Source organism: Alteromonas sp. KUL106, from assembly GCF_009811415.1.
Lineage (GTDB): Bacteria > Pseudomonadota > Gammaproteobacteria > Enterobacterales > Alteromonadaceae > Alteromonas.
The window spans coordinates 1-57,671 of the sequence record NZ_BLIG01000048.1 but is presented as its reverse complement, the minus strand read 5'-3'; the positions used below and the strand labels follow the sequence as shown (position 1 = coordinate 57,671).

Sequence of the window (57,671 nt, the reverse complement as noted above, 5' to 3'; positions counted from 1 at the left end):
AATCATGCAAGAAGTGATTATGCCAACAGTAAATGGCATGGCCGCTGAAGGTAACGACTACGTTGGTTTCCTCTACGCTGGCTTAATGATTATGGCCGATGGCACACCGAAGGTGATTGAGTACAACTGCCGCTTTGGCGACCCGGAAACCCAGCCAATTATGCTTCGCCTCAAATCTGACTTAGTGCCGCTTTGCCAAGCTGCGTGTAAAGGCGAACTTGCAGGTAAAACGATTGAATTTGATGAACGTGCTTCAGTCGGTGTTGTACTTGCTGCTGGCGGCTACCCTGGTAGCTATAATAAAGGCGACGTCATTACCGGCTTCGAAGAGGCGGCTAAACTAGACGGTAAAGTATTCCATGCTGGTACTGCACTTCAAGATGGCGAAGTTGTTACAGCAGGTGGACGCGTACTTTGCGCGACAGCGTTAGGTAACAACGTCACCGAAGCTCAGCAGAAAGCCTACGAATTACTAAAAACCATTCAGTTCAAAGATGTGTACTACCGCACTGATATTGCACACCGCGCCATCTCAAGAGAGTCTCAAGCGTAATAGAGTATGAATATATTGAGCCAAGTGATTTACGTCACTTGGCTTGATAATACCAATCCCCATAGGTAATTCACCATCAACGTTCTACGACAGTTTCATCGCTGCTGCCGCTGCGAAGCAGATAGGTTGTTTCTTTCTTTTTTTTATCACCCCACATGTACTTGTATTCCCAGCCCGTTAACTCCTCAACCACGCTGACAACCTGAGGTAACGCGTCCTGCTTTGCACCACCATTACGCAAGCGACTGACTTCATCAATAAGTATTCTGTGGTTTTGCTTGGTTAACTGAAAGAGCGTTGCGCCAAATAGCGCGATAATCGCTAGACAGGTTGGCCCTATTAAAAACAGCCAATATACGCCTGAAATAGTCTCACTTGTCTGCACTTTGGCGCCAGATTCAAAGCCGACCCATTGTAAGCCAATACTCGCTATCAACATTGCAGAGGCCTGACATATTTTCCGTCCAAGGGTCATGACACCAGAGAAAATTCCCGCTCTACGTCGCCCTGTGAGGATTTCATCCACATCTGGAATAGAGTTAAAGATAACCCAAGGAATAAGGTATATGCCGCCTCGCGCGAGGCCGATAAGAACGGCACCAAAGAAAACCGCTTTGCTCACATCAAGCGCCACATTGGGGAGAATAGCGAAAAAGGCAAGGCTAACAAACATAAGACCCAATGCTATTTTATAGGCGTTAGCATTCCCTATTTTTAGCGCGAACCATGTGAAAGTAAGCACACCAAAAAACTGCATAAAGGTCATAACACTTAGGATTTGCCCACCTTCGCCCGCAGATAGATTGAGGTTAAATGTAATATAGTGAAGAAAGAGCGCGCCAAAAATGTCTAATGCTACTGACCCGCCGATATACATCATTAAATGAATTCGGAATGTTTTTATTTGCAGTGTACTTGCCATTTCCTTATATAAATCAACGAGGGTTTCTTTTATAGAAGAGACCTCTTTCTGAGGAGGAAGCCTGGAAGGTTCGATTTCCCACGTGTATTTATAAATAAAGTACCACGGCAAAGTAAAAATAAATCCAAACAAAAACCCAATGTAAATGAAGGCTTGGGCTTCATCTTCAACATTGGACATGATAAGCCCAGGGATTAGGGTAACCACAAATGCGGTTATCTGACCAAATGTCAGGCGGCAACTTCCCATCTTAGTACGAATTTCATAGTCGTCTGTCATTTCGTTTGGAAGTGTGCAATAAGGGGTCATCACCACGGTAAACATGGTGTTGAATAAAAGATAGGTGGCCAGGTAATACGCAAACCCGAACCCAGAGATGAACATGAGACCAAACACGATCAGGAACGGTGCGCCAAAAAGAAAAAACACTTTTCTGCGTCCAAATCGGGTTCGGATATTATCAGTGATATACGCAACGATAGGGTCAGTAATGGCGTCCCATAACTTACCGATAGCAAAGATTAACCCTGCTTCAACAGGCGATAAGCCTGCAACTTGGGTGAAAAAGTAGAGCATCCACAACCCAATTATGGTGCCAGAGCCGCTTCCAAAAATATCTCCTGAGCCCCACGCAATGATGTTTTTCCAACCTGGCTGCTTTCTTTTTTCTACGTCATTCACTGATGAACTCCCAACCTTTGCAGCTAATATTTTAACACTGATTTAACACAGACTATTACGATCTTGACACCGGTGTCAATATAGAATTAAATGTAAATACAGTTAACAGTAGGTGAATAAATCACAGCTATTGTAAATGCCTTTGATTATTTCACACTCTTTTTAAATAACTTTTGTTTAAACGTGGGGATACCATGAAGTTAAAACTTGGCGTTATTGGTTGCGGCAAAAAATCATCTCAATATATCGACACATGGTCTCAGCGCACTGATATCGACATTGTTTGTGTTTGCGATCCAAGTGAGGGAGCATTACAGCATGTTAAATCAATTCTTAGCGATCACGGTCAAAAGCAGGTGCACGCTTATCAAGACTGGCAAACCCTTTTAAGTGAACAAGGTAGTACGCTAGATGCCGTTTATATTTGTACTCCACATGCTGTTCACGCAGACCAAGCGCTAGCTGCCCTAGAGTTGAACTTAGACGTATTACTTGAAAAACCCATGGTAACAACCGTTGATGAAGCGAAGGCACTCCAATTGGCCCAACAGACCAGCGGTAAACAGCTTGTAGTTGCCTATCAAGGTGGCTTATCTCCTCTTGTTCATCAACTGAAAGAAGATATTGCCACAAAGCGTTATGGCGACTTGATGAGTATCAATGCTGCAATTTGGGAAGATTGGGCAGACACTTACACTGGCCATTGGAAGCAAGTACCTGAAATCTCAGGGGGTGGTTTTATGTTTGATACCGGTGCACACATGATGAACACCACATCAATGCTTTGCTCTCAGCCTTTTGCCAGTGTTAGTGCAAAAATGAATAACCATAACTTCCCTGTGGACATCGTTACAACGGTAATAGGAGAATTGGCAGACGGGATGCTTTTCTCTATGCACGCTTGCGGCAAAAGCATTCGATGTACGTCTCGAATAGAGTGCTTTTTCACTGACTATGTCGTTAGAGTCTGCGCGTGGGGACGCTGGATTGAGATTGAAGACAGAGACGGCAACATTGAGCGCAAAGAGCAGGAATCCGCAAACAATTTGATGAATGTTTTCTTACAAACAAAGGACGGCAATATACAAAATCCTTCAGATATCGAACAGGGATTGCACATGGCAAAATTGTGGGACGCTATCAAACTCTCTGCCAGCAAAAACGGCGCGCCGGTAACGTGTTGAGCTCCTTTTCTATCGCGCAACATTAGCGTATTGCATTCATTAAAAAAGGGCGTTTCGCCCTTTTTTAACTCTCGCTGAGTGAGTGATTAATCATGCAGACTGGTATCATTTTTTCTGTGCGGCTTTTTCCGCGAGCATCAGTTTTCGCGGCTTTTTGAAATACGTCTGTTTGGGTGCGCCTTTTTCTAACGGCACCGGTCTACCCCAGTTTTTCATGCTCCATCCAGAGGTATGGGCTTGGTTTGACCATTGTATGGCATTAGCAAGCACCTGAATGATGTGAGGGTTTCTATATATTGGAAAGGTTTCATGGCCCGGAGAAAAGAAAAATATTTTCCCCCTTCCCCGCGTAAACGTGCACCCACTTCTAAGAATTTCCCCACCTTGATACCAAGACGTAAATACCAGTTCATCAGGGTCTGGAATATCAAAAGGTTCGCCATACATTTCCGACTGAGGCAACTCAATTTGGGGCGGCAAGTTATAAGCAATCGGGTGGGATGGTTTTAGACACCATACGCGTTCACGTTCTCCCCCTTCGGCCTCTCGCCAACTCAGATTGCAGCTTGTTCCCATTAAGCGCTTAAACAATTTAGCGTGATGTCCGGAGTGTAAAACAATGAGCCCCATCCCTTCTAATACGCGCTGTTGGAGCTTATCGATAAGCTTATCGTCAAGCTCATCATGGTATCGGTGGCCCCACCAAATGGCGACATCCGTATTGTCGATTCTCTCTTGTGGCCATCCTTGCTCAGGGTCGTCTAATGTTGCTGATGTTAAGTTAAAACCGAACGGTTTAAGCCCCTCAACAATGCAACCGCCAATGGTTTCGGGATAGCACTCTTGTACGTCGGCGTCTTCTTTTTCGTGCCGACATTCATTCCATACGGTAACATTTATCATAGTACTGCCTGCTGCTTTAATTGTGGGGAATAGTCCTGAACTTCTAGAAGCAAGCTATCTAACGCGGTAGGAACACCATTGGCTAAAATGTAACTCAACCAGTATTTAACTCGCTCTTCAAACACGTCATTCGTCGAGAGTGTCTGGGGAAAGATTTGCGAGAGACCCAAGTACCCTTTTACTAATTTATCAATCTCGTAAAAGTCACGCTTTTGAACGTCATACAGTACATCAGCAATCGGGTCCTGTACCTCTATCACATCGCCCTTGGCGTCAAAAGCCATAGTATAGCGAAGCCATGAAGCCACAGCGAAACACAGACACTCCGCGCTCTCGCCATTTTGCAGTCTATCTTCAATAGTATGAAAAAGGCGTTGGGGTAGCTTCTGGGAGCCATCCATCGCGATTTGATAGGTTTTGTGAAACAGCGCAGGGTTCGTGAAGCGCGCTAACAAATCTGCTGTATAGCTTGTAAGTTCTAACCCGGGAGGTGGCGTCAATGTGGGCGCAATTTCATCACACATCAAAATATTTAAATATCGTTCAAAGGCTTTATCTTCCATTACTTCGCTAACGAATTCATAGCCTGATAAGAACCCTGCATACGCCAACGATGAATGCGCACCGTTTAATAGACGAAGCTTCGCTTTTTCAAACACGTCTACATTACTTACAATAGTAGCCCCAGCGTCTTCCCAATAAGGGCGCTTACCCGCAAATTTGTCCTCAATTACCCATTGCGTAAATGCTTCGGTTTTCACCATTGCACTGTCTCTGTAGCCCGCTTCATCCGCTAACTCATCAATATCGCTAGGCGTAGTTGCTGGCACAATTCTGTCAACCATGGTGTTGGGGAACGCTACATTTTCGTTGATCCAAGCCACCAATTCGTCGCTTATACGTGTTGCAAACTGCGTCACTATCCTTGCTGTCGTATTGCCGTTTTCCGGCAAATTGTCACAGCATAAAATGGTTGGGGCGTCGATGTGCGCCTCAAACCTTGTTTTAAGTGCACTAACCAAGTAGCCGATTGCCGTTTTCGGCTTATCTAAATTAGACAAATCATGAACAATATCGGGATGCTGCACATTTAAATTACCCGTTGATGGGTCATGGCAGTAACCTTTTTCAGTCACCGTTAAAGAGATGATGTGACACGTTGGCGAAGCCATTAACGAAAGCACCGCTTGCGGGTCGTCAGGTGCAACCAGCACTTTTGCAACCGATTGTACTATTTGCTGCTCTTGCCCTTGTGCAGAACTCACTTTAACCGTATAAAAGCCATCTTGCGGATTGAGTTGCTCAGCAACGGTCCCGCTTCTGAGCGACACGCCGGCGATAAACCAGTTATGATCGCCACTCTTGCGCATATATGTATCGGTATACACCGCTTGATGCGCTCGATGAAATGCACCAATTCCCAAATGGACAATACCAATATTTGGCGTCTGTGGACGATACAATTCGTCGCTTTTACTCACTATTTCGCGACCCAACCTCGTTACTGTCATAACCACTACCTATAAGTTGTAAGCACGTTTAGCCAAGTTATATGCCAAGTCTTTGGCAAGCCCATGGGCTTCATCCATATCGATATAGTGACGCGCTACCAATTCCGCGAGATATACACAGTCCATCCTACGAGCAAGATCATGACGAGCAGGAATAGATAAAAACGCACGGGTATCGTCATTGAACCCTACCGTATTGTAAAACCCAGCGGTTTCCGTGGTTTGTCTTCTGAAGCGAATCATCCCTTCAGGGCTATCGTGAAACCACCATGAGGGCCCTAGCTTCAGGCAAGGATAATGCCCTGCGAGCGGCGCTAATTCTCTGCTGTATACAGTTTCATCTAAGGTGAACAAGATAATGTTTAAATTTGGATTGTTGCCAAACTTATCTAATAAAGGTTTGAGGGCTTGAATATATTCAGTGGGAGAAGGAACATCCGCGCCTTTATCTCTACCATATACTTCAAACACAGACTTGTTGTGATTCCTGTAAGCACCGGGATGGATTTGCATAACCAAACCGTCTTCAATAGACATTTCAGCCATCACGGTAAGCATGTGCGCCCTAAAAAGCTCAGCCTCGTCGGCAGTAAAGTGACTGCTTTGTACTTTGGCAAATAGCGTTTTGGCCTCGCCGTGAGAAAGGTCAGCTGTTGCTGCGGTGGGATGGCCGTGGTCGGTAGAGGTAACGCCCATCGTTTTGAAGAACGCCCGTCGTTGGCGCAACGCCGCTAGATAATTGTCGTAATCTGTACAGTCTAAACCGGTTAACGCACCGAGTTTTGCTAATTTTGCCGTAAATTTTTCATGTTCGGGGTCAATGACAGCATCAGGCCTAAACGCACTGATAACTTTACCTTTCCAACCTGAGTCCAGAATTTGTTGATGGTATGTCAGTTCATCGGTTGCACATTCCGTCGTCGCAATCACTTCGATATTATACTGCTCAAATAATGCTCGAGGAAGGAACTCAGGGCGCTTTAGCGCACTGTCTATGATGTCGTAATAATGGTCAGCCGTTGATTCCTCTAATTTCACCTCAATACCAAACGTGTGCACAAACACATAGTTTAGCCAGAAGCTAGACGGCGTTCCCTTGAATAGATAAAAGTGTTTTGCAAATACTCGCCATACTTCTCGCGGATCAACGTCAGCGCAGCTTCCATCTTTTCGCCATATACCTAGCTCGTCCAAGCTAATGCCCTGGCTGTAGAGCATTCTGTAAACATAATGATCAGGCTTTATGAGTAAATCAGTTGGGTTGGCAAATGGCTCATTCAATGCAAACCAAGCGGGGTCTGTGTGACCGTGAGGACTAACGATAGGTAAGTCTTTCACCTCGTTATAAAGTGTCCTTGCGATGTCTCGTTCCACTGGATTAGAGGAAAAGAGTCTATCTGGATGAAGGTGCAACTGCGACGCCATCAATATGTACTCCATTGCTTGTCGTTAAATGATCAAAAAGCGCATCATTGTTGAATAACTGACATGGATGATAAGTGACTAGCTTACCTGCCTGATGCCCTTTTCGTAAGAGAAGTTATAAACTCAATTGACACCGGTGTCAAATATGTTTATAACACAAGAAAGGCGATAATATTTAAAGTAAAATGATCATTATTAACAAATTTGCACCAACTCAGTAGCCTATTTCGGCTTCTATCACAAATACTGTTGGTTGCACTATAGTGATCATTTATATTGTCTCGTCAAAGTACAAAAAGGGTTATGTAATTTATGGCTTCAGTCACTATTATGGACGTAGCACGCAAAGCTGGTGTGTCAAAAAAGACGGTTTCACGTGTTATTAATAATGAAGCTAACGTGAGACCACAGACAAAAGAAAAAGTCCAAGCTGCAATTGACGAGCTTGGATTTAAACGCAATCCTCTCGGAATGGCACTTGCGAAAAATCGGTCATTGTTTATCGCGCTTCTCGCAGATAACCCAAGTCCTGGTTATCTCATGAATTTACAGAAGGGTATCCTTCAAGCGTGTACCGAAGAACACATGGGGCTATTCCTTTATGATTGCCAATACCGCTCGCCATCACTAGTAGAAGAAATACAAACCTTTATTGAAAACACGCTGGCTGATGGCCTTATTCTCGTACCTCCACTTAGCGATAAAGTCGAGCTTCTTGATATGCTTGACCGCAAAGGCGTCAGTTACGTTCGCATAGGAACCAAAGATACCAAGCGCGGTGATTTCGTTGGCTCTAATACAACTAAAGCCGCGTTTGATATGACTGAATATCTTATTAAGCTTAAGCACCGACATATTGGTTTTATCTTAGGGCATCCCGATCAAGCATCGAGTAAACGAACTGAACAAGGATTCAGAGAAGCGCATGCAAAAGCAGGTATTCCTGTCGATGAATCGTTAATTGCTCAAGGGTATTACACCCATCAATCGGGTGTTGATGCGGCGATGACATTGCTAAATAAAACGCCTAGACCAACGGTCATTTTTGCGAGCAATGATGAAATGGCCGTTGGCGCATTGTGTGAAGCACAAAGTCGGGGAATAAAAGTACCTGAAGAGCTTTCCATAGCGGGTATTGATGACATATCGATAACCACAAAGGTTTGGCCAAATATCACAACCATGCGTCAACCGTTGAATTCCATTGGTTATACGGCAGCCTCTACCCTTATTCGACGATTACAGAAAAAACCTTTAGAACAAAGCGAAGAAGCTTTTGTGAACCAACTTTTTGACTGTGAGCTTGTCATTCGCCAGTCAACCAAAACTTACGTTGGCTAAAAGAATATGATTATAAGAAAAGATAGGCGCGTTGCGCACTGGTAAGCACTCAGCATTCCGGCCTATCTTTTCGCTTTCGCTCATTCTACGTAACACCTCTAAGCTACGAATTACTTACTTTCTTTGACCCCACGAGCGCATACCATGCGATATACACGTAGCACAGCGCTGGTACCAAAAAGCTCAGCTGTAACGAAAGGGCATCAGCAGCAACACCTTGAATAAGCGGCAGTATTGCCCCTCCCACTATACCTTGGCATAAGTAGCCAGACGCTTTACCGGTATGTTCTCCTAGCCCAGAAATGGCCAGCGCAAAAATAGTGGGAAACATAATAGAATTAAAAAGGCCTACAGAGAGAATGGTCCACATTGCCATATCGCCACTACTAGACACCGACACCGATATCATTGCTACTGCAAGTAACGCGTTTAAAGCAAGAATGATTGAGGGTGCAACAAATCGCATAATAAATGCCCCAAAAAAGCGGCCTACCATTGCAGCTCCCCAGTAATAAGACACCATGGCGCCTGCACTTACGTTGTTCATTCCCTCAATGCCAAGCTGTAGGAAAAAGTTGACCAAATAGCTACCCACTGCAACTTCTGCTCCAACGTACAAAAATATAGCAAGTACACCATATTTTAGGTGGGGAAAGGCATGCATAGAAAAGCGCTTTGTCGTTTCGCTATCAGCACTGCGTTCATGCAGTATTGGCAAACGCAATTTGGAAAAAATGAAAGCGACAACAACCAACACCCCCGCAATAATTAAATAGGGCTGCTGCACTGCTTCTGCTGAATTATCATTTGAGGCTGACGCAAGAATAAGGATCGCACCAAATGCGGGGGCTGCGGTGTGGCCCAGTGAATTAATTGCTTGCGCAAAATTCAGACGGCTAGCGGCGGTTTTTTCAGGCCCTAATGCAGCGACATAAGGATTAGCTGATACTTGTAAAACAGTGATGCCTGCGGCGAGTACAAACAGGGCGAAAAGGAAAATACCATACCTTGATAACGATGCTGCGGGAAAAAAAAGACAGCATCCAACGGCAATAATACCCAAGCCATAAATAATGCCTCTTTGATACCCCGTTTTGTCAATAAGTCGACCAGCTAAGGGCGAAACGATAAAATAAGCCCCAAAAAAGCAGAACTGTACAAGCGCCGCTTGTAAAAAGCTTAATGCAAAAGCGTCTTTTAAATAAGGCAGCAAAATATCGTTTAAGGCCGTAATGAACCCCCAAATAAAAAACAGGGCAGTCATGGCAAAAAAGGCAAACTTCATTGTATTAGGCTGATGCTCAGTGTTGAGCGCCACCACTTCAGGTGTAGGGTTCATAAATTATCCTTTTTTACAGTTTCACTAATACATCAAAACAGGCACCAAGCGTGTGGTAGTCACACTTTGCACCCGCACTACTCTTCTCATCAGATACTTTGGCATTATCGCGACCCAGCAACCTAAACCACGCACCGTATTGGTGGTCGACAAAGTGTTCCCAGCTGTAAGCCCATAACTTTTTATAAGCGTCTAAATACTTCGCTTCCTTCGTTTCTTGATAAAGCAGAGCAGCCGCGGCGAAACTTTCAGCCTGAACCCAAAAATACTTGTCGTCGTCACACCAGTTTCCTTCGTCATCGAAACCGTAGATCAGTCCGCCGTATTCGTTGTCCCAAGCCACCTTATAAGCAGAGTCAAAGAGAAACTGTGCACGCGTTAACCACGCAGTATTAGGTTCGATTCGATATAGCGACACTAACAATTTTGCCCACTCGGTTTGATGGCCAGGCTGGAACCCCCAAGGTCGATATAAATTTTTGGGGTCATCACGGTTGTAATCCCAATCGGTTTGAAATGTTGGCGTGTAATGCTCCCATACGAGACCGCCCGTTTGATCAGCCTGTCGTGAGGTTATATTTTCGGCTATGCACTTTGCTCTAGAAAAATAAACGCTGTCACCGGTTGCTTCAAACGCAGAAATCATCGCCTCACATGCATGCATATTGGCGTTTTGACCTCGATAAGGTGACAGTACTCCATCCGCGCTAATTTCATCAGCATACAGCTCAAAATCAGGTTGCCAGAACCGAGTTTCCATCAAATCGAACACGCGCTTTATGTCTTCTTTCGCGTCTTTGATTTTTGCCTTGTGAATTGCGGCATAGGCCAATAAAACGAACGCATAACCGTAGTTTTGCTGGGTCATATCAAGGGGGTCATTTCCTTGAAGGGTCCATGCATAGCCTTGCTTGTCTTCTCGCCAATGCACGTTTTCAAGGAAGGTAAGGCCGTGAATAGTCAATTCTGCATATTGCTTTTCGCCAAGTAAGCTGTAGCCACGGGCATAATTAACGATAATTCGCGCACTACTCACTAGCTGTTTGAACTGAGGATTAAACACCTCACCATTGTCTAAATAATTCTGAAAATACCCGCCTTCTTGATCAACAACCCGTGGGTCATAAAACCGATAAATGTCTTTGCAATGTTGCTCTAAAAACGCTTTGCTGTAGGGATTTTCAAGTGAAGGAATGGGCATAGTGCAATGTCCTATTTAATTTGTCGTTGTAGGGATTGGCATTGTTCTGTTGTTTTTGCATTAAGTGTGTGCCGACGAACTAGGCATCGTTCGCCGCCGACGGTATTGATAATTTACCCCACTGGCTTTCTGGCAGAATGGCACCTTTAAATTGAACCACTTTACTCGCACAAGCATGTGCCTTTTTAATGGCTTGCTCTATGCTCATGTTCTGAGAAATATCCGAGATAAATCCGCCGCTGAAGGCGTCTCCCGCTCCCGTAGCGTCTACCATGGTGTCACTGAAATCCAAAGGAAGTGTATTCAATTCCCCCTTCACCCAATAGCATGCTTTACGCTTGGCAGACATTAATGTGATGCAAGGCAGCGCAGCGCAGAATTGCTCTAACATCGCGGTGTTTGAAAACTTGAAAATTGTTTTTAAGTCTTCGTCGCTGGGAAGGAAGTAATCTGCTTTTGCGATGGCTTGCTGATAGGCATTCACTACATCATCTCGACGTCGCCAAAGGTTCGCTCTGTAGTTCGTATCAAAGAACACTAATTTGCCTTTAGCGCGCTGTCGTTCAAGAAAAGCTAACCAACAGTGCAACACTTCTTCGCTCATCAAAGACAGGGTTATCCCTGACCAATAAAAGGCTGTGCAGTTTTCCGCTTTCTCCACCAGTGACGTGAAGAGTGAAATACTGGTAAAGCATTGCTTTGCCGCTGAATTACTGCGCCAGTAGGTGAAAGTTCGCTCACCATGATTGTCGTTCTCGATGGCATACATTCCTGGTGATTCGCCGGGAATACTTATCATTGAACACAGAGGCAGGCCATGATGACGGCATGCGACACGAATACTTTCACTAAATCCGTCATCGCCAAGTGCAGAGAAATAACGCACGTTTGTGCCTAACCTTGATAACATTACGGCCGTATTAAATGTATCTCCCGCTACGCCGCGCTTGAACATACCCTCTCCATAGGGCTGTAGCTCTATCATTACCTCTCCAAATACGCCAATCATGCTCTGTTCCTCACCAGTTATACATTGAGCCATCTTCTAATCGGTTTACGGGCAAGTAAGCGCGTTTATAAGGGTATTTCGCTGCTTTTTCCTCATCGATATCCACACCATGCCCAGGCGTTTCACCGGCTATCAAATAGCCATTTTCAAAACGATAATCGTGAGGAAATACTTCGTCGGTCTCAGGTGTATGACGCATATATTCCTGGATGCCAAAGTTTGGTACCCAAGTGTCGAAGTGAAGTGCAGCGCCCATTGTGATAGGGCTTAGATCAGTTGCACCGTGGAAGCCCGTTCTGACATGATAGAGCTCCGCTAAATGCGCAATTCTGCGTAAATGCGTGATCCCTCCGCCATGCACAATGGTCGTGCGGATATAATCGATAAGCTGTTCACTAATCAGCTGTTGGCAGTCGTGGATAGAAGCAAAGACCTCTCCTACTGCAATAGGTGTGGTTGTGTGCTGACGGAACAGTCTGAAACCTTCTTGCAGTTCTGCTGGAACCGCATCTTCTAACCAAAATAGTTTGTAAGGCTCTAGAGATTTACCAAGTTGCGCAGCTTCAATTGGTGTGCATCTGTGGTGGGCATCATGCAGTAAATGGTAGTCGTAGCCATAAGTTTCACGCAGCGTTTTGAAAAGCTCAGGTACGCTATTTAAATATTTTGACGTGGACCATACGTTTTCTGTAGGCAGGTCAGCATCTGCGGGTTCATAGTACATTTTGTCTTTTGAAACGCCGTATGTACTGTTTAATCCGGGCACCCCCGTTTGAGCGCGAATGGCTTTATATCCCATATCGATGTACTTACCGACTTCGGCAACCGTATCGTCTATCGTTTTACCGTTTGCGTGACCATAAACCATAACGCCATCACGACTTCTGCCACCTAATAACTGATACAGCGGCATATTGGCAGCTTTTGCTTTTATATCCCATAACGCCACATCAACAGCGGCAATCGCCGTCATTCCTACCGGACCACGACGCCAATATGCACCTCTGTAAAAGAACTGCCATATGTCTTCAATGCGTCTCGCGTCTTTTCCAATAAGGCATGGAACAAGGTGATCTTCTAAATAACTTGCCACCGCAAGCTCTCGACCATTTAGTGTGGCGTCGCCAATACCGTAGGTCCCGTCTTCGGTAACAATTTTCAGCGTAACAAAATTTCTACCGGGACTGGTGACGATGACTTTAGCGTCGGTAATCTTCATATTCATTCCTATATAAACGGTGCTCTGTCGAGTAAAAACACAGATGTAGCCTTGAATTTACCACCACAAAGCCTTAAATTGGCCAAGCCTTTTTCATTAAGTTAACATTTGGTCCGTCCAATATGCAACATGTAAGTCCAAAAAATCTACACTCTGGTTCTTCGAGCACCGGTCAACGCCTGTATCTTCAAGTTGCAGACTCACTTGCACAGCTCATCATCAATGACAATTTGAGCCCTGGAGATCGCCTTTCCCCTGAGAGAGAACTTGCACAAGAATACGAAGTCAGTCGCCAAACCGTACGGGAAGCATTGATTGCCCTTGAGGTATCCGGTTTAGTAGAAATTCGCCCAGGTTCAGGCGTTTACGTATTAAAGCGAGAGAATTTAAAGACGAGTTTGGTCATGGAAGATGCGCCAGGCCCCCTTGAAATCATGGAGGCTCGAACTTTATTTGAAGGTGAAGCAGCAGCGCTGGCAGCGCAAAGGATCAGTAATGAGGAACTACTCAAACTGAAGGCTTATCTTAAGCAAATGGAAGACATGGTCGCACTTGGAAAGATAAAGGAGGCAGAGGAGTTTGACGGAAAGTTTCACCGCACTATTGCACAGGCAACGCGCAACAGCGCCATTATTACCACCGTTGAATGGTTATGGTCTTTGCGTGAATCGTCGGAAATAAGCCGTGTATTTAACGACAAGATCCGCCAGAAAGGCTCCAACCCTAATATCGAAGCGCACAAGCAAATTCTTGAAAGCCTCTCTCGCTATGACAGCGATGCGGCAAAGAAAGCCATGCAGTCACATCTCGCCGACGTTTCCGAAGCGTATATTTTATTCATCTCCGACTAAAATTGGACGAACCAATTTGAAATTGGTACAGCATCTTGTTATAAAGGCGTTAATAACGATTTAGTTTGGGGTAGTTAAGGATGAAAAAGAATCTTTGGTTGACGTGTTTTCTAGCAATGTCGTGTGTTTTGACGCCGCTTTCGTTAAGTTATGCGGCCAGTAAGCAACCCGTTGACCTTGTTTATCCTTATCTCGATTCAGCTAACAGCCGTTGGTTCTTTTTTGACTCAGCATCACTTCCTTTTGGTATGGTCAACCTCAACCCCGATACCGAGATAGGCGGAGCATGGGGAAGTGGTTATCGATACCATTCTAACGACATTAAGGGCATAAGCCACGTGCATGCGTGGCAGCTATCCGGGCTATCCGTTATGCCTCTCTCGTCTACTCGCCCTGTGGCCGAGATTAAAAATGACTATTACTCTCCATTTTCTCATGACAGTGAAATTGTAAAGCCCGGCTACCATAAATTTTCATTAGATCGTTACAAAATTGATGTAGAGCTTACCGCTACAACCCGGGTTGGTTTTCATCGCTACCATTATGCGCCTAACGCCCCACAACAAGTATTATTTAACTTAGGCGGCAAATTAGGTCCATCAGAATTAGGTCACGCAGAAGCAAACCAAGTCGCGCCTAATGCGGTAGCTGGCTACATAACAAACTTGCCGACGTACCGCAGAACTCGCCCTACAAAAGTTTACTACTATGCCGAATTCGATAAAGACATAGCTCGATTAGACAGCTACAGAGGGGAACATGTATTCCCAGCCGTTAGCGGCATTAACGGGCTTGATGCCGGGCTACTCATTGAACTGAGTCATGACGCAAAACCGCTTTTGATGAAAGTGGGGATCTCCTATGTGTCTGTGGAGAATGCAAAAGCCAATATTGATGCAGAGTTATCTACCTGGCACTTTGATAAAACAAAAGAAGCCGCACTCACAGAGTGGAACACATGGCTTGAAAAAATCACCGTAAAAGGCGGAAGTGAGCAACAACAGCGCCGCTTTTACACCGATCTTTGGCATGCACTACAAGGCAGACGCATTATCTCTGACGCCAACGGTCAATATGTTGATCAAACTGGCATAGACCCTGTTATTAAACAGCTTCCCCTCAATGAAAAGGGTGTCCCGCTATTTAACCATCACAACTCAGATTCTTTTTGGGGAGCGCAATGGACCATTGCAACGCTGTGGCCGCTGGTATACCCAAGCGTTGCCTCAGATTTCACCAACAGTCTGCTTACCTATTATAAAGATGGCTCGATGATTCCACGAGGCCCATCAGGTGGAAATTACACCTATGTCATGACAGGCGCTTCATCAACGCCGTTTATCGTTTCTAACTATATGAAAGGCATACGAGACTTCGATGTTGAAACGGCTTACAACGGGTTAACGTACAATCATAGTGATAAAGGCATTATGGCAAAAGCGGGTTATGAGCATTACACCAAAACGGGTGGTGGTATGCGACATTATCTCGAAAAAGGCTACATTCCATTTCCTCTGCCGCCGGAGGAAAGCAGTTACGGAAATCATAGAAGGGGGCCGGGCCAAACCTTAGAAAATGCGTATCAAGATTTTACCCTTGCTCAGTTTGCCAACGCGCTAGGAAAAGAGAACGACTATCAATATTTTTTAAAACGCAGTCAAAACTACCGCAATGTTTTTGATCCTGAATCGGGTTTCATGCGCCCTAGAAATGTAGACGGTACGTGGCAAACCCCATTCGACCCCTATCAATACGAAAATGGCTTTGTTGAATCGAACCCCGCTCAAGGCACCTGGTTTGTACCTCACGATATTAAAGGGTTAGCCGAATTGATGGGCGGGGAAGCGGTATTAATTGAGCGTCTAGACCGCGACTTTCTTGTTGCCGAAAAGCAAGGCTTCACGTCAGGCACTGCTCATGCAGATGAAACCATTGAATCGTTACGTCGGGCTCCGATCAATTATGGTAATCAGCCAAGCATGCAAACCGCGTTTATATTTAGCGCAGCAGGCGCCCCCTGGAAAACACAAAAATGGTCAAGACGGGTTGTCGACGCTGTTTACTCCCATTTATCTCCTGAGCGTGGTTACAATGGTGATGAAGATCAGGGTTTAATGGGCGCGCTGGCGGTACTCATGAAAATAGGCTTGTTTCAGCTAACTGGGGGCGTAGAACAGGACCCTATTTATTATATTGGCTCTCCTATTTTCGATGAAATCACACTTTCTTTAGACAATGACTACTTCACGGGTAAACAGTTTACGATCAAAACCCTAGATAATGGACCAGATAATGTTTTTGTGGAGTCTGCTACGCTCAATGGCGAACCTTTAAACCGCGCCTATTTGCTACACAGTGAAATCACAAATGGTGGAGAACTTGTCCTGCAAATGTCGTCTACGCCTAACCCGTCTTGGCGATAAGCATGACCATAAAGTGTTTGCTTTTTGATAGTGACGGCACACTAGTAGATAGCGAATACCTGTGCAACCTTGGCTTAGCTCAGCAGTTTGCGACTTTGGGGCTCAAGCTTGATGCGCATCAGTTGATGAAGCGATATCGAGGCGGCAAGATGTCGGAGGTACTCAACGATATTGCCACATCGAATGACATCACTATTCCTGCACACTTTTTAGAAGACTACCGGGCTCGCGTCGCCAATTTATTCGAAGCGAACCTCAGACCTATCGATGGGATTGTTGACGCACTGGAACAGCTAGACTACGAAAAAGCGGTGGTATCGAATGGCCCTAAAGAAAAAATAGACCATGCATTAGGGCTTTGTCACTTGCACCACTATTTTGCCCCACATATTTACAGCGCCTACGACATCGGCGCGTACAAGCCAAGCCCAGACATTTATTTAAGAGTAGCGAAAAGGCTAGGGGTAATGCCGTCTGAATGTGTAGTGATAGAAGACAGCATGGCGGGTATAAAGGCGGGTAGTGCAGCAAAAATGAAAACCTTCTTCTACAACACATTCAACGAACCCGTTTCTTTACCCAATGTGTCTTCGTTCAGCGATATGAGAGCGCTACCGGGTCTCATTGCCTCGCTTAAGTAAGCGATAACTTACTTTTTTTGCAATTGATGGCAACGTGCCTGATTATGTTTTCTGCAACCTTCCCACCCGTTACAACATTCCAACCCGGTCAATAAAAAGAACATAAAAAAAGGCATTCACTATAGTGAATGCCTTCGTTTTTAAAATTTCGTATTGAGGGTCTGTAACGCTAGCGCTATTTCATTGTTGGCATAGTGTAATGATTGATATTTTGCTGGCCTTTAGGCCAGCGAGCCGTCACCGTTTTCATCTTAGTGTAGAACCGAACGCCATCTGGGCCGTGCATATTTAGAGGACCAAATATTGAGCGTTTCCATCCGCCAAAGCTGTGAAACGCCATGGGCACAGGAATGGGTACATTCACGCCAACCATACCCACTTGCACCTGATGCGTATACATATGGGCAGCCTCGCCATTTGCCGTAAATATCGAGGTGCCGTTTCCGTATTCGTGTTCATTAACAAGTTTAAGCGCTTCTTCGAAGGTATTTACGCGCACTATACTAAGTACAGGACCAAATATTTCTTCCTGATACACACGCATGCCTGGCGTCACATTATCAAATAGGGTGGGGCCCACAAAATAGCCTTGCTCGTTTCCAGTTACGGTAAAATTGCGCCCATCGCTGACCAAACGCGCCCCCTCCTTGATTCCTGTCTCAATATAAGACAGCACCTTATCAGCATGCTGACGGCTGATTAGAGGCCCCATATGTGGTTCCTCACCTTCGCCAAGTCCAGCACCAACGCGCATATTCGCTATTTCCGTTTCTAGCTTTTCTATCAGTGCATCCGCTGCTTCGTCGCCCACACATACGGCCACAGAAATCGCCATGCAGCGTTCCCCCGCAGAGCCATAAGCAGCGCCCATTAAAGAACCACTAACTAAATCAAGGTCAGCATCTGGCATCACTACCATATGATTTTTAGCACCACCGAGTGCCTGCACGCGTTTTCCGTTCTCACTCCCCGTCTTGTATACATATTCAGCGATAGGCGTAGAACCTACAAAGCTAACCGCTTGCACTCTAGGATCGCTGAGCAACACGTCAACTGATTCTTTATCGCCATTCACAACATTGAATACACCGTCTGGCAAGCCCGCCTCTTTTAAAAGCTCGGCCAGCTTTAACGGTACGCTAGGATCTTTTTCGGAAGGCTTCATCACAAATGTATTACCGCACGCTAACGCAACTGGGAACATCCAAAGTGGTACCATCGCGGGGAAATTGAAGGGCGCAATTCCCGCGCAGACACCCACCGGCTGCATTAATGAGAAACTGTCCACACCACGGCCAACGTTCATTGACTGCTCGCCCTTGAGCAAATGTGGAATACCACACGCGAATTCCACCACCTCTATGCCTCGGGTTAGCTCTCCCTGCGCATCCGAAAAAACTTTTCCATGCTCTGACGTGATAAGCAGTGCCAGTTCATCTTTATTTTCTTCCAGCAGCGCTTTGAACTTAAACATCACGCGAGAACGGTTCAACGGTGTAACCGCGCTCCATTCTGCAAGCGCATCATGTGCGGCAGTAATCGCTTGTGCTGTCTCTTGTGCACTTGAAAGGCATACTTGCTTAGTCTGCTCTCCCGTGGCGGGGTCGTAAACTGCCCCTACTCGTCCGCTCTGGCTTTCTACGTTATTACCGTTTATAAAATTACCAAGTGTTTGCATGATGTTCCTCTAAGACGTGAGTCTTCAAAATTAATAAGGTTGCTTAGACTGAGCACCTTTGTATTCTTTATGTGCTTGATTTACCGACTCACGCTGTGAGATCTCAGGTATAGCAACGTCCCACCAGCTGCCGTTATCAGTACTGATATGCGGGTCGGTATTAAGTGAAATCAGGGTACTTTTTGTATTACTGCGCGCTTTTTCTAGCGCAGACTCTAGCTCGCCAATACTGGACACACTAATGCCGTGCGCCCCCATTGCACTGGCGTGTGCAGCAAAGTCGATGTGCATTGCGTCGGGATTACCCGCACAGTTTTCTAAAAGGTTGTTGAAAGGTGCGTTCCCGGTACCTTGTTGAAGGCGGTTAATGCAGCCGAAACCTCGGTTGTCGAGCAGAATGACGGTGATCTTTTGTTCAAGCATGATTGACGTCGCCAGTTCAGAGTTCATCATCATGTAAGAACCATCACCTACCACCACAAACACCTCGCGCTTTGGTGTGGCCATTTTTACGCCCAAGCCACCCGCTATCTCATAGCCCATGCAAGAGAAGCCATATTCCACATGGTAAGAGCCCGGTCCCTCAGCTCGCCATAGCTTATGAAGCTCTCCAGGGAGACCGCCGGCAGCACAAACAATGACATCGCTTGTGTTACTTTGCCGTTTGATAGCACCTAGCACTTGTGCGTCGGAGGGGAGTTCAGTGCCCGTGTCTGCTGTGACATTGTCATACATGCTTTGCCATTGGGCGTTTAACGCTTTTGCACGATTGAGCCAGTCTTTAAACAGTGGAACGGGCGTAAGGCCCTCAGATAGTTGCATTATCACGGTTCGCGCGTCGCCAACTAACGGTTGAGCGTTGTGCTTTTCAGCGTCGAACACACCTACGTTCAGCTGAATTAACGTTTTTTGGTGACTTTCCAACAATGTTCGCGACTCCGTTGTGAAATCCTGCAAACGGGTCCCTATTGCCAGCACCACATCAGCCTCTTGGGCTAGCTGATTTGCAGCAGCTGACCCCGTTACACCGATACCGCCTACTGCACAAGGATGCTCCCACGGCAACGCCCCTTTTCCAGCCTGGGTTTCTGCGACCGGGATTTGATGGGCAAGCGCAAAGTCAGACAGCACTTCTGCGGCCTCAGAGTAAAGCACTCCGCCACCGGCGATGATGAGAGGCTTTTCCGCGCTTTGAAGTGCGCTAAGTGCATGTGCTAATTCATCCTGATGCGCGCTTGCTCGCCGTAAACTATGCACTTTCTTTACAAACAGACTTTCTGGATAGTCGAATGCTTCGGTCTGTACATCTTGCGGAAAAGCGAGAGTAACAGGGCCACAGTTCACCGGGTCCAAGAGTGTCTGCATTGCTACGGGCATTGAATGGATCAGTTGTTCAGGGCGATGAATGCGGTCGAAGTACCGGCTTACTGGTTTGAAGCAGTCATTCGCCGTTACGCCAGGATCAGTAAAGTGCTCTATTTGTTGAAGCACAGGATCTGGCTTTCGGTTTGCAAACGTGTCGCCGGGAACCAATAACACAGGAAGGCGATTGGCATGGGCAAGCGCCGCTGCGGTTACCATATTCGTGGCGCCAGGCCCAATTGAAGACGTACACATCATCATGCGCTTGCGGAAATTTGCTTTCGCATACGCAATTGCAGTATGGGCCATGCCCTGCTCGTTGTGAGCACGAAACGTAGGCATACTGTCTTGCGCGTGGTAAAGAGCCTCGCCTAAGCCGGCTACGTTACCATGACCAAAAATCGCAAACGCGCCGCCAAAAATCGGCACCTCTTCGTTGTTGTGAACGATATATTGCTGGCTAAAAAACTTTACCAGCGCCTGCGCGGCGGTTAATCGAACATACTGCATGTTAAGTATCCTTACGCTTATTCCAGGCTTTAACCAAAGTTAAGTAATTGCTCGCTATTTCAGCTTTTAGACTGTCGTCGTCAATCTCCCCTGCTAACCATGCTCGACTTGCTTTAGCAAAGATAGAACGTCCCACGGCAAAGCCTCGACATAGGGGGAAATGAGCACTGTCTTCAAAACCTTTGGCAAGTTGTTCAATTGGTGCGTCCAAGCCCAGTAAAATCACACCTCTACAGTGCGGAGCCCGGGTCTCAATAAGTGAAGAGATAGCTTGCCATGCGCCACGGGTTGGCGTCGGCAGCTTCCACCAATCAGGACGCACACCCAAGTCGTACACATTTTCCATACACCGCACGACTGTGTCGTCGTCGCAAGGCATGTTTTTCGGAGGAATAATCTCTAAAAGCAACTCATGGCCACTTACACAGACCGCATCATAAAGCTCTTTAATTTGTCGACTTTGCGCGTCCCACATTGTTTGTTCATCATCGGGATGCATAAAAATTAAGCATTTTACAATATGTTCTTTAGGCCACGACACCAACCTTGAGCCTATAGAGCGCCCTCCCTCTAACTCAATGGGACGAGAGGTAGGCACTTCCACCGGTCTGCCTATCCACCAGCGCTTGCCTGTGACTTCGTTAAGTGCGTCTTGACCAAACGTGTCGTCAATGAGCACACCCACCTGGTTGGGCACAGTGCCGTTATTTGCCACGTCGTTTAGCGAGGCAAGAATATGTTGTTTTAGTGTGGGAATAAGGGTGACGTCTGCCCCCACATCATTTGCCATATCTACAAATTGCTGGCGGTGGTCGAACGCTAAAATACATAGTTCATCCCACGCCGCTGGCTTACGTGTGGTAACGCGATGCAGGTAGTTAAGCTCAGGATCTAAATCTGGCCGCTCAATGTCATGCTGATTAGCAATATAGTAGTCAAGTTCTTCTGGCGTAGGAATGGCAGGTGCACACCCATGACGGGATACAACTAACGCGCCAGATGCGTTAGCGTACGAACAGGCCTTTTCATACCCCTCTTCTCTGATCCAGCCACGAAGAAAGCCAGCCATAAATGCATCACCGGCACCCAAAACATTGAGCACATCGACTCTGACACCTCCAGCAAAAAACGCATCGTCAATATGATTAGGGATCTCGCTATCGAAAATCGAGCATCCTTGCGCGCCTCGTTTAAGGACAATTTCAGCATCACTGATCGCTCGTACTGTCTTTAACGCGTCGATGGTGTCGGTTGAGCCACCTGCAATATGTACCTCTTCTTCCGTGCCAACAATCAAGTCACATAATGGAATAATTGACTGAAGGTGCTTAGTCACATCAGTATTAGACACAAATCGGTTATCGCCTTCACCGGGACGCGTAAGCCCCCAAAGCACCGGACGATAATCGATATCTAAAATAACCTTGGTGTTATTACGACGAGCATACGCAATCGCCTTTCGGGCCACACTATCCACATGCGGTGTCGAAAAATGTGTACCGGTAATCAGTAACGCTTTAGATGAGGCGATATAAGCTTCGTCGAAATCGCTTTCATCTATGGCCATATCGGCACAATCTGTTCTGTAAAAGAGCAGTGGAAACGCTTCTTTTGTTTTTATTGAGAGAATAGCGAGTGCCGTCAGTCTTTCTGGATCTGTGACTACGTGACTCGTGTCTACGCCGGCGCTTTCCAGTTCTTCTCGAATAAACTCTCCAAATTGCTCATCGCCGACCCTGGTAAGCATTGAGGCACGCAACCCCAAACGCGCGGCGCCAAAGCAAATGTTACAAGACGAACCACCTAATGATTTGGCAAAAGAGGATATATCCTGCAACCTATTGCCAATCTGTTGTCCGTATAAGTCGACGGATGCTCTGCCAAGACATATGACATCCAACGTTTTAGATATTGTTTGTGACACGGTGGCTCTCTTCTCATCTGTTCAAAATAAACGCTAAACTAAAATAGAACAAATTTTCCATTTAATCAATTGTTGGAATATTTATTTTATTTGTTCTATTATTTGGCATAGAACAGGCGTACCTAAAAGCGAACGTGAAGCAATGACAGAAACACAAACCGAACTCGAACAACATATTGAAAGCCAGTATTCATCGCTCAGTAAACGATTGCAGGAAGTTGCCCGCTACGTTTTGGACAACCCGAATGCCATTGCATTTGGTACCGTAGCCAGTATTGCAAAAGCCGCGGGCGTGCATGCCTCCACCTTGGTTCGTTTTGCTCACGCCTTTGGGTTTGAAGGGTTTAGCGATATGCAGCAGCTCTTCAAAGACAAGCTCATGGTCAGCTCACCAGACTATGAGAGCCGTATAAAGTCGGTACAAGAGGAACCGGCGACTCACGATAAGAAGTGCGGACTTAGTTGGTTGAAACAGATTGTTATTGCCAACACACACGCTCTCGAAAATTTATGTAATTCAGTAGATGAGCAGGTGCTAAATGACGCTATCTCTGCGCTTCACAAGGCGAATATCATTCATATCCAAGGGGCGAGAAGGTCATTTCCGACAGCCAGCTATTTCAGCTATCTTCTTAACAACATAGGGCGCCGAGCCCACCTGCTCGATGGTGCTGGTCATATGGATATTGCCCAGCTCAACCTTCTGGGTCCTGATGACGTGCTATTCGCTATTAGTTTTGCACCCTACGCGCAAGAAACCTTAGATGCGGTGAATTATGCTAAAAGTAAAGGAATCGCAGTTATCGCTATGACCGATAGTAGCGTTAGCCCTTTAGCTGAACACGCCGACATTTACATTAAAGTGAAAGAAGCAGAAATACACTCATTTCGCTCGCTCAATGTAAGCACCAATATTATTCAAGCGCTTATGCTTGGTCTTATTCACCAATCTCACTAACGGCCACTTACTTATGTCACATTTACACAGTCGACCTTCCGCTCCAGATGTTCAAGGACGTATTCAACATATCACGCCAGCCTCGGCGAATTGGCGCTACGTGGGCTTTGACGTCGTTTTGCTAAAAGCAGGCGACACACAAACCTTTGATACCGCCGGCAATGAAGTATGCGCAGTGGTAGTCAGCGGCCGTGTTGACATCAAAACCCGTGATGAAACATTTTTGAATATAGGGGATAGGGAATCCGTTTTCGAAGATAAAGCCCCTTTTGCCGTTTACGTTCCCCCTAAAGATACCATTACGGTAACCGCATTGAATGATGCAGAGGTCGCACTCTGTAGTGCTCCAGCTAAGGGTGAATTATCTGCAAGGCTAATAAAGCCAGAAGATTGTGAAGTTTCAGTGAGAGGGACAGGAACCAATACCCGCCATATTCGCAACATCATGATGAACAATGTTATGGCGGAAAAACTTTTGATTACCGAAGTGATAACCCCAAATGGTCACTGGTCCAGCTACCCCCCACACAAGCACGATACCGACTCACTGCCTAGCGAGAGTGCGCTGGAAGAAACGTATTATCATAAGCTAAACCCTCAGCAAGGCTTTGCCTTTCAGCGAGTGTATACCGACGATAGAAGCATTGATGAGACCATCAGCGTTGAACATAACAGTGTTGTAATGGTTCCCAAGGGCTATCATCCCGTTGGCGCTCCCCACGGTTACGACCTTTATTATCTAAACGTAATGGCAGGGCCTAAGCGTGAGTGGGTATTTCACAACGACCCTGATCATGAATGGATGCTAAAATAAGCAACCGTGGCAGAGCCCGCATACCAATAAAGCGCGCTACTTTTCGTTTGTAGCGCCGTTGCTATTTCAAATTGACATGTTTTTAGCCCAATCGCGCCTGAAATACCGCTTAGCAAATGCTCGCCTCACCAGAAGCATTACCAATTTGTCGCCGTTATTGGTATAAAAAGATTATTCGTTCCATCACAATCTTGGCTATGTCCTTTCAAAACGCGTGCTATCACATCCTCGCTCCCGCTAGCGAGGCTCACGAATACAAAAAAATCAGCGCGTTGTTTGATTTATTACTCATTGGGCTGATTATCGTAAACATAGCGGCCATGATGCTCGAAACCGTACCGGGTATCCCTGCCCTCTGGCAGCATGAGCTGCATGTTATCGAAGTGGTTTCGGTACTTATATTCACCGTTGAATACTTCCTGCGTCTCTACAGCAGCGCATCGGCCCCGCATCGACCTTCCGGTGAACAAGCAACATCCTGGCAAAAGCGCTGGGCATATATAAAAAGCCCCATTGCCTTAGTCGACCTAATGGCTATTTTGCCTTTTTATTTGAGCGTTTTCGTGGCATTTGATTTACGCATATTGCGAATATTCCGGGTAATGCGAATCTTAAAAATCGGCCGCTATTCCCGGTCAATACAAACCCTTGCGACGGTTTTACGTAACGAATCCCATAGCCTAATTGCAGCGATAAGCGTGCTCTTGGTGTTTACAGTCATTGCCGCTACCTGTATTTATTATATCGAGCGCACTGCACAGCCCGACGTTTTCAGCAGTATCCCTGCATCGCTGTGGTGGGCATTGGTTACTCTCACTACCGTTGGCTATGGCGACATTGTGCCTATCACAACGTTAGGAAAAGTATTTGGTGGCCTCATTACTATTATGGGCATTTGTTTCTATGCCCTGCCTGCGGGTATCTTGTCTTCTAGCTATACGGCACAAATGCAGCTTAAGCGCGATCGTTTTAAAGATACCGTACGAAGTGCACTTGATGACGGGAAGCTAAGTGACCATGACCTGCGCCATCTGGAACACGTGCGAGCTTTACTTGATTTAGACGAAGAGGAAGCAAAGTTGATTGTGCGCCTACTTCAGCACCATCACAAAAACCTAGACAAGTGAATATGGGCGCGATGACTCAGACGTTTGCAGAAAAAAATGGGCGGCACGCGCCATCCTCCCCCCTTGATTCTTCGCGCACATCAGCTTATAACTAGTACCCGTCATTTCTAAAAAGAATTCCTATGTCTGTTAAACACCCTATTATTGCTATAACAGGTTCCTCTGGCGCGGGTACAACGACCACGACCAACGCTATCCGCCATATATTCAGGAACTTAAATGTTAATGCGGCAGTAGTCGGCGGTGATAGTTTCCACCGTTTTACCCGTCCTGAGATGGAAGTGGAAATTCGTAAAGCGCAGGAACAAGGCAGACATATCAGCTATTTCGGCCCTAAAGCCAATGACTTTGAGCTACTCGAGACGCTGTTTAGAGAGTACGGAAGCTCAGGTACAGGACAATTTAGGCAATACCTTCACACATTTGATGAAGCCGTACCGTTTAATCAAATGCCGGGAACCTTCACCCCGTGGCAAGACTTACCCAAGAACACGGATTTACTGTTCTACGAAGGTTTACACGGCGGAGTTAAGACCGAAGAAAATGACGTTGCTAAACACGTAGATTTACTTGTAGGTATGGTGCCTATTGTGAACTTGGAGTGGATCCAAAAAATTGTTCGTGACACCACGGATAGAGGTCACTCACGTGAAGCCGTAATGAGCAGTATTGTGCGAGGGCTAGACGACTATTTTCATTACATTACTCCGCAGTTTTCACGCACTCACGTCAATTTTCAGCGCGTACCTACTGTTGATACCTCAAATCCTTTTAGCGCGCGTGAAATTCCAACCCAAGACGAAAGCTTTGTCGTAGTGCGGTTTAGGAGAGAAATGAAAACCGTCGATTTTCCTTATCTACTGCAAATGATCGACGGTTCCTTCATGTCGCGCATCAACACGCTGGTTGTACCCGGTGGGAAAATGGGCCTAGCGATGGAGCTAATCTTAACACCGCTGCTTGAAGATATTTTGAATAAGAAGCGCAGAGCTGGCCATCAGATGGATTGGCTTAATAGCGACGAATAACGTCCAGTATACACCGCTTCTATAGGCATATATTTAAAACAGTAAGTCGTAATAACTGACTCCCTGCGTCAATCTAGGTTATACCAGTCCGTATAGATAATTACTCTATTGACCTTGTTTTTAAAAGACAGCAGGCCCCTACTATGACTACAATAAAAAGCCAACAAATTTGGGTAGACCAGCAAAACCTTGCTAATACCGACGTCGTTTACCGCGACATCAATTCCCATGACTTACAGCAAGATGAAGTGCTGCTTGAAATCGACAGTTTTGGCTTTTCTGCCAACAACATCACCTATGCTGCGCTGGGATTTAAAATGGGATATTGGGGCTTTTTCCCAACGGAAAATGCGGCTCACCGTGATGAATCCACCGGATTTGGTATTGTACCCGTTTGGGGTTTTGCTACGGTAAAGGCGTCTCGTCATAGTGATATTTCCGAGGGTGAAAAGGTGTTCGGCTATCTCCCCATGGCTAGCCACTGGGTGATAAAAGCCGGAAAAGTCGCGCCACACGGATTTTCAGATGTTCATGAAAAGCGCAAAAGCATTAGCCCTGTGTATGATCAATATCTTCGCTGCGCCAATGACCCCGGCTACAATCCGCAAAGAGAAGCATGGCAGCTGAATTTTCGCCCCCTGTACATGACCTCGTTTGTGTTAGATGACTTTGTTGATGATGTATCGCAAGGTGAATCGTTACTACTGTCCAGTGCCTCTAGTAAAACGGCTCTTGGAACGGCGCAGTTGTTGAAAGATCAGAAAGCGAACCGTGGCGCAACCTACCGTGTTGTAGGGCTGACTTCTGTGGGTAATGTAGACATGGTAAAGGCCACGGGCTGTTATGATGACGTGGTGAGCTATGACGACTTAGCAACGTTAGATAGCAATGACCGCTACTGGTTATTGGATTTTGCAGCCAATGGCATCTTGATTAATAACCTTACTGAGGTGTTAGGTGACAACTTAAGCAAGGTCACGCTTATTGGTGCAACCGACTGGCAAGCCTCAGAAAAACCTAACCCGAAGGCTTTAGATGCAGAGATATTTTTTGCGCCAGCGCGAGTAAAATTGCGTCAGGGCGAGTGGGGACACGAGGTGTTTCTCGCCAAATATGCGAAAGCGTGGCAAGGCTTTGCTCACAAGATACAGACTACATTCTATGAGCAAGCGTACGTTGGCACTGATGCGATGGTGGCGCTTTTTTTAGATACATTGCAAGGTAAAACTGACACAAAGGCGCTTAATGTGTTGCGTTTTACCTAAGTGATTGGTACAAATATCATTCGATTGGCAATGTCACATGTTATGAAAAAGCTAACATCTTTGGTTATTTTCGTTGTCGCATCCATGTGCAGTCATGCGACAACGTTATTGCTTGACACTCAGGACACTATAGATGTGTTGCATTCAGTCTCGCCGCCTAAAAACATGACAGAAGAAGTGTTGCAGTTGGTTTTTCCAAAACTGAAAAACGTTATAAGTAGCACTCAAGTGTTATCTCATAAACGAATTGAAAATCTGCTCGATTCAGATAAACCCTTTTGTACAACTAACAGGTTAAAAACGACTCAGCGCTTAGAAAAGTATCTTTTCAGTGCTGCCACCGACATTTATTCCGGCCTACGGCTTTATCGGCATGGAAGTACAGAAAACCTCACACAACCGAAAAACGAGTCAAAAAATCAATCCTTACCCTTATCAACGTTAGTTAACAGTGAATCGAAAAACATTCTTGCAGTCTTGGCAAATCATTCTTATGGCGATGCGATAGATAGGGAGATTGTAAAAATAAATAAAAACCAGCTTTATATCTTTGAAACAATCAACCCTTACGAGCAGTTCATAAATTTGTTTTTATCTGGGAAAGTGCAATTCATTATCACTTATCCGGAAGTTATGCAGCCATTCATCGAGTCAGATGAATACCATATCATTGGGCTTGAAATTGCAGGTGAAAGCCAATTTAAATTTGGCTATGTCATGTGCAACAAACATGAAGAAAATCATGGTTTTATTTCGGAACTTAATACTGCTTTATTCTCCCTGTATGATTCAGGAAAATTTGCTCAAATTGCAAGTAAGCACTTATTACCTTCACAAGCAGAAAAGTTGAATGCCGTACTGCCAAGTTTGGTAGAGTAGCCAGACACTATTTGTAACAAACATACTGGGCCTTTTACGCTTTTCTCGCTTTTGTATTTCATATCTAGTGGTTATAGTGAAACAAAAGTAAAACGAAAGGTATGAGTATGGGTCAGGAAACCTCTAAAATTCTCGTTGTTGATGATGACATGCGCCTGCGAAGCCTGCTAGAACGCTATCTATTAGAACAAGGCTACCAAGTTCGCAGTGCTGCAAACGCAGAACAAATGGATAGACTGCTGGAACGAGAAAATTTTCATTTAATGGTTTTAGATCTGATGCTGCCAGGTGAAGACGGCTTGTCGATTTGTCGCCGTTTGCGCCAGAAAGAAAACGACATGCCTATCATTATGCTCACCGCAAAGGGCGATGAAGTCGATCGCATTATAGGCCTTGAAATGGGTGCCGACGACTATTTACCTAAGCCTTTTAACCCACGAGAGTTACTTGCCCGTGCAAAAGCGGTATTGCGCAGACGCAGCAGCGAAGCGCCAGGCGCCCCCTCCAAAGATGTGCAAATTGTGGAGTTTGGTGACTACAAGTTAAATCTGGCGACACGAGAAATGACCGCCGGCGATACGCCGCTTACCCTGACCAGCGGCGAATTTGCGGTATTAAAATCGCTGGTCACCCACCCCCGCGAGCCGTTATCACGAGACAAACTCATGAATTTGGCGCGAGGTCGAGACTACAGTGCCCTAGAACGAAGTATCGACGTCCAAGTCTCTCGATTGCGCAGAATGCTCGAAGAAGACCCGGCCAACCCTCGCTATATTCAAACTGTATGGGGCTTAGGTTACGTTTTTGTGCCCGACGGAGAACAGGCATAGTCCCGTCAAGGCACACGTGTAGGGTTTAAAAACGTTGCTCAGATAAGCCGCGACAATAAATAGAGCGATAAACAAAAATTCAAAAGCGTTAAGGAGGTTTATACAGTCGCCTCCTTAATAGCAAAGGCCAATTTATGACACGACGAAAAAGCAAGCTATGCGTTTAATTCCCAAAAGTGCATTTGGCCAAACTGTCATGCTTATTGGCGTACTATTGCTGATTAACCAGATAGTGTCGTACGTCTCGGTTACTTATTATTTTATTCAACCAAGTTATCAGCAAATCAATAGCTTGCTAGCTACGCAAGTAAAATCCGTGCTTGCTAATGATTTATTGGTGACCAATCAAGAGACTCGCGATCGCTATTTTCAGAAAACCCAAGTGCGGGTGTTCGATGAAAGTGTTGCGAGAAAGAATGGTCTTGAAAGCGCGGTTTACTATAGCTACATATCGTCACAAGTGAGCGAGCAGCTAAGGCAACTTGCCGATGTACGCATTAGTACAACAACTCAAGCAAGTGACGAAAGCGCGCCATATATTGTGTGGATATCGTTAAGCCGCTATCCAGACACATGGATTTCTATTCCTATTTCGGGGTTAAACGAAGCAAATATCTCGCCACTTACCATGTACTTGATGGTAATAGGCATTTTGAGCGTTGCGGGCGGCTGGCTTTTTGTAAGACGTATGACGCGTCCGTTGTCAGCCTTACAAAAAGCGGCAATAGCCGTAGGTAAAGGAGAGCACCCCGCACCACTTCGTGAACAAGGCAGCACAGAGATGATTCAGGTTACCCGCGCTTTCAATCGCATGAATCAGGGTATTAAGCAGCTTGAAAACGATAGAAATATTATGACGGCGGGTATCTCCCACGATTTGCGCACGCCGCTTACCCGTATTCGCCTTGCCTCGGAGATGCTGCCAGCCGATCAAGACTGGATAAAAGACGGTATCGTGAACGATATAGAAGATATGAACGCCATTATCGATCAGTTCATCGACTATGCACGCTACGACACCGAAGAAGTCAGCCAAGAAACCGATTTAAACACCATTATTGCCGAACTTGTACAAGCTCGACATTTAGATGATAAGCATCACATTGAACTCAAGCTTAATGCCATTCCGCCCCTGTCATTAAAGCGCATAGCGATGAAGCGTGTTATTGATAACCTCATTGAAAATGCCTTCAAATATGGCTCTGATGACATTGCCATAAGCAGTTTCTACAACCGTCATGAAAAGCGTGTGTACTGCAAAGTGCGTGATTTTGGGCGAGGTATTCCTGAAGAAGAACTCGACACCGTTTTCATGCCATTTGCACAAGGTGATAAAGCCCGCAATTCGTCTGGCTCAGGCCTAGGGCTTGCTATAATTCGAAGAATTGTAGAGACCCACGACGGGGAAGTAACCCTGCGAAATCACCCACAGCAAGGTTTAGTGGCCGAGTTTTACTTACCCTATCTTTCCGATTTGCCTCAAAAGCACTAATTGCCAATGATTTGCGGTGACTCTTTACCGCGCCATAGTGAGCAACAGGAAAGGTCTTCATTCACCGAGCCTGCCTTTTCAAGGTAGTCAGCTTCGATGGTACTTTATCTTCCTGCTGTAACCATAAGAAGCGAACCACAACACACATCCCCCTAATGGTATTACCCAAAACGCAGTTGTAAGCGGTGCAAAGTTGGCCCAAAGCCCGGTAGAAAAAGAAGCGACTTGTACGCCAGTCGAATTACCAATAATTGAAATACCAGAAAGCACCGGCCCGTTGTCGCTGTCGATGTTCATTGCCGCCGACAGTGCAAGTGGAAAAAGCCCACCTAATCCTAAACCCAGTAATAGATTACCCGCACCAATACCGTAAAAGGTTGGCATAAGCTTAAGCGCGAACACGCCAGCAAGCGAAGCGGTAGCCATTAACACTATCATGCGATGCACCGACACAAAGCGGAGTAAAAATGGAAAGGTCAGGCGGCTAATCACCATACCAGCCGTAAAGCATGCTAATAAATTACGCGATTGCTCGCCGGTAAAACCCAAACCGTTTTGCGCATAGCTTACAAACCAGTTCGCGTTTCCAAACTCTACAGCGCCATAGCCAAAGGTGAGCAGGGTCAGAAATATAAAAACCGGCTGCTTAATGATGACGCCAAAGGCCAAGGTTTTCTTTGGCGCTTTAGGTTGGCCTTTAAGTACTTTTGCCTGTGAGCGCGCTGCAATAAATGTATAGCAAGACAGGATTATCATAACGCCCGCCACGACTTGAATAGGCAAACGCCAGTTATACTCAACAAGATATAACAGTGTGACGAAAAACGAGGCAGCAAAGGTACCAAGGCTGAACATAAAGTCCATTAACCCCATCATGGTAAAGCGCTTTTCTGCATACATGCGCGCAATGAGCGTATGCCCAATAGTGAATATTGTGGAACTCACTACACCAATCAACACGGCTAATACCAAAAACCATTGCCAGGACGACAATACTGAGACCAGCAACAGAAGCCCTGTATTCATGCTAAACAGTGTGGCTAAAAGCGGCATATATTCAAAGCGACTGGCGTACTTGCCACCTATCACCGCGCCCAACATCATACCTACTGAAAAAAGCGAGAACAGCGCGCCACTGACAACCTCTGACATTTGTAGATCGGCGGCAATATCTGGCAGCAGTATTCCCCACAAGAGGAACAACTTACCAATTAGGAAAAAACCAGCAAAAATAACTATGGTGGCAGGAAGTCGGCTCATTTAGGCTCCATGGATGATATCAGTAAAAAGACATCCGATTTAAAACGTGAGGGCACAGCAAAGGCATGCCCCTTAACCATAAAGTGAACCCTCAAAGGACGCTGAGCTTTACCGTGTAATAAAGAAAAGCAGTCCTTAATTATCACATAATCACTACCTTCACAGGTTGCTGGTAGTCGCACGAAAATGCAAGTGAAAGCGTTTTCCCTTTTTCATCCCACTGCACTGGTACGACACGACCATCAATGGCAACGCTCTTTGGCTTTTCTTTGAAACCATGCACCACATAGTTAATGTTGCGCTGTTTCGGCATACCGATATAGCTGCCGTCACTGCTAAGCGAAAGGGTTAACCCGTTGTTGTCATTTACTGACGAGTGCAGCTGCAAAGTGGTGTATAAACCTTTATCGACAGATGCTGGGTCTACACCGTCGTCCTCGTAATAGGTATAGGAAGACGACGTTACCGAGCTGTCATACCAATAATGTATTTCCAGTTTGCGCGCATTGGACTGCTCTGTACGACTAAGCCCTTTAGCCATCGGTATAAAGCTTCCCGCCTTCACCCATACTGGGAAATTGTCTTCGCTTAGCGGGTAATCCACCGTTCGACCACCTTGGTATGGGGTGTCAGAGAAAAAGTCGAACCATACGCCTTCAGGAAGCGCCGTTGGCCACAACGTGTGATTGGGCATCGTCACGGGCGAAACTAAAACCCCGTCGCCCCACAAATAACTGTCTGCATTTTCAAACCAATCGCTTTCAGCGTACTTCATCGCTAACGGACGCATTAATGGCGTGCCGTAAAGCGCATTTTCAAAGGCCAACGAATAGTTGTACGGCAGCATGTCGTAGCGAAGTTGAATAAACTTGCGCGCAATCGACTTTACAGGGTCAGCGTGGAAAACCGGCTCTGGCGCAATGTTATCTTGCGCATGAGGCCTAAATACCGGTGAAAAGGCACCGAACTGAAGCCATCTTGTATAAAGCTCGGCATCAAATGTTTCGCCACCCGCAAAGCCGCCTAGGTCAGAGTGCGTATAGGCTAACCCGAAAACACTCATCTGAAGTGCGAGTTCTACCTGCGGCTTGAGCCCGCCCCAGCTTCGACTTACATCACCCGTCCAAGGCACCATGCCGTAACGTTGACTACCCAAAAAGCCTGAACGCATCAGCACGAATGGGCGCGTGTCGGGTTGCAGTTCAGTTAAATTGTTATACACGGTTTTCGCCCACTGATGACCGTAGGCATTGTGGACTTCTGCGCCGCTTACTTTCTTCGACTGCCACATGTGCTGAATATCATCGGGATGCACTTCTGGCTCGCCCAAGTCGCCCCACCAGCCTGCAACACCCTGTGCAGCAAGCTTTTCATAGTATTGCCAAAACCAGTTTTGGCCGCTTTCACTGAACACATCAACTAAGCCTGTATTACCGAAATAGAAATCAAACGTGTACGGCTGGCCATCAGCATTTTGCGCTAGTGCATTATTTGCAACCGCGCTTTCCCATTGCTTTGACGTTGTCAGAATAAACGGCTCAGTGATCAGCACAGTTTTTACGTCTTGACTGCGTAGCTCACTCATCATTTTCTCTGGCTCGGGAAACGTTTCACGATCCCAACTCAAGTTCCCCATATGACCTTGAATGTCTTTCCCAAACCAATATAAGTCGAGCACCACGGCATCAACGGGAATATCTTGCTTATTGAAAGCATCTACCACTTCCATAACTTCGTTTTGGGATTTATAGCCAAATCGCGACGCAAAGTTACCGAGGAGCCAGCGTGGAGGAAGCGGCTGTTTTCCTGTTACTGCTACGGTATTCGTTACCGTATCTTCTAGGCTTTCACCCAACACCATGATGTAGCTAGCGCGGCCGCCCTGCGCCTTAAATAGCAACTCTTCGCTGTTCGTTTTGCCAATATCTAGCTCGCCAGAAGCGGTGTTATCAAACAATACGCTATAATTTTTTGACGACATCACGGCCGACAGGCCAAAGTACATCTGATTTGAAGACGTGGTGTAACCGTAATGTGCTTTGTTGTACAGCGGCATGCTATGACCACGACGATCCATACCTAAAACACGCTGGCCACCACCATAAAGCTTTTCGTTTTTATCTAGCGCAAACGACAGGCTGACGCCATTGCTGGAAATGCTAAGTCCACCTTGCTCTTTCGCCACAACTTTGCCGTTTACAGAATAACTGATAGCGTGTGTCGACTTATCAACATGCGCTGCAATATTATTGAGTTTAAAGATCAGGGTTGTGGCTGTTTCAACTAGCTCTAGATTACTGGCAGTGGTGTTTGTAACGTCAGTCAACGCGCGCTCGAGAAGCGCCATAGATGGTAGATTTGCGTAAGGCATGCCATTATTATCAGTAAGATACGTTACTTGAAACCCACTATTGTGCAAGGCGCTTATCGTGAAATCATTGGTATCCGTATCAATATGTAGCGTTGCTTTTTCGAGTAGTGCTGTTTGAACTTCGGCGACCGTATTTATCGAGAAAAATGCCAAACCAGCACATGCAAGTGCTAAACGCTGTTTCCTGTCTATCATGCTTAAAACCTTCTTTGTGCTTCATAGCGAAGCGCGCTAGATTGAAGCCTACGTGTGTACGATGAATGATAGCCAGTACCTTGCTCAACTTAAATAAACATACGTATTCATAATGTTAAATTTGTTAATAACAATTGTGTTATTAATGATTATCTCTTTGGCTCACTTACTGATATAAAAAGATATACAAAAAGCGAGTCTAGTAATCATGGAAGAATACTCCCTTATGCCATCAACTAATTATGCGCCGATGCCAACCTTTCCGAACAAAGTTAATCTAGAGCGAAATGAATAATGCGATGGATGTTATTTAGTGTCGTTACAACTTTATTTGGGTTTTATTGCTTTGTCAGATTATTTCAGCCTAACGCTTTTGTTCATGTTGGAGATAATAACGTCGCTTTAGCGACGGTGCACATTGACGCTGGTTGGCATTTTGAACCTACTGTATTTAGTGACGAAAAGCTGTCTGATATTGCTAGACTGCATAATCTCCCACAAGACATCGTTCATATTACTGTCCCTGTTGTCTATAACGCCGAAAACAAGTTAATACCTGCACCCAATAACAAGGACAGAGAGATTCGTATTTTTGATACTTCATTACTTATCGAAACAGCTTCTCTAGATCCATTTGGCGTGCCTTACACCCTAAGACTTATTTCTATTGATAATCAGAAATACTGGATTAGAGACAGTCACATGGACAGCGAGCTTTTTCAGTACAGGTCGAACATCGACTTTACTCCAGTATCCACAAATTGGTTTAGCTCAACGCTCTAATAGTAAAGGTGTCACTGAATCAGATAGCTCTCGAAAGCCTAACCATACCAATCAACAACCGCTAAAAAAAAGCCCGCAACACGGTGCGGGCAAAACATCAATCACGTTGAGTGTGATGAACGTTGGGAAGGGGCGGACGAGGTATTAGTTACCTGGCCCGGCTTTAACGATAGCGTCGCTAACGTCGTACTTTTCAAAGTTTTCTTTAAAGTCGTTCACCAAGTTAGCTGCGTACTCGTTGTACTTTTCTTTGTCAGCCCACGTGTTTTGCGGCACAAGCAGATTGCTATCTACGCCTTCAATTGAAACAGGTACATCAAGGTTAAGCGCATCAATATGCTGGGTTTCTACATCAGCCAAACTGCCAGATACAATCGCATCGATAATGGCGCGGGTAGTAGGAATATCAAAGCGACTGCCCGTACCATAAGGACCGCCGGTCCAACCGGTATTCACCAAGTAAACCTTAGCGCCAAACGCTTTCACTCGCTTAATAAGAAGCTCTGCGTAAACGCCTGCTGGACGCGGGAAGAAAGGCGCACCAAAACAGGTTGAGAAAGTTGATTCAATATCGCTAGTAGAACCAATTTCAGTAGAACCTACTTTCGCGGTATAGCCACTTAAGAAGTGATAAGCAGCAGCTTCTTCACTTAACACAGAAACAGGAGGCAAAACGCCGCTTACGTCACAGGTCAAAAACACCACTGAGCGCGGCTCGCCGCCTCGGTTTTCAGCAACGCGCTTCTCGATGTGTGAAAGCGGGTAGGCAGCACGTGAATTTTGGGTTAACGACGTGTCGGTATAATCTGGCGTGCGTGTTTCATCTAACACAACGTTTTCTAGGATCGTACCGAACTTAATTGCATTCCAAATTACCGGCTCATTCTTTTGAGAAAGGTCGATACATTTTGCATAGCACCCTCCTTCAATGTTAAACACGCTGCCTGGTGCCCAGCCGTGCTCATCATCACCAATTAGGAAACGCTTAGGGTCTGCAGAAAGCGTGGTTTTACCTGTGCCTGAAAGACCGAAGAATAAAGTCACATCGCCTTCTTCACCTACGTTTGCAGAGCAGTGCATAGGGAGTACATCTTTCGCCGGAAGCAAAAAGTTTTGCACTGAGAACATGGCCTTTTTCATTTCACCCGCGTAGCGCATACCTGCAATCAACACGCGCTTTTTAGCGAAATTGATGATGACGGTGCCATCACTGTTGGTGCCATCACGCTCTGGTTCGCAAACAAAGCCAGGTACATTTAAGATTTGCCAAGGCTTGTCGCCTTTAACATTCCACTTCTCTGGAATAATAAAAAGGTTGCGAGCAAACACATGCTGCCATGCTGTTTGCGTGCGTACTTCAAGAGATAATGCATGTTCAGGATCTGAACCTACCTGAAGGTGAGATAGAAAGTGTTCTTGGGTAGAAAGATAGGCATCTACTCTGTCCCACAGCGCGTCAAACTTGTCCGCGTCAAAAGGCTTGTTCACCTTGCCCCAGTCTATGTCATTTTCTGTAGAAGGCTCTTTAACGATAAATCGGTCGTTTGGAGAGCGGCCTGTACGCTTGCCGGTTTCAACGACAAGCGCCCCGTTCTTATCTAATACACCTTCGCCGCGCAATACTGCGCGTTCAATGAGTTCTGCATTAGGCAGGTCGGTGAGTGGCGTTACTTTCAGTTCCGTTTGAATTGAGGCTGCTGCGGTCATGGCTGTTACCCTATATGTAATTTTTCAAAAGCACTTTCAAAAAAGTATCACCTACAAGAGTCTAATGTAAACAAGGCTTAAAGCGCATTTTTAAAACACATACCCACTATTTAGCTGCCTATAATTTCACAAATATTGTAATATAATTACATTTTTCACCCATTTGTCAGATAAATATGGGATAAAAGTGATGAGGCCGGCGATATTGATCGATGAATTTCAAAATAAAAGAACGCTAATTTTTTTTGAAAGTAACAGTAAAAATTTTCAAAAAGCGGGGAAATGATAGGTGCATCTTAATGATGAAAAGATAAACACTTACTGGTGAGTAATTTTTAACCAGTCGTTAAGTGTTTAGATTTATTGAAAGAAAGCGGGGAATAAAAAAGCACCTAACGTAGTGTGCCCACTTCTTTAGGTGCTCTGATTCTTTAAATGCGAGCCTACCTGTTACTGGCAAGCGCTAGCGTGTGGTTATTGATTTGACGATGAAACGTCAAAGTTTCCATTGTGAATCGCCTCTACGTCGATACTGTCAAAACGATACTCGGTATGACAGTACTGGCAGTTCATTTTGATGGCGCCTTCTTCGGCGATAATTGCGTGAAGTTCAGACTTCTCAACATGACGCAGTGCTTCTGCGCTGCGTTCTTTCGAACATGAACACGCAAACGTCACATCTTTAGCTGGGTATACTTCCACGTCTTCTTGGTGATAAAGACGATACAAGATATCTTCAACAGACAAAGAAAACATCTCTTCTTTGGTAAGCGTTTCAGTCAGCTTAGAAATGTGTGCAAATTCGTTCGCCTGCGACACATCGGTAGCACTGGCATCGGTAGGCAGTACCTGTAGCAGCACGCCCGACGCTTTTGCGTTACTGGGATCGCTCAAGTCTGTCATTAAGTGAACGCTGGTCGCTAGCTGCTCAGACTGGTCGAAATAGCCTTCAATGCATTCAGCGAGAGAAGGTTTATCTAACGCGACAACGCCCTGATAACGTTCGCCTTCATCTGGTGTAATAGTAATGACCAATACCGCTTGAGACAAAAGCTCTGAAAACGTTTCAGGCAGCGTCTCTAGAGACTCATCCCAGCGCGCTACGCCGCGAAGGGTTTGTTCGTGGGTGGCATTTAATACCGCATAACTCACTGGGCCTTTGCTTTGAATTTGCAGTGAAATTTCACCTTTGAACTTAAGTGTCGCCGTTAACAGTGACGTCGCCGCTGCCATCTCACTAAGTAACGTTTGAATTTGCACTGGGTATTCATAGCTGTGCACAATTTGCTTTAAGCTCTCATCAAGGCGCACCAATTCGCCACGGACGTTGGCTTGAGTGAATAAGAAGCGGTGTAATTTATCGAAATCGCTCATAACTAATCCTGTTGAGCAGCGTATTATTGCTGCTTAAATTTAATAATCTGTCGTCGCTGCTTTTTATCAGGTCTGTGATCGGGTTTAGGGCTGTGAAATGCATTCATTTTTCGCGCAGCTTGGTTTTCTTCACGTTTTGTTACACTTTCGTCAGTCTCTTCAAACAGTGTCTGTGCAAGCGTCGCGCTCACGCGCTTATCACTCAAGCCTAGCACCTTTATTTCACGAATATCCCATCCAGAGGGAACTTTTATCATGGCACCGAGCTCTACATGCTTACCAGGTTTGGCTCGTTGCCCGTTGTACTGGACCTTTCCCGACTGCACCATGTCTCTGGCAATTGCGCGGGTCTTGAAGAACCTCGCAGCCCACAGCCACTTGTCCAGCCTGACATTCTGTGTTGTATTGTTACTTTCCAATTGGCTCATGTAATAATTTCGTAATGGTGTAGCTTTAGTGTTGTGACCCTCACCTTTACTAGGCTATTATGGGTTTGCTAAAGCGCGGTTAACCAAAAATTCACTATATTATAATAAAGCAGTACCATCAGTGGCAGCATGACATTCAATAAACCCAACCCACATTCTCTGGTTGTTTATCTAAACCAGCATCAAAAACAGCTACACACCATCGTAGTGGTTCTGCTTAGCCTGTATTTAATTGCGTTTGCTGCCAAACTTGTTTGGCAAATTATACCCGAACCACAACTATCTGCGACACCCACAGTAAGTCGGGCACCAGTTGTTTCTTCGACCTCCGGCAAAAATGGGGTCAACATCACCAAAATACAACAGTTGAATTTGTTCGGTAACGCCGCAGCGAAGCCTGCCGAGCCGGTTGCTGAGGTAACCGACGCGCCAGAAACGCGATTAAATCTCACGTTAACAGGCGTGGTCGCAAGCTCTGAGCAAGAAGCCGGCACCGCTATTATAGAAAATCGCGGAAGCCAAGCTGTTTACGGGTTAGGTGAAAAAATTGAAGGCACTAATGCCACACTACAAAAAGTTTACAACGACCGCGTTATTATTAAGAACGGGGTAAGAAACGAAACCCTGATGCTTGATGGCATTGATTATGAAGAAGCGAATCGACGTCGTGAAATGCAGGCAAGAAACCGACCTGAGCCAGTGGAAGATGAGTACGAAGAAGATGCCGTCGAGTTGAGTGATGAAGCGCTAGAAGCAACCGTCGCTCTCAGAGAGCGTCCAGCAAGTTTCACGGACTTCATCTCCATATCACCAAAAACAGAAGAAGGCCAACTCATTGGCTATCAGGTAAGCCCGGGAAAAGAACCCGAGTTATTTAAATCTGCCGGCCTCCAAGCAGGCGATGTCATTACCCAAATTAACGGGCTAGACCTTACCGACTTGCAACAATCGCAAGAGGCTTTGTCTGAGCTACGCAATGCACAAAATATAGAATTAACGATTATTCGAGATGGCAGCTTAACTACGCTATACCTAGATCTACCCGAGGCGTAACAATAACTATAACGGTAACGGCTCGTGCTTATTAGATTAGGTATACACTGATGATTACGAAGCAATCCAGCCATCTAAAGGTTAGGAAATGAAGGACGTTAGAATGAAAAGGCGCACCAGCCACAAACTATTATCTCGCTTAGGCACAGCTATGTGTACAGCGCTTCTATGTTTCTCGGTAACGGCTGCTGAGTACATGCCTAATTTCAAAGATACCGACATTAATGAGTTTATTAATATTGTTGGTAAAAACCTTGAACGGACCATCATTGTAGACCCGAACGTTCGTGGCAAAATTAGCGTACGTAGCTACGACATGCTCAATGAAGATCAGTATTACCAGTTTTTCTTAAACGTGCTTCAAGTATATGACTTTGCCGTTGTAGAAATGCCAAGCGGCATATTAAAAGTGGTTCGCTCTAAAGACGCGAAAACATCGAACATTCCGGTCGTAGAGGGCGCAAATCGCGACGGCGATGAAATGATTACCCGCGTTGTTCCTGTGTACAACGTTCCGGTACGTGAACTTGCTCCAATTTTACGACAGTTGAATGACCAAGCGGGCGGCGGTAACGTGGTCAGCCACGACCCATCAAACGTGATGATGCTGACAGGTCGCGCTGCGGTGGTTAACCGCTTGGTAGAGATCATTGAACGTGTCGATCGCGCCGGTGACGAAGAAGTTGAAATTGTAAAGCTGCGTTATGCTTCTGCATCAGAAATGGTGCGCATTATCGACAGCATCAATAAGTCTCAGGGCAAAGCAAATACAGGTGGTAAGTCTGAGCCGCGCGCGGTTGCAGACGACAGAACAAACTCGGTTATCGTAAGTGGCGATATAAAAGCCCGTCAGCGCCTTATTAACCTTATACAGCGCATGGACCAAGAGCTTGAGTCTAATGGCAACACTCGCGTACTGTTTCTTAACTACGCCAAAGCAGAAGACCTAGTGAAAGTTCTACAGGGCGTATCAGCCAGTATTCAGGCGGAAGAGCAAGGCGGCGGCACCACGACTCGTCGAACGGGCTCAAACCGCGAAATTAGCATCGACGCACACGAAGATTCTAACGCTATCGTAATTACTGCAGAGCCGGATATGATGCGCTCGCTTGAAGAAGTAGTACGTCAGCTTGATATTCGCCGTGCACAGGTACAGGTTGAAGCCATTATCGTTGAAGTCTTTGAAGGTGACGGTAATACGTTAGGTGTGCAGTGGGTTTCAGAAGAGGGCGGTGGTACACAGTTCAATAACGGCGTTATAGGTGTAGGCTCATTAGCTGTAGCACTACGACAGGCTGAGGATAGAGAAACCACCCAAACGAACATCACAGCTAACGGTGAAGTGGTGGAAACAACGGACACGATCGAAGGCGACTTTACCGCGCTTGCTAGCCTTCTTGGCGGTGCCAACGGCCTAATTGCTGGCGTTATCGAAAATGGCTGGGGCGCAGTGGTTCAAGCTGTTAGTACCGACACCAATTCAAATATTCTTGCCACACCTCATCTAACTACCATGGACAACGAAGAAGCGTTTTTCATCGTTGGTCAGGAAGTACCTATTATTACAGGGACTACAACCGGTGCGAACAACTCTAACCCGTTCCAGACGGTTGATCGCCAAGAGGTGGGTATTAAGTTAAAAGTCACGCCTCAAATTAATGAAGGCGACGCGGTACAGCTTCTTATCGAACAAGAGGTGTCGAGCGTAAGCGGTGCAACGTCGGTAGATATTTCAATTAACAAGCGTGAAATCAAAACCACTGTAATTGTGGATGATGGTGGCACCATTGTTCTTGGCGGCCTCATCGATGAAGACGTGCAAGAAAGTGTGTCTAAAGTGCCGTTACTGGGTGATATTCCAATTCTGGGGCATCTGTTTAAAACCACGTCGACGAGCAAGCGTAAGCGTAATTTGATGGTGTTTTTGAAACCGACCATTGTACGTGACGGTGCCACCATGAATGCTATAAGCCATCGCAAGTATAACTACATTCGCGCGCTACAGCTTAAACGTCAGCAAGAGGGTGTATCTCTCATGCCGTCTGCCGAGACACCAACCATGCCACAATGGGATGATGCACTTTCACTGCCCCCTTCTTTTGAAGAGTATTTAACAGAGAAAGAAAAACAAAAAGAAGGTAACGACTAGTATGGCGGGGCAAGACGAACAACTTACTCAAGCAATAGAGGCGCAAGAAGAAGCCCTAGAAGCCATGGGTGAAGACGCCGGTTTGCCTGAAGCGGAAGCTGGCCCTAAGCAATTATCGTTTAGTTTTGCCAAGCGTAACCAGGTGTTGCTTGAAACCAACGAAACGCCCGCTGTACTTTATTTTACAGAGAACACACCGTTTGACGTATTTGCTGAGGTTCGTCGCTTCTACGGCGAGCCTTTTGTTCCGAAAACCATCCCCGCTGACGAATTTGAAAGTCTACTCACTAGCGCTTTTCAACGAGACAGTTCAGCGGCGAAACAGCTCATGGAAGATCTTGGCAACGAAAGTGATCTGTTTGCCCTAGCAGAAGATTTACCAGATACCGAAGATCTGCTCGACAGCGAAGACGACGCCCCAATTATCAAACTTATAAACGCCATGCTTGGCGAAGCAATCAAAGAAGGCGCGTCGGATATTCACATTGAAACCTTCGAAAACCAGCTCGTGGTTCGCTTCAGGGTAGACGGTGTGCTGCGCGAGATTTTGCGCCCTAATCGCAAGCTTTCATCCATGTTGGTATCGCGTATTAAGGTTATGGCGAAATTAGACATTGCTGAGAAACGTGTGCCCCAAGACGGCCGTATTACGCTTCGCATTGCTGGCCGCGCGGTGGACGTGCGTGTTTCTACTATGCCATCTAGTCACGGCGAACGCGTGGTGTTGCGTCTTTTGGATAAAAACAACGCCCGCCTGAATCTAGAGGATTTAGGCATGACGCTACAAAACCGCAATCATTTTTCTACGCTCATTCGCAAGCCTCATGGAATTATTTTGGTTACTGGCCCCACCGGTTCAGGTAAAAGTACAACCTTGTACGCTGGGCTCTCTGAGATAAATTCGCGAGACAGAAACATCTTAACGGTTGAAGACCCTATCGAATTTGACCTTCCTGGAATTGGACAAACTCAGGTTAACCCTCGGGTTGATATGACCTTTGCTCGGGGCCTTCGCGCAATTTTGCGTCAGGACCCAGACGTGGTGATGGTGGGCGAGATTCGTGATATCGAAACCGCGCAAATTGCGGTGCAAGCCAGTTTAACCGGTCACTTGGTACTTTCTACTCTGCATACCAATACAGCAGCGGGCGCGATTACCCGTTTGGAAGACATGGGTATTGAGCCTTTCTTACTGTCTTCGAGTTTACTGGCCGTATTGTCGCAGCGCCTGGTACGGACATTGTGCCCTGAATGTAAGAAGCCTCATACGCCTGACGCCTCTGAGCTTGAAATATTAGGCCAAGGGGCCACCAGTAGCACCACTATTTATAAACCGCACGGCTGCGCCGCGTGTAACCAAACCGGATACCGCGGACGTACGGGTATTCACGAGCTACTGCTGGTAGATGAAAAAGTACGTGAAATGATGCACGAAGGGGTCGGCGAACAAGCTATTGAGCGATACATCAGACAGTCTACCCCGAGTATTCGTGAAGACGGCTGCCGCAAGGTGCTTTCTGGCGCCACCTCACTTGAAGAAGTGCTTCGAGTCACGAGGGAAGACTAAATGGCGGCCTTCGCTTATAAGGCGGTTAATGCCCGCGGTAAAAATACAAATGGCGTACTTGAAGGCGATAATGCACGTCAGGTGCGACAGCAACTGCGCGAGAAAGGGCTGATTCCCCTTGAAGTTGAGCAAGTTGCAGAGCGCTCGCAAAATGAAGGCAAAGGGTTTTCCTTTGCCTTATTCAAACCTCGTATTTCAGCATCAGATTTAGCGCTGCTTACACGCCAGCTTGCTACCCTCGTTGAATCAGCGCTTCCTGTTGAAGAAGCGCTGCTCGCGGTGGCCGAACAATGCGAAAAGCCCCGTCAGAAAAACATGATGATGGCGGTGCGCAGCAAAGTGGTTGAAGGGCACGGCTTGGCCGATGCATTAGGTCAATTCCCCAGTGTGTTTGACGAGTTATACCGCGCCATGGTGGCAGCGGGTGAAAAATCAGGGCACCTTGACACGGTACTGAATCGCTTAGCAGACTATACTGAGCGAAGACAGCAAACCCGAAGCCAAATTACTCAAGCCATGATTTACCCATTATTGATGTTGTTTTTTGCTGTAGGCATTGTGTTGCTGCTTTTGACGGTGGTAGTACCCAAAATTGTTGGGCAATTTGACCATATGGGACAGGACCTGCCGGGCATTACACAATTTCTTATTTCGGTAAGTAACTGGCTGCAAAACTACGGCGTGTTTATGCTTATCGGCATTGGCGTGTTCACTGTTATCATACAGCGCTTACTGCAGCAGAAACACATGAAGCTGCGCTACCACAGAGCCCTTTTAACCTTGCCATTGATAGGACGGGTATCGCGGGGTTTAAACACGGCCCGCTTTGCTCGTACATTGAGTATATTGAGTGCCAGTGCCGTTCCCCTTCTAGAAGCTATGCGTATTTCTGGCGACGTACTGGAAAATCAGCATATTAAGAATCAAGTGGCAGATGCCGCAATCAACGTAAAAGAGGGCAGCAGCCTACGTGCGGCGCTGGATAACACAAAAATGTTTCCACCCATGATGATGCATATGATTGCATCGGGTGAAAAGTCGGGCGAGCTTCAGCAAATGCTAGCCCGAGCAGCAGATAATCAAGATAGGGAATTTGAAGCGCTTATTGGTGTCTCACTTAAGGTATTTGAACCCTTACTTATTGTATCGATGGCAGGCATTGTTCTGTTTATCGTTATGGCAATATTGCAGCCAATTTTAGCATTGAACAACATGGTGAATATTTAATGAAAACACTTAATCGCAGTTCTGGTTTCAGTTTGATTGAAGTCATGGTCGTACTTTTAATCATCGGTATTATGGCCTCTATGGTTGCTCCGCAGATTTTAGGTAACCAAGAAGAAGCGCAGCTTAAAAAGGCGGCGGTTGATATTCAACAAATGGAAAGTGCGCTTGAAATGTACAAACTGCGCAACAATCGTTTCCCAACGACTGAGCAAGGCTTAGATGCTCTGGTAACCGCACCTACCATCGACCCCATTCCTCGTAACTACCCTGAAGGCGGATTTATTAAGCGCCTTCCTGAAGATCCATGGGGTAACCCTTACGCATTGATTAGTCCAGGAGAACTCGGTGTCGTTGATATTTTCTCAAATGGTCCAGACGGTGAACCAGGTACTGACGACGACATCGGTAACTGGAACATTAACGAATACCTGAACTAACCTTTATGCGCTACAGCGGCAGTACATCGTTTTATAGAGCTGGCTTTACCCTTTTAGAAGTCATGCTAGTACTGCTGCTTATGGGGCTGGCCGCCGGCTATGTTATGTTCAACGCCTTTGGTGCAAGTCAGTCTGACTTATTGAAAAGCCAGGCGCAACGCCTACAAGTTATTGTCGACATGGCCAGCGACTTTGCCGTATTAAATCAGCAACAGCTTGGTGTTCGCTTCGAGGCTGACGATAACAAGTATTACTTTGTTTACTTAGATGACAATGATGAGTGGCAGCGCATTGAGGGTGAAAAGACGTACGAGCCTTATACGTTGCCGGAACCTTTTACTTTCACATTAAACTTAGACGACTTACCTTGGGATGTAGAAGACAGGCTCTTTGATAGAGAGATATTTGACGAAAAGTTAAGTGTTTCTGACGAGGGCGTTGAAATAGGTAAAGAAGAAGAAAAGAAGCTACCTCCTCCACAAATACTCATTATGTCGAGCGGTGAAATCACCCCCTTTACCGTATCGTTTAATTACGAAGGCGATGAAGGCGACGAGCCGGTTTATTTCAGCCTGCAAAATAAAGATCTACCACCTTTAGTGCTTGAAGGGCCTCTGGCGAATCCATTATGAGCGTGCCTGTTATGAGAATTTCCACTTTGAGACTGTTTATTTTTTACAGGCGTACTGCTAAACCGTCTTTAGAAAAGGCATTACTAAAAACGGGCTTCACAAAGCATAACACCGATATGAGTACCTCCTTTTACCAAAGAGGGCTAACCCTACTTGAAGTCATGGTCGCTCTACTTATTTTCGCTCTCACTGGTACCGCCGTCCTCAAAGCCGCAGGTGAACACTTATCAAGTGTGGGTCAAATCGAATCTATTACCTTCGCGAATTGGGTGGCAAGTAATCGCTTAAACCAGTTACAGCTAGATAACACATGGCCGCCTAAGAACAACCTAAAAGGTACGATGGAGATGGCCGACCGAACGTGGTATTGGCAGCAAACGGTGGCGAAAACAAACGACAACGATTTACGGGCCGTTACTGTTTCTGTAGGTGAAGATGAAAACTACCGCAGTTCGGTGACTTCAGTGACAACATTTGTCGCTAAGCCAACGGCGGGAAATTAGTATGCAGCGCGGTTTTACGCTTATTGAAATACTGATCGCAATGGCCATTTTTACACTCATTGGCCTAGCTTCTACAGGTCTGCTTACGACAGTTATCGACAGCAACGACATTTCAGAAGAGCGTTTTGCCAAGCTTCAACTGTTGCAGCGGGCCATGATCACCATTGAACGCGACCTTCAGCAAGCTGTGCCTCGCGCTGCTCGCGTTAACGGTGAAAAACAAGATGTGGTAATGGCCGGTGGCGAGGTTGATGATAGCATGGATGACGGAATAGGCTTTGTACGCGGAGGTTGGCACAACCCCCAACTCATGCTGCCTCGAAGTACGCTTCAATATGTCGCATACCGCTTGAACGAGAATAGGTTAGAGCGCTTGTACAGTAACTATGTTGATAATGTTATTGGCTACGAGCCCAAGGTGCGTGTGCTGTTAGAGGAAGTGGAAAGCCTTAAGATAGAGTTTCTTGCCACCTCCAATAATGAATCATTAGATGAAGACGAGGAACTTTCCTGGAGTGACGATTATAAAGGCACTGCACTTCCTCGAGCGGTGGCGATAGAATTTGTAAGCAAAGACTTTGGCAAAATTCGTAGAGAGTTCACGCTAACCACGGGTAGCTCAACATGATGATTAGGTCAGCCTCATGTAACCATGTGAAACCACAAGCAGCACGTAGGTTTAGCGCTCCACCAAAGAAGCAGAAAGGCGTGGCACTTATGATTGTGCTTATGATTGTGGCTTTGGTGGCCGTGCTCGCGACCGAAATGGGCACGCGCTTACAGCTTCAGGTTCAGCGCACGATGAACCTTAAAGATAACAATCAAGCCTATTGGTATGCTATGGGCGCGGAAGCTTTTGCACGAAAATCGATTCAATTGTTGGTAGAGGAAAGTGCTGAGGTTATTTCTATTGATCAGCCCTGGGCACAAGAATTTACCTATCCATTAGAAAACGGCGGACTGACCGCCAACTTGGAAGATTTGCAAGCGTGCTTTAATTTAAATGCCATCGTGTCTGGCAGTGCGTCAAATAACACCAATAATAGTACCTCGAGTGACACCACCGAAGCCATGGAAGCCTTCCACACCATGTTACTATCGCTAAGCGTTGATGGCTTAGACAACTATACGGCTGACACGCTGCGTGACAGTTTGGCCGACTGGGTAGATGAAGATGACAGTATGCGACCTTATGGGGCTGAAGACAGTGAATATGAATCACGAGAGTTTCCTTACTTAGCAGCTAACGGACCACTGGCATCGAAAAGCGAATTGCGTATTATTAACGGTGTGTCACCAGAATGGCTCGACAAGGTTTTACCCCTCGTTTGTGTAATACCCGATTACAATGAGTTAAAAATTAACGTCAACACGTTAGAAGAAGAAGATGCACCTTTGCTTGCCGGTTTGACTGGGCTTGATATTCAACAAGCCTCGAGCCTGCTGAGTAGTCGCCCGCAAAATGGGTGGGACGATACCAATGCATTTTTAAGTGAACCATCTATTCAAGCGCTTAATTTAACGAGCTCTCGACAAGCATGGTTTTCCGTTAACACTGAATATTTTATGTTGCACACAAAAACACAGTACAACAAAGCAACTTTTAAGCTTTCCACCGTGTTTCATGCTAGCGCTGATAGCGGCGTGCGCATTGTGAATCGCGAGTTTGGGGGAACCTATTAATGGAACAATTATTGGTGCGCTTAGGCGCCAACTACACCGACCCGATAAGCTGGCTCGTTTATTCAAAAACGGAAGATGAGATCATCGCTTCTGGTGAACTTTCCAGTGCAGAAGACTTGCCTACACTTTCCGAGCGGGCAGGTCAGCGAAGCGTCATTGCCCTAGCACCAAGCAGCGACATACTGCTTAAATGGGTTGAGCTGCCGCCTAAGGCGGGCCGTAAAGTCATATCCGCCATCCCGTTTATGCTTGAAGATGAGCTGGCAACCGATATCAGCCAACAGTTTTTTGCAATTGGTCCAAGGCGCGGCGACAAGCAAGCAGTGGCGGTGGTCAGCCATGAAAAAATGGAAATGTGGCAATCATGGCTAGGTGAAGCAGGTCTCTTTTGCGACACCATTATTCCTGATGTTCTTGCCGTACCTGTAACGCAAGACGGCTGGTCAGTATTAACGCTTGGCGAGCAGTTGTTGGTGCGCCAAGATACTTTCAAAGGCGTCCAGGGAGAGCAGGCCTGGTTGCTGCCAACGCTTATTCACTTCACGGCACAGCAAGAAAACCCGGTGACGGTTACCAACTACGCTGGCATCGATTTGAGCAGCTTGCCAAACATTGAAGAAGCGCAGGCGCCGCTGGAGTTACCTATGCAGGTACTGGCTAAAGAAGCGATGCAAAGTAGCTTTAACCTGTGCCAAGGTGAATACAAAATTAAACGTAAACGTAGCGGCGTATTGAACCAATGGCGTGTCGCTGCCGTTCTTGCGGTGCTAGTCTTATGTACCAGCCTCATTGATAAAGGGGTTTCTCTCTATCAACTTAAAGCGCAAAATCAGGCGCTAAGCAGCGAGATAGATGCTGCGGTAAAAGCAGGATTTCCTAATATCGGTACTTACCGTAACGTAAAATTAAAGCTTCAAAGCGAACTAGCAAAATTAGAACAAGGTGGTGGCGATGCCTCTATGCTAGTCATGCTAGATCAGCTTGTACCCGCGTTTTCAGCCACTGACGTGAAGCCGCAAACGCTGCGTTTCGACGCATCGCGCACGGAAATTCGCATTCAGGCTCAGGGCAAGAACTTCGAGGCGTTAGAGCAGTTTAAGCGTACAGCGGAAAACGCTGGGTTTGCGGTTGAGCAAGGCGCTATCAACAATCGAGACGACGGCGTTGTCGGCACAGTGTCAGTAAGGAGCACCTTATGAACGCACTTTTAGAAAAGTATAAAGCGCTCACTGAACGCGAGCAAAAACTCGTATTGTTCTCAGCGGTTATGATTGTAATTGCCCTATTTTATTTTGCGGTTTGGTCTCCCCTCAACGCTTCATTAGATAGACAAAGACAGCTACTTGATAACCAGCAGTCACTGTTGGTGTGGGTAAAAGAAAGTGCAGCTAGGGCCCAGCAGTTACGTCGTGTTAGCGGCGGTAAGCGCGCGTTCTCTGGTTCTTTGCCCCAAGCGGTAAATCGCACCACTGCGCAGCACGACATTGCCATTTCACGTATGCAGCCTCAGGGTGAAGAGCTGCAAGTATGGGTAGACCAAGCCCCTTTCAACAGCGTTTTAGATTGGCTTAAAGCCATGGAGAACATGGGTGTGGTTATCCTTCAAGCCGATATTGCCGAAGCCGATGCACCAGGCTATATCAAAATTCGCCGACTACAGTTAGGTAAAGCATGAAGTCGAAAGTTAGTTGGATTATAGGCGGTGTTATCGCCTTTCTGTTATTTGCCATAGCCTACATGCCTGCGACTCAGGTAATTGGCCGCGTATCGTTGCCAAGTAATATTTCGGTCAGCGGCGTCAGCGGCACCTTGTTTTCAGGTAAAGCACAAACGCTGGTGATCAATGGTTTACCTATCAGCAACGTTAGATGGGAACTTAGCCCGCTATACATGTTAATGGGTAAAGTGAAGTTAGACCTGAAAGCGGGAAACATTCGCGATAAAAACGACATTGCGTTTGAAGGCCCCATAACAACTGAGCTGTTTAGTCAAAGTACAGTGAACACTGAAAACTTTACGCTTTATCTGCCGGTAGACCGAGTGATTGCACAAGTTCGCTTACCGTTACCCGTCAACGCTGGCGGGCGTTTTAAGGTATCGCTTGATGAGTTAACTTTTGGGCCTGCATGTCAGTCACTAAGTGGCACCGGGGACTGGTTAAATGCAACAGTAGCGGGCACCCAAGGCCCGATTGATTTCGGCACCTACTCGGCGAAACTTCGCTGCGAAGGCGAGGATATCGGCATAACGGTAAGTGAACCGAACCTACTTAGCCTATCTATGGATGCCGTGATTCCCACCAATATGAAAAACATTCGTGTAAGTGGTAAATTCAAACCCGATGAAAGTTTGCCAGAGGAAGTCCATCAGGCATCACGCTTATTTGGTACGCCTAACAACAACGGCTACATTGCTATTCAACTCTAGTTTGTACAATATAATACCAGTCCGCCCTGATATTGATATATCAGGGCAAACCGGAACATTCTTAACAAAGGATTGTAAAATGAACAAATCTCTTCTAGCAGGCGCAGGGGTTACCCTAGTCGCACTTGGTGTCGCGCCCTATTTCATTGGTAATAGCGTACAAGACAATGTTACGTCGGCTGTCAACGAAATAAATCAGCAAGCACTCTATTCAGCACAGGTACTTTCTTACCACAAAGGCTGGTTTTCTACCACGGCAGAAGTAAAGCTCGCCGTTGATTTTCAGGCACTGATGAATGCGCAAAATGTGGATTCTGGTGAAATGCCATTTGAAGAGAATCCAGGCGTGGTGGCGACGCTCGTAGCGCACCATGGTCCCTTATATTTCGGCGACGGTATAGGTTTAGGCCGCGTTCATTATACCGTATCCATCGATGGTGATAAGCTTAGAGAATACGTACAGTGGGATAGACAAATGCCTATCTACCACAATGAAGGCGTAGTGGGCTTATTCGGTGGTTTGCATTATGCGGATGTTATTCCGGCACTGAGCGCGACCAGTGAAGAAGACAATTTCACGCTACTTTTCTCAGGTTTTAAAGGCGAAGCCGAGCCAAAAGGCAATGAGACTATCTATACCTCTCTGGGCGAATCACTCAGTATTAATGCTGATGATGTGTCTATGACAGTGTCTAATTTATCGATGGACATAAGCTACCAAGGTAGCATTGTAGAAGCATTGAAAGGCGATCTCTTTGAATCAAAGGTAAAAGCACTGATTGAAAATATGGAAATCAACGGGCTAGAGCCAGACTCAAAAGTTCAGCTGGATAATATTGCCCTTGTTACAAATACAGAAGTAAACGACGAAGATAATACCGCCAATATTTACGTCGAATATGCGATTGATAAAATCGTCGGCCCTGAAATTGAAGCCACCAATATGGTTCTGGGTGTAGCGCTTAATAATTTAGATATCGATTTCATCAAGGCATATCAAGAATTCAGCAATGCTTCACTCCTTGTGCCTTCTGAAGAAGTGCCAGAGAAGCTTATGGAGTTTGTGAACGCAAACTTGCTCACCCAACTTAAAGCAGAACCTGAACTAAACATTACGACACTAAAAGCAACATTACCCGAAGGCTCGTTTAATGCTCACGCTAGCACAAAACTCGTTGGCATAGACGCCCTGCCTGGCACCTTAGAAGATGCGGGTTATTGGGTAACCCATCTGCTGGCTGATGCTCAAATTACCGCGGACAAGGCCTTTGCAGAGAGCATGGCGTCTGGCTACATGATGGGCCAAATTTTGGCAACGCCCCAGGCGCAAAGTATGACAGCAGAAGAGCTTCAAGCTGTTGTGGATCAGCAAACGCCCATGATGTTAGGTACATTTGCGCAGCAAGGTCTAATAAAAGAAACTGAAAATGGATATGAAACCAAACTTACCTTAAAAGATGGGAAAGCCACCGTTAACGGTACGCCTATTCCACTGCCCTTTGCACCGCAGTAATTCCACAGAAAGGTTATTAAACAAAAAGCGGACACTTAACAGTGTCCGCTTTTCTATGAACGTATTTTGCTCTACGTTAGTCAGTCGATTTTTCCGCTACCATAATGGTTTTGATATTGACGAATTCGCGCATACCATAACCACCGTGCTCACGGCCATAACCACTATCTTTAACGCCGCCAAAGGGCAGATTAGGCTGAGCTAACGAATAGCCGTTGATATTCACCATACCCGTATCAAACTCGTCTTTTGCTAATGAAATCGCTTTATCAGTATCGGCGCTAAAGATACCGCCGCCAAGTCCGTAGCGAGAATCGTTCGCCACTTCCATTGCCTGCTTGTCATCACGCACTCTGATAAGTGATGCAACCGGACCAAATAATTCATCATCGTAGGCTGGCATGCCTGGCGACACTTCTTCAAGAATGGTAACGGGATAAAAGTATCCGTTTGTATCTGGCACTTCTCCACCAAGGGTCAGTTTTGCGCCATTTTCCAACGACTTTTTAACTTGGTCGTGCAATTCATCTCGTAAGTCCTCACGCGCCATGGGCCCTAAATCGGTATTTTCGTCTGTAGGGTCGCCCACTTTCAACTTCTTGCACTGCGCAACAAACTTATCTCTAAATTCGTCGTACACGCTATCTACAATAACAAAGCGCTTCGCCGCCACGCACGTTTCGCCGTTATTGATGACTCGGCCTTGAATACACATTTCTACGGCATTATCGATATCCGCATCTTCAAGTACTAAGAAGGCATCATTACTTCCCAACTCCATAACGGTTTTTTTCGATAAGCTTGCTGCTTCTTTTGCCACCTGCTTACCCACCTCATCACTCCCTGTGAATGTGACGCCGCGGACATACTTATGCTTAATCAAATCGCTAGCTGTACTGCCATCTATTAACAATGACTGATATACATTTTTAGGAAAGCCTGCATCTTCATACATTTGCTGAATAGCCTGCGCCATTCCAAAGACATTTTGTGCGTGTTTAAGTACCGTGGTGTTACCTGCCATAATGTTTGAAACGCTATAGCGAATTACCTGATACAGCGGGAAATTCCAAGGTTGAATACCCAAAATGACGCCAATAGGCTGATAAGTGATAATGGCACGGCCACCTTCAAAAATTCGATGCTCATCTTCTAAAATAGATGCGCCATGCTCAGCAGTGTAACGACAAATACCCGCACATAGCTGCACTTCTTGCTTACCCTGTGCCTTAACTTTTCCCATTTCGCGGGTCATTAAACTGGCTAAATCGTCAATTCGCTCTTCCATGAGGTCAGCGAGGTTGTTGAATAAATCCGCGCGAGTCTCAAATGATGTACGACGCCAATTCAAGTATGCTTCTTGTGAACGCGTCACGGCTTGCTCTGCGTCCTCAACTGACATCAAATGATAATGATCGATTTTTTCACCCGTTGCAGGGTTGTAGGTATTAATTGTCTCACTCATTGTCACTCTCCTTAATCCTTTTGGGATAAAGGTGGTGCAACTAAAACGCCAAGCTGACAAAATCTATTTTTTCTTTTTAATTCATAGAGTTGAAAAAATCACACCAACAAAGGCGTATAACATTAACGGGATCGTTCAGAAAAGATTACGTAACGCGGTAAAGATTTCAGAGCAACTTGGCGTACTCTTGGTGAGCGTGAGAAGGTAAACGATAAAAGCTAAAGCTCACGGCAGAGAGTGGCCTTTCGTGAGCGGTCAGCGCTTTTTTAACAAGCCGTGGTTATACAACCGTAGTGAAGCGTAACAACTAATCGGTATACAGGTCGGGAAAGTGAAACTTAGCCATCGCTAAAGTTAACGCTACTTCATATACACTTTGTCGGGTGGCGTGATTTAACGTAAGTAAACCAATCGCCCCCCCTTTTTGTTTGACATTCGTCATATCAAAGAGCTTATCCATAACCGGCCCAAGTTCTTCGCCTCGCTGCAGCGCCTGATAAACGCTAACGGGAAGGGGTAAGCTTGCACTTCTTGTCACTGACCAATGCCCCTCGTGATAGATAGCAACATAAGCAAACGTTGCCGGGCCATCTTCAAAGACATCCACTCCTCCTTCAATAGCAACATACCACGCATCAGACAATCCACCTTGATGATGGGTGAGCATTGCTTTAACCCGGTTTATTGCGCCTAAGCGAGTATCTTCCTCGCTCATTGGCTGCTCAGGCACGCCGCTTGGCACCGCCATTCCTTGCGCATCAAAGTCATGTTCCAAGGTGTCAGACAAGGTATTTAACGCGGCGTTAATCTTAACTGGGTTTATCGACCCAACATAAATTGTATCGGAGACCATTTGCTTTCGTCCTTTAAAAATGTCCTTTCGCGGCATTACCTACTGGGTTAGCACTAATATCATTAAGCATTAAACGATAGTCACGCACCGCAGGAAACTCGCTAATATTTCTGTTAGGCAGCGTACTGTCAGGGTTATCAACTGCTAATAAATGTTTAATGCCGAACGTTTTCGCCGCATTCAATATCGGCAGCGAATCATCGACAAACAAGGTGCGACTGGCGTCGAATTTAATGCGTTTTTGCAAACGCTCCCACAATAATTGGGACTCTTTCGTTACGCCAAACTCATGGGTAGAAATCAAGTTGTCGATGTGGGCGTCAAGCTGAGTATGTTCAATCTTAAGTGCCAGACTATTAGGGTGCGCGTTGGTCACCAACACAACTTCTCGACCTGAAGCGTGAAGGGCATCGAGAAAGGGGATCGTATCTTCTCGAAGGGCGAGCAAATGAGCAAGCTCGCGCTTTAGCGGCATAAATTCGTTTTCTAAGTCTAATGCGAGCGACTCAGCCCAGTAATCTAAGCAGTACCATTGAATTTGACCAAACACTGCTTCATAACGCTCCGTCATTTCCTGCTGACTTTGTGCTTCGGAAATACCTCGCAACTCTGCTAAACGCTTGGGTAGATGATGCAGCCAGAACTGATTATCATAATGAAGGTCCAACAAGGTTCCGTCCATATCGAGTAGTACTGTATCTATTTCATTCCAGGGCAGAAAGGGCAAGCGATTTTCCTTATAATGAAGTAAGCTAATAAATTGTATACAAGTATGATAACAAAGTTGTAGCGAGAGACATGCCGAAAATTGATCCGAACAAACCGTTACCACAAATTCATTCTCGTGAAATCGTTGCCCAAAGCAAACTCTTTAGGGTAGAGCGCCTAGACCTTGAGTTTTCTAACGGCGCCACCCGTGAATTCGAGCGCATGGCTGGCGGTAACAGAGGCGCGGTGATGATTGTGCCAATGCTAGATGAAAACACCATGGTGTTAATTCGCGAATATGCCGCGGGCACGCACTCGTATCAACTTGGTTTTCCAAAAGGTCTGATTGACCCCGGTGAGAGTGCTATTGAAGCGGCCAATCGCGAGCTTCAAGAAGAAGCCGGCTTTGCTGCTCACGACCTTATCGAACTTCACAAAGTGAGCATGGCTCCTACCTTTTTTAATGCCAACATGACGATCGTATTGGCCCGCGACTTGTATCCAAAACAACTAGAGGGCGATGAGCCTGAACCGCTTGAGGTAATTCATTGGCCTTTAGATGAAGCAGATGCTTTACTTGCTAGAGAAGACTTTATAGAAGCACGCTGCATAGCCGCGCTGTTTTTAGCTCAAAAGTGGTTTAAGGAACAATAAACTATGCCCGATGACGCCCATGCCGACCTACTAGAACTTGCTAAAAAAATTGCCATAGAAGCTGGCGAAGCTGTATTAGAAGTGTACGATAAAGGTGATTTTGATGCTTACCAAAAAGACGATGAATCTCCCGTCACCAGCGCAGACTATTTGGCTAACGATATCATAAATAAGCGCCTTAAAGCCGCGACACCTGACATTCCTATCCTGTCAGAAGAAAATAAGCACGCAAGTTTAGAAGAGCGAAAGCATTGGCCTCGATATTGGCTTATCGACCCCATTGACGGTACCCAAGAATTCATCGCGCGAAGCGGTGATTTCGCAGTTAACATTGCTTTGATAGAAAACAACGAACCAACCATTGGCGTAATATTCTGGCCTCCAGGGCAGTCATTGTATTACGCACAAAAGGGCAAGGGCGCGTTTAAATCGTCCCCAGACGGCGACCATCCCATCAAAGTGCGTAAATTAGACGACCCTAAAAATAGCGTTGTTATGATTGCAATTAGTCGCCGTCAATCACGGGAAAAAGTGCTCAGCAGAATGTGTGCTAAGCGCGTTTATCAAACTCTACCTCTAGGAAGCTGTTCGCTGAAAGCGTGCTTCATCGCAGAAGGCAAAGCCGACGTCTTTATGCGCATTGGCATTACTGGCGAATGGGATACCGGGGCGTCTCAGTGCATTGTTTCAGAAGCCGGTGGCAGTATTGCGGCAGCGAACTTCGAACCTCTCACATATAATCAGCGTCATTCGCTAGAGAACCCAGATTTTGTGGTAATGGGCGATCAACGAGTGCCATGGCAAGACGTTGTCCAGTATGATGATTTTGTAAACCCGCATCAGCATTAGCGCGTATAAAACAAATAGCGCAGTTTGCTAAGCTACGTATAATAGCGTGGTAATGTTGCTGGGCCTCATTACTCTGGTCATGGTTAAATCAAGCCAGATGGAACCTAATAGTAAAAGGAGTAACTTATGATGACTACACGTATTCACGCGTTATCGACAGCATTGCTAGCCTGTGGACTGGCATTTCCTGCCGTAGCTGATTGGTCGATTGACGGCGAAACAAGCGTGCTGCATTTTTTATCAACGAAGAACGCCCAAGTCACTGAAGTACATGAATTTGATAGCTTTGAAGGCTCACTGTCTGATAGCGGTAAACTTAGCGTTGCTGTTGACTTAGCGTCGGTTAACACAGCAATTGATATTCGCAACGAGCGCATGCAAGAAATGCTGTTTAATGTCACTAAATTTGCACAAGCAACGTTTGAAGCAACCCTCCCTGACTCGATGACGAACCTACAGGCAGGTGATGTAGTTAACGGAAAAGTAGACGGCATATTAACGTTGCACGGCAAAGCGGTACCTACATCATTTTCGGTGCAAGCAAGCAGAGTGAGCGACGATACGTTAACGGTATCAACCACGGCCCCAACGCTAATCAAAGCAGAGTCGTTTGGGCTTGGAGAGGGTGTTGCGGCACTTCAAAAGATTGCCGGTCTACAGAGTATAACGACTACGGTACCTGTCACGTTTTCTGTAACTTTCGAACAGTAAAAACGCGAAGACCAAACACCTGACGCTTAATACCAATCCGCATAGATAATTG

Annotated in this window: 50 protein-coding genes (1 of these 50 running past the window's edge); 31 read left to right on the top strand and 19 right to left on the bottom strand. The window is 46.0% G+C overall.

Going from position 1 to position 57,671, the window contains the following annotated elements:
• Window positions 1-553, top strand: partial view of a phosphoribosylamine--glycine ligase gene (purD, locus tag GVO63_RS16900; protein ID WP_159491595.1) — the 3' portion only. Its footprint begins 737 nt before the window's first position; 553 of the gene's 1,290 nt are visible here — the last part of the coding sequence; its start codon lies off the left edge, out of view; the stop codon is at window positions 551-553.
• 76 nt (window positions 554-629) lie between these two features.
• Here the strand turns inward: purD and GVO63_RS16895 are convergent, their stop codons facing one another.
• Complete coding sequence (locus tag GVO63_RS16895; protein WP_159491597.1) at window positions 630-2,156, bottom strand: MFS transporter; 1,527 nt, start codon at window positions 2,154-2,156, stop codon at window positions 630-632.
• A gap of 194 nt (window positions 2,157-2,350) precedes the next feature.
• Between GVO63_RS16895 and GVO63_RS16890 the strand changes: the two genes are divergently transcribed.
• Window positions 2,351-3,340, top strand: a complete 990-nt coding sequence (locus GVO63_RS16890; RefSeq protein WP_159581426.1) for a Gfo/Idh/MocA family protein — start codon at window positions 2,351-2,353, stop codon at window positions 3,338-3,340.
• Between the two features lie 105 nt (window positions 3,341-3,445).
• On the opposite strand, the gene GVO63_RS16885 is transcribed toward GVO63_RS16890, so the two are convergent.
• From GVO63_RS16885 to uxaC, 3 genes are read right to left on the bottom strand one after another with little or no spacing between them, the layout of a single operon-like run.
• Window positions 3,446-4,243, bottom strand: coding sequence for a ThuA domain-containing protein (locus tag GVO63_RS16885; RefSeq protein WP_159491601.1), 798 nt, complete (start codon window positions 4,241-4,243; stop codon window positions 3,446-3,448).
• Entirely contained in the window at window positions 4,240-5,754 is a 1,515-nt protein-coding gene (locus tag GVO63_RS16880; protein WP_159581424.1) for a mannitol dehydrogenase family protein, read from the bottom strand. Before GVO63_RS16880 ends, GVO63_RS16885 begins: the two co-directional genes overlap by 4 nt.
• 9 nt (window positions 5,755-5,763) lie before the next feature.
• Window positions 5,764-7,194, bottom strand: a complete 1,431-nt coding sequence (gene uxaC / locus GVO63_RS16875) for a glucuronate isomerase (RefSeq protein WP_236552191.1) — start codon at window positions 7,192-7,194, stop codon at window positions 5,764-5,766.
• Window positions 7,195-7,491: 297 nt separating this feature from the next.
• On the opposite strand from uxaC, the gene GVO63_RS16870 reads away from it, so the two are divergent.
• Window positions 7,492-8,520, top strand: coding sequence for a LacI family DNA-binding transcriptional regulator (locus GVO63_RS16870; protein ID WP_159491605.1), 1,029 nt, complete (start codon window positions 7,492-7,494; stop codon window positions 8,518-8,520).
• Window positions 8,521-8,623: 103 nt separating this feature from the next.
• On the opposite strand, the gene GVO63_RS16865 is transcribed toward GVO63_RS16870, so the two are convergent.
• From GVO63_RS16865 to manD, 4 genes are all read right to left on the bottom strand, one after another.
• Window positions 8,624-9,859, bottom strand: a complete 1,236-nt coding sequence (locus tag GVO63_RS16865) for a sugar MFS transporter (RefSeq protein WP_236552190.1) — start codon at window positions 9,857-9,859, stop codon at window positions 8,624-8,626.
• Between the two features lie 13 nt (window positions 9,860-9,872).
• The gene (locus tag GVO63_RS16860) at window positions 9,873-11,060 is read right to left on the bottom strand and encodes an AGE family epimerase/isomerase (protein ID WP_159581422.1); all 1,188 of its coding nucleotides are present in this window, start codon (window positions 11,058-11,060) and stop codon (window positions 9,873-9,875) included.
• A 79-nt stretch (window positions 11,061-11,139) separates the two neighbouring features.
• A complete protein-coding gene (locus tag GVO63_RS16855; protein ID WP_159581420.1) occupies window positions 11,140-12,069 on the bottom strand; it encodes a sugar kinase in 930 nt (309 codons plus the stop codon).
• Between the two features lie 10 nt (window positions 12,070-12,079).
• Window positions 12,080-13,288, bottom strand: a complete 1,209-nt coding sequence (gene manD, locus GVO63_RS16850) for a D-mannonate dehydratase ManD (RefSeq protein ID WP_159581418.1) — start codon at window positions 13,286-13,288, stop codon at window positions 12,080-12,082.
• 122 nt (window positions 13,289-13,410) lie between these two features.
• On the opposite strand from manD, the gene GVO63_RS16845 reads away from it, so the two are divergent.
• From GVO63_RS16845 to GVO63_RS16835, 3 genes are all read left to right on the top strand, one after another.
• Window positions 13,411-14,139 (top strand): FadR/GntR family transcriptional regulator, encoded by a 729-nt coding sequence (locus GVO63_RS16845; RefSeq protein WP_159491613.1) that lies wholly within the window; start codon window positions 13,411-13,413, stop codon window positions 14,137-14,139.
• A gap of 80 nt (window positions 14,140-14,219) precedes the next feature.
• Window positions 14,220-16,562 carry a GH92 family glycosyl hydrolase gene (locus GVO63_RS16840; RefSeq protein WP_159581416.1) on the top strand — a complete coding sequence of 781 codons (2,343 nt, stop codon included), beginning with the start codon at window positions 14,220-14,222 and terminating at the stop codon, window positions 16,560-16,562.
• Between the two features lie 2 nt (window positions 16,563-16,564).
• Window positions 16,565-17,203, top strand: coding sequence for an HAD-IA family hydrolase (locus GVO63_RS16835; RefSeq protein ID WP_159491617.1), 639 nt, complete (start codon window positions 16,565-16,567; stop codon window positions 17,201-17,203).
• A gap of 175 nt (window positions 17,204-17,378) precedes the next feature.
• Here the strand turns inward: GVO63_RS16835 and GVO63_RS16830 are convergent, their stop codons facing one another.
• From GVO63_RS16830 to iolC, 3 genes are read right to left on the bottom strand one after another with little or no spacing between them, the layout of a single operon-like run.
• On the bottom strand, window positions 17,379-18,881 hold the full coding sequence (locus GVO63_RS16830) for a CoA-acylating methylmalonate-semialdehyde dehydrogenase (protein ID WP_159581414.1): 1,503 nt from the start codon (window positions 18,879-18,881) through the stop codon (window positions 17,379-17,381).
• A gap of 30 nt (window positions 18,882-18,911) precedes the next feature.
• Window positions 18,912-20,753: a 3D-(3,5/4)-trihydroxycyclohexane-1,2-dione acylhydrolase (decyclizing) gene (gene iolD / locus GVO63_RS16825; RefSeq protein WP_159581412.1), complete on the bottom strand. Its 1,842-nt coding sequence runs from the start codon at window positions 20,751-20,753 to the stop codon at window positions 18,912-18,914.
• 1 nt (window position 20,754) lies between these two features.
• Window positions 20,755-22,677: a 5-dehydro-2-deoxygluconokinase gene (iolC, locus tag GVO63_RS16820; RefSeq protein ID WP_201281926.1), complete on the bottom strand. Its 1,923-nt coding sequence runs from the start codon at window positions 22,675-22,677 to the stop codon at window positions 20,755-20,757.
• Window positions 22,678-22,819: 142 nt separating this feature from the next.
• Between iolC and GVO63_RS16815 the strand changes: the two genes are divergently transcribed.
• From GVO63_RS16815 to envZ, 8 genes are all read left to right on the top strand, one after another.
• The gene (locus GVO63_RS16815; protein WP_159491623.1) at window positions 22,820-23,635 is read left to right on the top strand and encodes a MurR/RpiR family transcriptional regulator; all 816 of its coding nucleotides are present in this window, start codon (window positions 22,820-22,822) and stop codon (window positions 23,633-23,635) included.
• A gap of 13 nt (window positions 23,636-23,648) precedes the next feature.
• Window positions 23,649-24,449: a 5-deoxy-glucuronate isomerase gene (iolB, locus tag GVO63_RS16810; protein ID WP_159491625.1), complete on the top strand. Its 801-nt coding sequence runs from the start codon at window positions 23,649-23,651 to the stop codon at window positions 24,447-24,449.
• A 191-nt stretch (window positions 24,450-24,640) separates the two neighbouring features.
• Window positions 24,641-25,576, top strand: a complete 936-nt coding sequence (locus GVO63_RS16805; RefSeq protein ID WP_159581444.1) for an ion transporter — start codon at window positions 24,641-24,643, stop codon at window positions 25,574-25,576.
• Between the two features lie 122 nt (window positions 25,577-25,698).
• Entirely contained in the window at window positions 25,699-26,604 is a 906-nt protein-coding gene (locus tag GVO63_RS16800) for a phosphoribulokinase (RefSeq protein ID WP_159491627.1), read from the top strand.
• 143 nt (window positions 26,605-26,747) lie between these two features.
• Window positions 26,748-27,869: a DUF2855 family protein gene (locus GVO63_RS16795; RefSeq protein WP_159581410.1), complete on the top strand. Its 1,122-nt coding sequence runs from the start codon at window positions 26,748-26,750 to the stop codon at window positions 27,867-27,869.
• A 42-nt stretch (window positions 27,870-27,911) separates the two neighbouring features.
• The gene (locus GVO63_RS16790) at window positions 27,912-28,748 is read left to right on the top strand and encodes a transporter substrate-binding domain-containing protein (protein ID WP_159581408.1); all 837 of its coding nucleotides are present in this window, start codon (window positions 27,912-27,914) and stop codon (window positions 28,746-28,748) included.
• Between the two features lie 107 nt (window positions 28,749-28,855).
• Entirely contained in the window at window positions 28,856-29,578 is a 723-nt protein-coding gene (ompR, locus tag GVO63_RS16785; RefSeq protein WP_308469305.1) for a two-component system response regulator OmpR, read from the top strand.
• A 157-nt stretch (window positions 29,579-29,735) separates the two neighbouring features.
• Window positions 29,736-31,070: a two-component system sensor histidine kinase EnvZ gene (gene envZ, locus GVO63_RS16780; protein WP_159581406.1), complete on the top strand. Its 1,335-nt coding sequence runs from the start codon at window positions 29,736-29,738 to the stop codon at window positions 31,068-31,070.
• Window positions 31,071-31,157: 87 nt separating this feature from the next.
• Here envZ and GVO63_RS16775 read toward each other — a convergent pair whose 3' ends face one another.
• Window positions 31,158-32,330 carry a sugar MFS transporter gene (locus tag GVO63_RS16775; protein ID WP_159581404.1) on the bottom strand — a complete coding sequence of 391 codons (1,173 nt, stop codon included), beginning with the start codon at window positions 32,328-32,330 and terminating at the stop codon, window positions 31,158-31,160.
• A 142-nt stretch (window positions 32,331-32,472) separates the two neighbouring features.
• Window positions 32,473-34,896 (bottom strand): TIM-barrel domain-containing protein, encoded by a 2,424-nt coding sequence (locus GVO63_RS16770; RefSeq protein ID WP_159581402.1) that lies wholly within the window; start codon window positions 34,894-34,896, stop codon window positions 32,473-32,475.
• Window positions 34,897-35,190: 294 nt separating this feature from the next.
• Between GVO63_RS16770 and GVO63_RS16765 the strand changes: the two genes are divergently transcribed.
• Entirely contained in the window at window positions 35,191-35,679 is a 489-nt protein-coding gene (locus GVO63_RS16765; RefSeq protein WP_159581400.1) for a hypothetical protein, read from the top strand.
• A gap of 144 nt (window positions 35,680-35,823) precedes the next feature.
• Here GVO63_RS16765 and GVO63_RS16760 read toward each other — a convergent pair whose 3' ends face one another.
• From GVO63_RS16760 to hslR, 3 genes are all read right to left on the bottom strand, one after another.
• Window positions 35,824-37,386, bottom strand: coding sequence for a phosphoenolpyruvate carboxykinase (locus GVO63_RS16760; protein WP_159581398.1), 1,563 nt, complete (start codon window positions 37,384-37,386; stop codon window positions 35,824-35,826).
• A gap of 474 nt (window positions 37,387-37,860) precedes the next feature.
• Window positions 37,861-38,760, bottom strand: a complete 900-nt coding sequence (hslO, locus tag GVO63_RS16755; RefSeq protein WP_159491643.1) for an Hsp33 family molecular chaperone HslO — start codon at window positions 38,758-38,760, stop codon at window positions 37,861-37,863.
• Window positions 38,761-38,783: 23 nt separating this feature from the next.
• Window positions 38,784-39,188 carry a ribosome-associated heat shock protein Hsp15 gene (gene hslR / locus GVO63_RS16750; protein ID WP_159491645.1) on the bottom strand — a complete coding sequence of 135 codons (405 nt, stop codon included), beginning with the start codon at window positions 39,186-39,188 and terminating at the stop codon, window positions 38,784-38,786.
• 129 nt (window positions 39,189-39,317) lie between these two features.
• Here hslR and gspC point away from each other — a divergent pair, with 129 nt between their 5' ends.
• The 13 genes from gspC (at window position 39,318) to GVO63_RS16685 (ending at window position 52,379) form a co-directional block, all read left to right on the top strand.
• A complete protein-coding gene (gspC, locus tag GVO63_RS16745) occupies window positions 39,318-40,241 on the top strand; it encodes a type II secretion system protein GspC (RefSeq protein WP_159581396.1) in 924 nt (307 codons plus the stop codon).
• Window positions 40,242-40,344: 103 nt separating this feature from the next.
• Entirely contained in the window at window positions 40,345-42,390 is a 2,046-nt protein-coding gene (gene gspD, locus GVO63_RS16740) for a type II secretion system secretin GspD (protein WP_159491649.1), read from the top strand.
• A gap of 1 nt (window position 42,391) precedes the next feature.
• A complete protein-coding gene (gspE, locus tag GVO63_RS16735; protein ID WP_159491651.1) occupies window positions 42,392-43,957 on the top strand; it encodes a type II secretion system ATPase GspE in 1,566 nt (521 codons plus the stop codon).
• Entirely contained in the window at window positions 43,958-45,184 is a 1,227-nt protein-coding gene (gene gspF / locus GVO63_RS16730) for a type II secretion system inner membrane protein GspF (RefSeq protein ID WP_159581394.1), read from the top strand.
• Complete coding sequence (gene gspG, locus GVO63_RS16725) at window positions 45,184-45,621, top strand: type II secretion system major pseudopilin GspG (protein ID WP_012520130.1); 438 nt, start codon at window positions 45,184-45,186, stop codon at window positions 45,619-45,621. The genes gspF and gspG overlap by 1 nt, the downstream gene beginning before the upstream one ends.
• 5 nt (window positions 45,622-45,626) lie before the next feature.
• Complete coding sequence (gene gspH, locus GVO63_RS16720) at window positions 45,627-46,253, top strand: type II secretion system minor pseudopilin GspH (protein WP_159581392.1); 627 nt, start codon at window positions 45,627-45,629, stop codon at window positions 46,251-46,253.
• Window positions 46,254-46,369: 116 nt separating this feature from the next.
• Window positions 46,370-46,756: a type II secretion system minor pseudopilin GspI gene (gene gspI / locus GVO63_RS16715; RefSeq protein ID WP_159581390.1), complete on the top strand. Its 387-nt coding sequence runs from the start codon at window positions 46,370-46,372 to the stop codon at window positions 46,754-46,756.
• A gap of 1 nt (window position 46,757) precedes the next feature.
• A complete protein-coding gene (gspJ, locus tag GVO63_RS16710; RefSeq protein WP_159581388.1) occupies window positions 46,758-47,384 on the top strand; it encodes a type II secretion system minor pseudopilin GspJ in 627 nt (208 codons plus the stop codon).
• A complete protein-coding gene (gene gspK / locus GVO63_RS16705; protein ID WP_268891657.1) occupies window positions 47,381-48,439 on the top strand; it encodes a type II secretion system minor pseudopilin GspK in 1,059 nt (352 codons plus the stop codon). Before gspJ ends, gspK begins: the two co-directional genes overlap by 4 nt.
• The gene (gene gspL, locus GVO63_RS16700) at window positions 48,439-49,638 is read left to right on the top strand and encodes a type II secretion system protein GspL (RefSeq protein ID WP_159581386.1); all 1,200 of its coding nucleotides are present in this window, start codon (window positions 48,439-48,441) and stop codon (window positions 49,636-49,638) included. The genes gspK and gspL overlap by 1 nt, the downstream gene beginning before the upstream one ends.
• Window positions 49,635-50,114: a type II secretion system protein GspM gene (gene gspM, locus GVO63_RS16695; RefSeq protein ID WP_159491661.1), complete on the top strand. Its 480-nt coding sequence runs from the start codon at window positions 49,635-49,637 to the stop codon at window positions 50,112-50,114. The genes gspL and gspM overlap by 4 nt, the downstream gene beginning before the upstream one ends.
• Window positions 50,111-50,866: a type II secretion system protein N gene (locus tag GVO63_RS16690; protein ID WP_159581384.1), complete on the top strand. Its 756-nt coding sequence runs from the start codon at window positions 50,111-50,113 to the stop codon at window positions 50,864-50,866. The genes gspM and GVO63_RS16690 overlap by 4 nt, the downstream gene beginning before the upstream one ends.
• Before the next feature lie 79 nt (window positions 50,867-50,945).
• Window positions 50,946-52,379, top strand: coding sequence for a YdgA family protein (locus GVO63_RS16685; RefSeq protein ID WP_159581382.1), 1,434 nt, complete (start codon window positions 50,946-50,948; stop codon window positions 52,377-52,379).
• 76 nt (window positions 52,380-52,455) lie between these two features.
• Here the strand turns inward: GVO63_RS16685 and GVO63_RS16680 are convergent, their stop codons facing one another.
• The 3 genes from GVO63_RS16680 to yrfG form a co-directional block, all read right to left on the bottom strand.
• Window positions 52,456-53,844 carry an NAD-dependent succinate-semialdehyde dehydrogenase gene (locus GVO63_RS16680; protein ID WP_159581380.1) on the bottom strand — a complete coding sequence of 463 codons (1,389 nt, stop codon included), beginning with the start codon at window positions 53,842-53,844 and terminating at the stop codon, window positions 52,456-52,458.
• 307 nt (window positions 53,845-54,151) lie between these two features.
• Window positions 54,152-54,697, bottom strand: coding sequence for an inosine/xanthosine triphosphatase (gene yjjX / locus GVO63_RS16675; protein WP_159581378.1), 546 nt, complete (start codon window positions 54,695-54,697; stop codon window positions 54,152-54,154).
• 13 nt (window positions 54,698-54,710) lie between these two features.
• Window positions 54,711-55,424 (bottom strand): GMP/IMP nucleotidase, encoded by a 714-nt coding sequence (gene yrfG, locus GVO63_RS16670; RefSeq protein WP_159491671.1) that lies wholly within the window; start codon window positions 55,422-55,424, stop codon window positions 54,711-54,713.
• 71 nt (window positions 55,425-55,495) lie between these two features.
• On the opposite strand from yrfG, the gene nudE reads away from it, so the two are divergent.
• The 3 genes from nudE to GVO63_RS16655 all read left to right on the top strand — a co-directional run bounded on the left by nudE (window position 55,496) and on the right by GVO63_RS16655 (window position 57,619).
• Window positions 55,496-56,059: an ADP compounds hydrolase NudE gene (nudE, locus tag GVO63_RS16665; RefSeq protein ID WP_159491673.1), complete on the top strand. Its 564-nt coding sequence runs from the start codon at window positions 55,496-55,498 to the stop codon at window positions 56,057-56,059.
• 3 nt (window positions 56,060-56,062) lie between these two features.
• The gene (cysQ, locus tag GVO63_RS16660) at window positions 56,063-56,908 is read left to right on the top strand and encodes a 3'(2'),5'-bisphosphate nucleotidase CysQ (RefSeq protein ID WP_159491675.1); all 846 of its coding nucleotides are present in this window, start codon (window positions 56,063-56,065) and stop codon (window positions 56,906-56,908) included.
• Window positions 56,909-57,034: 126 nt separating this feature from the next.
• The gene (locus GVO63_RS16655) at window positions 57,035-57,619 is read left to right on the top strand and encodes a YceI family protein (protein ID WP_159581376.1); all 585 of its coding nucleotides are present in this window, start codon (window positions 57,035-57,037) and stop codon (window positions 57,617-57,619) included.
• Window positions 57,620-57,671: the final 52 nt, after the last annotated feature.

Coding starts and splice junctions, on each gene's coding strand:
- GVO63_RS16680 (WP_159581380.1), bottom strand. CDS start 53,844: ATGAGTGAGACAATTAATACCTACAACCCTGCAACGGGTGAAAAAATC.
- ompR (WP_308469305.1), top strand. CDS start 28,856: ATGGGTCAGGAAACCTCTAAAATTCTCGTTGTTGATGATGACATGCGC.
- GVO63_RS16865 (WP_236552190.1), bottom strand. CDS start 9,859: ATGAACCCTACACCTGAAGTGGTGGCGCTCAACACTGAGCATCAGCCT.
- GVO63_RS16870 (WP_159491605.1), top strand. CDS start 7,492: ATGGCTTCAGTCACTATTATGGACGTAGCACGCAAAGCTGGTGTGTCA.
- GVO63_RS16770 (WP_159581402.1), bottom strand. CDS start 34,896: ATGATAGACAGGAAACAGCGTTTAGCACTTGCATGTGCTGGTTTGGCA.
- GVO63_RS16690 (WP_159581384.1), top strand. CDS start 50,111: ATGAAGTCGAAAGTTAGTTGGATTATAGGCGGTGTTATCGCCTTTCTG.
- GVO63_RS16880 (WP_159581424.1), bottom strand. CDS start 5,754: ATGACAGTAACGAGGTTGGGTCGCGAAATAGTGAGTAAAAGCGACGAA.
- GVO63_RS16655 (WP_159581376.1), top strand. CDS start 57,035: ATGATGACTACACGTATTCACGCGTTATCGACAGCATTGCTAGCCTGT.
- GVO63_RS16845 (WP_159491613.1), top strand. CDS start 13,411: ATGCAACATGTAAGTCCAAAAAATCTACACTCTGGTTCTTCGAGCACC.
- yjjX (WP_159581378.1), bottom strand. CDS start 54,697: ATGGTCTCCGATACAATTTATGTTGGGTCGATAAACCCAGTTAAGATT.
- cysQ (WP_159491675.1), top strand. CDS start 56,063: ATGCCCGATGACGCCCATGCCGACCTACTAGAACTTGCTAAAAAAATT.
- uxaC (WP_236552191.1), bottom strand. CDS start 7,194: ATGGAGTACATATTGATGGCGTCGCAGTTGCACCTTCATCCAGATAGA.
- gspM (WP_159491661.1), top strand. CDS start 49,635: ATGAACGCACTTTTAGAAAAGTATAAAGCGCTCACTGAACGCGAGCAA.
- gspD (WP_159491649.1), top strand. CDS start 40,345: ATGAAAAGGCGCACCAGCCACAAACTATTATCTCGCTTAGGCACAGCT.
- gspC (WP_159581396.1), top strand. CDS start 39,318: ATGACATTCAATAAACCCAACCCACATTCTCTGGTTGTTTATCTAAAC.
- GVO63_RS16765 (WP_159581400.1), top strand. CDS start 35,191: ATGCGATGGATGTTATTTAGTGTCGTTACAACTTTATTTGGGTTTTAT.
- gspE (WP_159491651.1), top strand. CDS start 42,392: ATGGCGGGGCAAGACGAACAACTTACTCAAGCAATAGAGGCGCAAGAA.
- iolD (WP_159581412.1), bottom strand. CDS start 20,753: ATGCAGTATGTTCGATTAACCGCCGCGCAGGCGCTGGTAAAGTTTTTT.
- GVO63_RS16760 (WP_159581398.1), bottom strand. CDS start 37,386: ATGACCGCAGCAGCCTCAATTCAAACGGAACTGAAAGTAACGCCACTC.
- GVO63_RS16885 (WP_159491601.1), bottom strand. CDS start 4,243: ATGATAAATGTTACCGTATGGAATGAATGTCGGCACGAAAAAGAAGAC.
- iolB (WP_159491625.1), top strand. CDS start 23,649: ATGTCACATTTACACAGTCGACCTTCCGCTCCAGATGTTCAAGGACGT.
- envZ (WP_159581406.1), top strand. CDS start 29,736: ATGCGTTTAATTCCCAAAAGTGCATTTGGCCAAACTGTCATGCTTATT.
- gspI (WP_159581390.1), top strand. CDS start 46,370: ATGAGTACCTCCTTTTACCAAAGAGGGCTAACCCTACTTGAAGTCATG.
- GVO63_RS16830 (WP_159581414.1), bottom strand. CDS start 18,881: ATGCAAACACTTGGTAATTTTATAAACGGTAATAACGTAGAAAGCCAG.
- GVO63_RS16775 (WP_159581404.1), bottom strand. CDS start 32,330: ATGAGCCGACTTCCTGCCACCATAGTTATTTTTGCTGGTTTTTTCCTA.
- hslR (WP_159491645.1), bottom strand. CDS start 39,188: ATGAGCCAATTGGAAAGTAACAATACAACACAGAATGTCAGGCTGGAC.
- GVO63_RS16855 (WP_159581420.1), bottom strand. CDS start 12,069: ATGATTGGCGTATTTGGAGAGGTAATGATAGAGCTACAGCCCTATGGA.
- gspF (WP_159581394.1), top strand. CDS start 43,958: ATGGCGGCCTTCGCTTATAAGGCGGTTAATGCCCGCGGTAAAAATACA.
- GVO63_RS16840 (WP_159581416.1), top strand. CDS start 14,220: ATGAAAAAGAATCTTTGGTTGACGTGTTTTCTAGCAATGTCGTGTGTT.
- GVO63_RS16790 (WP_159581408.1), top strand. CDS start 27,912: ATGAAAAAGCTAACATCTTTGGTTATTTTCGTTGTCGCATCCATGTGC.
- GVO63_RS16795 (WP_159581410.1), top strand. CDS start 26,748: ATGACTACAATAAAAAGCCAACAAATTTGGGTAGACCAGCAAAACCTT.
- GVO63_RS16685 (WP_159581382.1), top strand. CDS start 50,946: ATGAACAAATCTCTTCTAGCAGGCGCAGGGGTTACCCTAGTCGCACTT.
- gspG (WP_012520130.1), top strand. CDS start 45,184: ATGAAAACACTTAATCGCAGTTCTGGTTTCAGTTTGATTGAAGTCATG.
- gspJ (WP_159581388.1), top strand. CDS start 46,758: ATGCAGCGCGGTTTTACGCTTATTGAAATACTGATCGCAATGGCCATT.
- GVO63_RS16860 (WP_159581422.1), bottom strand. CDS start 11,060: ATGCCCATTCCTTCACTTGAAAATCCCTACAGCAAAGCGTTTTTAGAG.
- GVO63_RS16890 (WP_159581426.1), top strand. CDS start 2,351: ATGAAGTTAAAACTTGGCGTTATTGGTTGCGGCAAAAAATCATCTCAA.
- manD (WP_159581418.1), bottom strand. CDS start 13,288: ATGAAGATTACCGACGCTAAAGTCATCGTCACCAGTCCCGGTAGAAAT.
- gspH (WP_159581392.1), top strand. CDS start 45,627: ATGCGCTACAGCGGCAGTACATCGTTTTATAGAGCTGGCTTTACCCTT.
- GVO63_RS16835 (WP_159491617.1), top strand. CDS start 16,565: ATGACCATAAAGTGTTTGCTTTTTGATAGTGACGGCACACTAGTAGAT.
- GVO63_RS16800 (WP_159491627.1), top strand. CDS start 25,699: ATGTCTGTTAAACACCCTATTATTGCTATAACAGGTTCCTCTGGCGCG.
- gspK (WP_268891657.1), top strand. CDS start 47,381: ATGATGATTAGGTCAGCCTCATGTAACCATGTGAAACCACAAGCAGCA.
- hslO (WP_159491643.1), bottom strand. CDS start 38,760: ATGAGCGATTTCGATAAATTACACCGCTTCTTATTCACTCAAGCCAAC.
- gspL (WP_159581386.1), top strand. CDS start 48,439: ATGGAACAATTATTGGTGCGCTTAGGCGCCAACTACACCGACCCGATA.
- nudE (WP_159491673.1), top strand. CDS start 55,496: ATGCCGAAAATTGATCCGAACAAACCGTTACCACAAATTCATTCTCGT.
- GVO63_RS16815 (WP_159491623.1), top strand. CDS start 22,820: ATGACAGAAACACAAACCGAACTCGAACAACATATTGAAAGCCAGTAT.